Origin of the sequence: Vibrio sp. J2-4 (assembly GCF_021728155.1) — a bacterium.
Lineage (GTDB): Bacteria > Pseudomonadota > Gammaproteobacteria > Enterobacterales > Vibrionaceae > Vibrio > Vibrio diabolicus.
In genome coordinates, this window is record NZ_JAKKCN010000001.1 from 1064474 (window position 1) to 1122144 (window position 57671).

The 57671-nt window shown below is 43.6% G+C and carries 57 protein-coding genes and 1 pseudogene (2 of these 58 running past the window's edge); 32 read left to right on the forward strand and 26 right to left on the reverse strand.

The genetic code is table 11. The features are described 5' to 3' along the window. Positions 1 to 40: the end of an ABC-F family ATPase gene (locus tag L3V32_RS04855; protein WP_012841837.1), read on the forward strand. It extends 1553 nt beyond the left edge of the window; 40 of the gene's 1593 nt are visible here — the last part of the coding sequence; the start codon falls outside the window, past its left edge; its stop codon occupies positions 38 to 40. A gap of 362 nt (positions 41 to 402) precedes the next feature. Here L3V32_RS04855 and L3V32_RS04860 read toward each other — a convergent pair whose 3' ends face one another. Next, positions 403 to 1236, reverse strand: a complete 834-nt coding sequence (locus L3V32_RS04860) for a formate dehydrogenase accessory sulfurtransferase FdhD (protein ID WP_005396179.1) — start codon at positions 1234 to 1236, stop codon at positions 403 to 405. A gap of 325 nt (positions 1237 to 1561) precedes the next feature. Between L3V32_RS04860 and L3V32_RS04865 the strand changes: the two genes are divergently transcribed. From L3V32_RS04865 to L3V32_RS04920, 12 genes are all read left to right on the forward strand, one after another. After that, on the forward strand, positions 1562 to 2026 hold the full coding sequence (locus L3V32_RS04865; RefSeq protein ID WP_005396177.1) for a DUF3305 domain-containing protein: 465 nt from the start codon (positions 1562 to 1564) through the stop codon (positions 2024 to 2026). Beyond that, the gene (locus L3V32_RS04870; RefSeq protein WP_167426579.1) at positions 2016 to 2645 is read left to right on the forward strand and encodes a DUF3306 domain-containing protein; all 630 of its coding nucleotides are present in this window, start codon (positions 2016 to 2018) and stop codon (positions 2643 to 2645) included. The genes L3V32_RS04865 and L3V32_RS04870 overlap by 11 nt, the downstream gene beginning before the upstream one ends. Positions 2646 to 2953: 308 nt before the next feature. After that, entirely contained in the window at positions 2954 to 4615 is a 1662-nt protein-coding gene (locus L3V32_RS04875; RefSeq protein ID WP_237283907.1) for a 4Fe-4S dicluster domain-containing protein, read from the forward strand. A gap of 9 nt (positions 4616 to 4624) precedes the next feature. Further along, positions 4625 to 5251, forward strand: a complete 627-nt coding sequence (locus L3V32_RS04880) for a molecular chaperone (protein WP_237283908.1) — start codon at positions 4625 to 4627, stop codon at positions 5249 to 5251. A 73-nt stretch (positions 5252 to 5324) separates the two neighbouring features. Next, the gene (locus tag L3V32_RS04885) at positions 5325 to 5525 is read left to right on the forward strand and encodes a twin-arginine translocation signal domain-containing protein (RefSeq protein ID WP_005396171.1); all 201 of its coding nucleotides are present in this window, start codon (positions 5325 to 5327) and stop codon (positions 5523 to 5525) included. Between the two features lie 10 nt (positions 5526 to 5535). Further along, a complete protein-coding gene (locus L3V32_RS04890; RefSeq protein WP_053807412.1) occupies positions 5536 to 8391 on the forward strand; it encodes a formate dehydrogenase subunit alpha in 2856 nt (951 codons plus the stop codon). An 11-nt stretch (positions 8392 to 8402) separates the two neighbouring features. After that, a complete protein-coding gene (fdh3B, locus tag L3V32_RS04895) occupies positions 8403 to 9011 on the forward strand; it encodes a formate dehydrogenase FDH3 subunit beta (protein ID WP_005377536.1) in 609 nt (202 codons plus the stop codon). A gap of 14 nt (positions 9012 to 9025) precedes the next feature. Continuing rightward, on the forward strand, positions 9026 to 10078 hold the full coding sequence (locus tag L3V32_RS04900; protein ID WP_237283909.1) for a formate dehydrogenase subunit gamma: 1053 nt from the start codon (positions 9026 to 9028) through the stop codon (positions 10076 to 10078). Next, complete coding sequence (locus L3V32_RS04905; RefSeq protein ID WP_237283910.1) at positions 10062 to 10478, forward strand: hypothetical protein; 417 nt, start codon at positions 10062 to 10064, stop codon at positions 10476 to 10478. The genes L3V32_RS04900 and L3V32_RS04905 overlap by 17 nt, the downstream gene beginning before the upstream one ends. Before the next feature lie 423 nt (positions 10479 to 10901). Then, positions 10902 to 15287, forward strand: coding sequence for an RHS repeat-associated core domain-containing protein (locus tag L3V32_RS04910; protein WP_237283911.1), 4386 nt, complete (start codon positions 10902 to 10904; stop codon positions 15285 to 15287). 1 nt (position 15288) lies between these two features. After that, positions 15289 to 16176: an immunity 49 family protein gene (locus tag L3V32_RS04915; RefSeq protein WP_237283912.1), complete on the forward strand. Its 888-nt coding sequence runs from the start codon at positions 15289 to 15291 to the stop codon at positions 16174 to 16176. A 322-nt stretch (positions 16177 to 16498) separates the two neighbouring features. Next, positions 16499 to 17719 carry an ammonium transporter gene (locus tag L3V32_RS04920; protein ID WP_012841834.1) on the forward strand — a complete coding sequence of 407 codons (1221 nt, stop codon included), beginning with the start codon at positions 16499 to 16501 and terminating at the stop codon, positions 17717 to 17719. A gap of 32 nt (positions 17720 to 17751) precedes the next feature. On the opposite strand, the gene L3V32_RS04925 is transcribed toward L3V32_RS04920, so the two are convergent. Continuing rightward, positions 17752 to 17925, reverse strand: coding sequence for a hypothetical protein (locus tag L3V32_RS04925; RefSeq protein ID WP_012841833.1), 174 nt, complete (start codon positions 17923 to 17925; stop codon positions 17752 to 17754). Positions 17926 to 18043: 118 nt separating this feature from the next. Here L3V32_RS04925 and cobB point away from each other — a divergent pair, with 118 nt between their 5' ends. Continuing rightward, entirely contained in the window at positions 18044 to 18775 is a 732-nt protein-coding gene (gene cobB / locus L3V32_RS04930) for a Sir2 family NAD+-dependent deacetylase (RefSeq protein ID WP_005396469.1), read from the forward strand. A gap of 90 nt (positions 18776 to 18865) precedes the next feature. On the opposite strand, the gene L3V32_RS04935 is transcribed toward cobB, so the two are convergent. The 5 genes from L3V32_RS04935 to potA all read right to left on the reverse strand — a co-directional run bounded on the left by L3V32_RS04935 (position 18866) and on the right by potA (position 24015). Beyond that, positions 18866 to 19903, reverse strand: coding sequence for an extracellular solute-binding protein (locus L3V32_RS04935; RefSeq protein ID WP_005396470.1), 1038 nt, complete (start codon positions 19901 to 19903; stop codon positions 18866 to 18868). 247 nt (positions 19904 to 20150) lie between these two features. Then, a complete protein-coding gene (locus L3V32_RS04940) occupies positions 20151 to 21182 on the reverse strand; it encodes an extracellular solute-binding protein (RefSeq protein ID WP_213901820.1) in 1032 nt (343 codons plus the stop codon). 106 nt (positions 21183 to 21288) lie between these two features. Next, entirely contained in the window at positions 21289 to 22059 is a 771-nt protein-coding gene (potC, locus tag L3V32_RS04945; RefSeq protein WP_005396472.1) for a spermidine/putrescine ABC transporter permease PotC, read from the reverse strand. After that, positions 22059 to 22919, reverse strand: a complete 861-nt coding sequence (gene potB, locus L3V32_RS04950) for a spermidine/putrescine ABC transporter permease PotB (RefSeq protein WP_012841831.1) — start codon at positions 22917 to 22919, stop codon at positions 22059 to 22061. Before potB ends, potC begins: the two co-directional genes overlap by 1 nt. Further along, entirely contained in the window at positions 22900 to 24015 is a 1116-nt protein-coding gene (gene potA, locus L3V32_RS04955) for a spermidine/putrescine ABC transporter ATP-binding protein PotA (RefSeq protein ID WP_005396475.1), read from the reverse strand. Before potA ends, potB begins: the two co-directional genes overlap by 20 nt. Before the next feature lie 401 nt (positions 24016 to 24416). Here potA and L3V32_RS04960 point away from each other — a divergent pair, with 401 nt between their 5' ends. The 4 genes from L3V32_RS04960 (at position 24417) to ttcA (ending at position 27812) form a co-directional block, all read left to right on the forward strand. Further along, on the forward strand, positions 24417 to 25214 hold the full coding sequence (locus L3V32_RS04960; protein WP_005396476.1) for a hypothetical protein: 798 nt from the start codon (positions 24417 to 24419) through the stop codon (positions 25212 to 25214). Continuing rightward, positions 25207 to 26043: a glucosaminidase domain-containing protein gene (locus L3V32_RS04965; protein WP_237283913.1), complete on the forward strand. Its 837-nt coding sequence runs from the start codon at positions 25207 to 25209 to the stop codon at positions 26041 to 26043. The genes L3V32_RS04960 and L3V32_RS04965 overlap by 8 nt, the downstream gene beginning before the upstream one ends. Before the next feature lie 13 nt (positions 26044 to 26056). Then, positions 26057 to 26719, forward strand: coding sequence for a DUF2987 domain-containing protein (locus L3V32_RS04970; protein WP_005396478.1), 663 nt, complete (start codon positions 26057 to 26059; stop codon positions 26717 to 26719). A gap of 199 nt (positions 26720 to 26918) precedes the next feature. Further along, the gene (ttcA, locus tag L3V32_RS04975; RefSeq protein WP_005377502.1) at positions 26919 to 27812 is read left to right on the forward strand and encodes a tRNA 2-thiocytidine(32) synthetase TtcA; all 894 of its coding nucleotides are present in this window, start codon (positions 26919 to 26921) and stop codon (positions 27810 to 27812) included. Between the two features lie 136 nt (positions 27813 to 27948). Here ttcA and uspE read toward each other — a convergent pair whose 3' ends face one another. The 10 genes from uspE to ccoN all read right to left on the reverse strand — a co-directional run bounded on the left by uspE (position 27949) and on the right by ccoN (position 36947). Continuing rightward, a complete protein-coding gene (gene uspE / locus L3V32_RS04980) occupies positions 27949 to 28896 on the reverse strand; it encodes a universal stress protein UspE (protein WP_053807422.1) in 948 nt (315 codons plus the stop codon). A 180-nt stretch (positions 28897 to 29076) separates the two neighbouring features. Continuing rightward, positions 29077 to 29823: an FNR family transcription factor gene (locus L3V32_RS04985; protein ID WP_005377497.1), complete on the reverse strand. Its 747-nt coding sequence runs from the start codon at positions 29821 to 29823 to the stop codon at positions 29077 to 29079. Between the two features lie 90 nt (positions 29824 to 29913). Beyond that, positions 29914 to 30591: a sulfite exporter TauE/SafE family protein gene (locus tag L3V32_RS04990; RefSeq protein WP_145474025.1), complete on the reverse strand. Its 678-nt coding sequence runs from the start codon at positions 30589 to 30591 to the stop codon at positions 29914 to 29916. Positions 30592 to 30599: 8 nt separating this feature from the next. Further along, complete coding sequence (gene ccoS / locus L3V32_RS04995; protein ID WP_012841826.1) at positions 30600 to 30764, reverse strand: cbb3-type cytochrome oxidase assembly protein CcoS; 165 nt, start codon at positions 30762 to 30764, stop codon at positions 30600 to 30602. 15 nt (positions 30765 to 30779) lie between these two features. Next, positions 30780 to 33143: a heavy metal translocating P-type ATPase metal-binding domain-containing protein gene (locus L3V32_RS05000; protein WP_237283914.1), complete on the reverse strand. Its 2364-nt coding sequence runs from the start codon at positions 33141 to 33143 to the stop codon at positions 30780 to 30782. 4 nt (positions 33144 to 33147) lie between these two features. Then, positions 33148 to 33624, reverse strand: a complete 477-nt coding sequence (locus tag L3V32_RS05005; RefSeq protein ID WP_005396484.1) for a FixH family protein — start codon at positions 33622 to 33624, stop codon at positions 33148 to 33150. Positions 33625 to 33729: 105 nt separating this feature from the next. Then, a complete protein-coding gene (gene ccoP / locus L3V32_RS05010) occupies positions 33730 to 34704 on the reverse strand; it encodes a cytochrome-c oxidase, cbb3-type subunit III (RefSeq protein ID WP_005377487.1) in 975 nt (324 codons plus the stop codon). Beyond that, a complete protein-coding gene (locus L3V32_RS05015; RefSeq protein WP_005377485.1) occupies positions 34704 to 34877 on the reverse strand; it encodes a CcoQ/FixQ family Cbb3-type cytochrome c oxidase assembly chaperone in 174 nt (57 codons plus the stop codon). The genes ccoP and L3V32_RS05015 overlap by 1 nt, the downstream gene beginning before the upstream one ends. A 9-nt stretch (positions 34878 to 34886) precedes the next feature. Next, positions 34887 to 35507 carry a cytochrome-c oxidase, cbb3-type subunit II gene (gene ccoO / locus L3V32_RS05020; RefSeq protein ID WP_005377475.1) on the reverse strand — a complete coding sequence of 207 codons (621 nt, stop codon included), beginning with the start codon at positions 35505 to 35507 and terminating at the stop codon, positions 34887 to 34889. Positions 35508 to 35519: 12 nt separating this feature from the next. Further along, positions 35520 to 36947: a cytochrome-c oxidase, cbb3-type subunit I gene (gene ccoN / locus L3V32_RS05025; protein ID WP_005396488.1), complete on the reverse strand. Its 1428-nt coding sequence runs from the start codon at positions 36945 to 36947 to the stop codon at positions 35520 to 35522. A 257-nt stretch (positions 36948 to 37204) separates the two neighbouring features. Here ccoN and L3V32_RS05030 point away from each other — a divergent pair, with 257 nt between their 5' ends. The 3 genes from L3V32_RS05030 to L3V32_RS05040 all read left to right on the forward strand — a co-directional run bounded on the left by L3V32_RS05030 (position 37205) and on the right by L3V32_RS05040 (position 40567). Continuing rightward, positions 37205 to 37561, forward strand: coding sequence for a hypothetical protein (locus tag L3V32_RS05030; RefSeq protein WP_237283915.1), 357 nt, complete (start codon positions 37205 to 37207; stop codon positions 37559 to 37561). A 113-nt stretch (positions 37562 to 37674) separates the two neighbouring features. Then, a complete protein-coding gene (locus L3V32_RS05035) occupies positions 37675 to 38856 on the forward strand; it encodes an FIST signal transduction protein (RefSeq protein ID WP_237283916.1) in 1182 nt (393 codons plus the stop codon). After that, on the forward strand, positions 38846 to 40567 hold the full coding sequence (locus tag L3V32_RS05040) for an ATP-binding protein (RefSeq protein ID WP_048626397.1): 1722 nt from the start codon (positions 38846 to 38848) through the stop codon (positions 40565 to 40567). The genes L3V32_RS05035 and L3V32_RS05040 overlap by 11 nt, the downstream gene beginning before the upstream one ends. A 174-nt stretch (positions 40568 to 40741) precedes the next feature. On the opposite strand, the gene L3V32_RS05045 is transcribed toward L3V32_RS05040, so the two are convergent. Beyond that, positions 40742 to 41110: a DUF3693 domain-containing protein gene (locus L3V32_RS05045; RefSeq protein WP_237283917.1), complete on the reverse strand. Its 369-nt coding sequence runs from the start codon at positions 41108 to 41110 to the stop codon at positions 40742 to 40744. A gap of 185 nt (positions 41111 to 41295) precedes the next feature. On the opposite strand from L3V32_RS05045, the gene L3V32_RS05050 reads away from it, so the two are divergent. The 8 genes from L3V32_RS05050 (at position 41296) to L3V32_RS05085 (ending at position 49016) form a co-directional block, all read left to right on the forward strand. After that, positions 41296 to 41598 carry a hypothetical protein gene (locus L3V32_RS05050; protein WP_025518896.1) on the forward strand — a complete coding sequence of 101 codons (303 nt, stop codon included), beginning with the start codon at positions 41296 to 41298 and terminating at the stop codon, positions 41596 to 41598. After that, on the forward strand, positions 41598 to 43628 hold the full coding sequence (locus L3V32_RS05055; RefSeq protein WP_237283918.1) for a replication endonuclease: 2031 nt from the start codon (positions 41598 to 41600) through the stop codon (positions 43626 to 43628). Before L3V32_RS05050 ends, L3V32_RS05055 begins: the two co-directional genes overlap by 1 nt. Positions 43629 to 43711: 83 nt before the next feature. Beyond that, positions 43712 to 44017: a hypothetical protein gene (locus L3V32_RS05060; protein WP_012841822.1), complete on the forward strand. Its 306-nt coding sequence runs from the start codon at positions 43712 to 43714 to the stop codon at positions 44015 to 44017. Between the two features lie 270 nt (positions 44018 to 44287). Beyond that, the gene (locus tag L3V32_RS05065; protein WP_021448020.1) at positions 44288 to 44551 is read left to right on the forward strand and encodes a major coat protein; all 264 of its coding nucleotides are present in this window, start codon (positions 44288 to 44290) and stop codon (positions 44549 to 44551) included. Between the two features lie 70 nt (positions 44552 to 44621). Beyond that, positions 44622 to 46214 (forward strand): chemotaxis protein, encoded by a 1593-nt coding sequence (locus L3V32_RS05070; protein WP_237283919.1) that lies wholly within the window; start codon positions 44622 to 44624, stop codon positions 46212 to 46214. Beyond that, on the forward strand, positions 46214 to 46573 hold the full coding sequence (locus L3V32_RS05075; RefSeq protein ID WP_012841818.1) for a DUF5455 family protein: 360 nt from the start codon (positions 46214 to 46216) through the stop codon (positions 46571 to 46573). Before L3V32_RS05070 ends, L3V32_RS05075 begins: the two co-directional genes overlap by 1 nt. Beyond that, positions 46573 to 47646: a zonular occludens toxin domain-containing protein gene (locus tag L3V32_RS05080; protein WP_237283948.1), complete on the forward strand. Its 1074-nt coding sequence runs from the start codon at positions 46573 to 46575 to the stop codon at positions 47644 to 47646. The genes L3V32_RS05075 and L3V32_RS05080 overlap by 1 nt, the downstream gene beginning before the upstream one ends. Positions 47647 to 47663: 17 nt before the next feature. Beyond that, positions 47664 to 49016, forward strand: coding sequence for a secretin N-terminal domain-containing protein (locus L3V32_RS05085; RefSeq protein ID WP_237283920.1), 1353 nt, complete (start codon positions 47664 to 47666; stop codon positions 49014 to 49016). 39 nt (positions 49017 to 49055) lie between these two features. Here L3V32_RS05085 and L3V32_RS05090 read toward each other — a convergent pair whose 3' ends face one another. After that, positions 49056 to 49682 carry a DUF2726 domain-containing protein gene (locus L3V32_RS05090; protein WP_237283921.1) on the reverse strand — a complete coding sequence of 209 codons (627 nt, stop codon included), beginning with the start codon at positions 49680 to 49682 and terminating at the stop codon, positions 49056 to 49058. Between the two features lie 315 nt (positions 49683 to 49997). Here L3V32_RS05090 and L3V32_RS05095 point away from each other — a divergent pair, with 315 nt between their 5' ends. Then, positions 49998 to 50858 carry a hypothetical protein gene (locus L3V32_RS05095; protein WP_237283922.1) on the forward strand — a complete coding sequence of 287 codons (861 nt, stop codon included), beginning with the start codon at positions 49998 to 50000 and terminating at the stop codon, positions 50856 to 50858. Between the two features lie 371 nt (positions 50859 to 51229). Here L3V32_RS05095 and L3V32_RS05100 read toward each other — a convergent pair whose 3' ends face one another. The 5 genes and pseudogenes from L3V32_RS05100 to matP all read right to left on the reverse strand — a co-directional run bounded on the left by L3V32_RS05100 (position 51230) and on the right by matP (position 53157). After that, positions 51230 to 51595 carry a phage protein gene (locus L3V32_RS05100; RefSeq protein ID WP_025636346.1) on the reverse strand — a complete coding sequence of 122 codons (366 nt, stop codon included), beginning with the start codon at positions 51593 to 51595 and terminating at the stop codon, positions 51230 to 51232. Then, positions 51573 to 51812 (reverse strand): annotated as a pseudogene (locus L3V32_RS05105) (DUF3693 domain-containing protein); the annotation flags it as partial. The pseudogene L3V32_RS05105 and the gene L3V32_RS05100, both read right to left, overlap by 23 nt. Positions 51813 to 51942: 130 nt before the next feature. After that, positions 51943 to 52266, reverse strand: coding sequence for a hypothetical protein (locus tag L3V32_RS05110; RefSeq protein ID WP_046876223.1), 324 nt, complete (start codon positions 52264 to 52266; stop codon positions 51943 to 51945). A gap of 114 nt (positions 52267 to 52380) precedes the next feature. Next, positions 52381 to 52692, reverse strand: coding sequence for a DUF3634 family protein (locus L3V32_RS05115; RefSeq protein WP_005396496.1), 312 nt, complete (start codon positions 52690 to 52692; stop codon positions 52381 to 52383). A gap of 15 nt (positions 52693 to 52707) precedes the next feature. After that, a complete protein-coding gene (matP, locus tag L3V32_RS05120; RefSeq protein ID WP_053807434.1) occupies positions 52708 to 53157 on the reverse strand; it encodes a macrodomain Ter protein MatP in 450 nt (149 codons plus the stop codon). A 210-nt stretch (positions 53158 to 53367) separates the two neighbouring features. Between matP and L3V32_RS05125 the strand changes: the two genes are divergently transcribed. Then, on the forward strand, positions 53368 to 55008 hold the full coding sequence (locus L3V32_RS05125; RefSeq protein ID WP_237283923.1) for a Lon protease family protein: 1641 nt from the start codon (positions 53368 to 53370) through the stop codon (positions 55006 to 55008). 70 nt (positions 55009 to 55078) lie between these two features. Continuing rightward, positions 55079 to 55597 (forward strand): bifunctional 3-hydroxydecanoyl-ACP dehydratase/trans-2-decenoyl-ACP isomerase, encoded by a 519-nt coding sequence (gene fabA, locus L3V32_RS05130; RefSeq protein WP_005396499.1) that lies wholly within the window; start codon positions 55079 to 55081, stop codon positions 55595 to 55597. Positions 55598 to 55717: 120 nt separating this feature from the next. Here the strand turns inward: fabA and rmf are convergent, their stop codons facing one another. Then, positions 55718 to 55891 carry a ribosome modulation factor gene (rmf, locus tag L3V32_RS05135; protein ID WP_005377453.1) on the reverse strand — a complete coding sequence of 58 codons (174 nt, stop codon included), beginning with the start codon at positions 55889 to 55891 and terminating at the stop codon, positions 55718 to 55720. 181 nt (positions 55892 to 56072) lie between these two features. Further along, on the reverse strand, positions 56073 to 57671 hold the 3' portion of the coding sequence (locus L3V32_RS05140) for a DUF3466 family protein (RefSeq protein ID WP_237283924.1). 135 nt of this gene lie beyond the right edge of the window; 1599 of the gene's 1734 nt are visible here — the last part of the coding sequence; its start codon lies off the right edge, out of view — the gene reads right to left on this strand; it ends in the stop codon at positions 56073 to 56075.

The window sequence follows — 57671 nt, forward strand, 5'->3', positions numbered from 1 at the left end:
GTACTCTGAGTTCCTAAAATCTCGTGGCGTTGACGCGTAATTACTCGCGAAGCGTTTAAAAAGCAAAAGCCTCGCTATTTAGCGAGGCTTTTTATATTGGTCTTAATCCTTAAATTGACCGGTTATATACGCATATATGCCGACGACACCAAATGTAATGATCATTGAGAGCATGATGCCACTGGGCGTGAGCAAAAAATTCCACAGTTGGTCATTGTCCATAGTTCACATCCTTTGTGAATGAGCTGTAGTTAGCATCAATTAAAGCAAGCGTTGTTATTGCTACAACACATGTTGCTATTTCTGACTTATATCGTTTAATTAAGCCTTCATAACGTGATGATTTACTTATCCCAATTGTTATAAGTTTACACGAATCGACGGTTTTGTATTATTTTCTCGTTAACGAGATGCACTTTCGCCTTTCACATCAAACTCAATCTTGTCGGCTCCGGTAAATACTTGGAAGCGTAAACCTTTTGCTCGCGCAATCGTCGTAATGCCAAATTGTTTCGCAAGATCTAACCCCATTTGAGTAACGCCAGAGCGAGAAAGTAGAACAGGAATGCCCATTTGGGCCACTTTAATCACCATCTCTGAAGTAAGGCGACCAGTTGTGTAGAAAATTTTATCTTCACCTGTTTCTTCTTTGAGCCACATCTCACCTGCAAGCGTATCCACAGCATTGTGGCGGCCGACATCTTCCACAAATGATAATACCTCATTGCCTTTGCAAACCGCACAGCCGTGTACTGCGCCCGCTTTTTTGTAGGTGTCGTTGTAATGAGTTAACGCTTCCAGCGCAGAATAAATTTCTGATTGTTTAAGCGGAACTTGAGGCACTTGGTAGTTCTCAAGTTGTTTCATCACATTGCCATACATGGTGCCTTGACCACAGCCAGATGTGACGGTTTTCTTTTTCAGAGCGCCTTCTAAATGTTCGGTATTTTCTTTAGTAATCACCGCTGCGGAATGCGTTTCCCAGTCAATAATGACGGATTCAATCGCTGCTGGATCAGACAGGAAGCTTTGGTTTTTTAAATAACCCAGTACCAGCGCTTCAGGACGCGAACCTAGCGTCATGAGCGTGACCACTTCTTTCCAGTTCAGCATGACCGTAAGAGGGCGCTCGCACGCGATTTGCTTTGTCAGTTTTTCGCCGTACTCGTCGTACACGTCGACTTCAATGGTTTGCAGGGGATTTTCACTGGTTTTAATAATATTTGGTTTCAGCACAGTCGTGTCCTAGTGATTAAGAGCGTTAGGTTGCTACGCATTTAGCTTGCTAAGTGGTTAGCAAAGCAAATCTCGTTCCAAAATAGCGGTTCCCACAAAAATTGCGAGGTATTATGTCAACAATGCATTAAAACTGCGAGTTCGCAGTAATGACACATCAGTACATTTGAGTTTCGGCTAGTTTGGTACTTATAGCCAGAGGACATGAATAGGCTAAGCTTTATCAGTGTGGCTCGTTTATTGCTTATAAGTCAATAAAATGGTCGAAAGTAAGGTCAAAGTGTCCTGCTTGCTTTCAGACCAAAATAGAAAAACTGGGTGAGTTATGTCGGATAAGAAAGATTTCGAGAACAATTACGAGAAGACCGAAGACGCATGGCCAATTGGCGTAGAGCTTGTTGAGCATGAGATCAGTACAGGGATTTGGGTAACAACCCAATGGCAGTTGACGGGGTTTGCACTAAATCCGACGGAAGAGACTCCCGATGTTTGTCTGTTGCAATTGCACAAAGACGAACGTACAGACTACCGCTTTAACTTAAGCTCTCAGCAACCTAAACTTTTTTTAGTGATGGATAACGTCGAGTCTGGTGAAAAACCAGCGATACAGTTACTAACGGCTTCACAATCTGTCGCGGCGCAATATATGGATGGCGACAACCTTGTACTATCCAACGATATGCCGTTAGCCGTTCAGGCTTGGATGGAAGCCTTTATTGGTCGCCACGGTGAGTTGTTAGAAGTAAGACGTAAGAAACGCAAAGGAGCGGGCAGAGCAAATGGCAACTAGTTTTTTAAGCCGTTGGTCGAAACGTAAGTTAGAAGAATCTTCCCAACAGGATGAAGAGATCACGCCGATAGCAGAGACGGAGCAATCCGAAGATTGTGTCACAGCGCTTTCAAACGCTGACGAAAGCTCAGACGCTTTGAACGTCAACGAGGTTAGTCAGTCACCAGACATTACCGCGAGTGTAGAGACTGAAAAGCCCGAAGAAATGTCTGTGGCGCAACTGCTGGTTTCTGAAGCTTCAGAAAGCGTTAAGAAAGCCGCGCTGCGCAAAATGTTCTTGTCCGAAGAATTTAACGTGCGTGATGGCCTAGACGATTACGATGATGATTACAGTAACTTAAAGTCACTTTCTAAAGACGTCGCAGAGACGCTGCGTGATTGGGTTAAAGAAAAAGTGGAAGAAGAACCAAACGTTGAAACGGCGCAAGGATCTGAACTTAACGCTGACGATATCTCATCTGAAGTGGTTGAAGACGCAGAACCAAACGCCGAAAAAAGTGCCGGAATTACCCAAGATGAAAATGAACTGTATATAAATACAGTATCTGGTGAAAGTGATACTTTTGCTGAGGAATCACCGCCTAACGAGGTGAGACAAAATATACCACACAAAGAATAGGTACATTTTGACTAAACACTCAATGAACCGGCTGGGACAAAATGTCTCAACCGGTTTTTTTATCCCTACTATTTGTCGGTGAAATGTCTAACTGATTGAATTTTAATTGATATTTTATTGGCATGACATTTGCTTTTTGTTGCTCAATACCAATCTGGTTGAAGTTAGTACGGACGCACTGCGTAGTATTCATCGCCTATAGATGGCGGAATAAGAATGCTCATTGATAAGTTAATCAGCAGAATCTCCGGCGCTAACTACACTAAGAGATGGAAAAGACTATCCATGTTCATAAATGGAATTGAGCAATGCTGAAACAATTATTAGAACAAGCAACTTCCAATAACGGTAAAGCGAGGCTGTACGCTTTCGCAAATACCGTAGAGTTGACCAATCTTATTCCACCAACCGTAAGCTATGAAAGCGGCGGTAATACTTTGATTGTAGGTCCAACGGCAATCATCGAAAGTGCGGCAGCGCAATTGTCGCAAATGAACAGCCTAACGCTGCTTTCTACCGACGGCGAAAAGGGCACAAATCCCGAGCTTTACTACGCCAATTCGGTTCAGGTTTCAGGGTTCTTAGGTACGTTTGAAGTTCTCATTGAAAATCATGGTTCGACCAACAACCTTGCCAAGGTCGCGATCAATAGCGATTGTTTCGATATCGTACTCGATCTTTGCCTAAACAGCTGCATGTCGGAAGAAGTACCAGTACCAGGCTACTACCCAGTCGGTCGTGGCTATCCGAAACTGGCTGAAGCGTTGGAAGAAATTCCAACCTTGATGGGGACGTTCGATAAACCGAAATTCTTCCGTTTAGATACCGATCTATGTGCACACAGCTCTCGTGGCGTAAAAGGTTGCGAACGTTGTGTGGATGCTTGTCCGGCAGGGGCACTATCGAGTGAAGGCAGCGACAAAACGGGCCATCGCATCGAGATCAACCCATACCTATGTCAAGGCGTTGGGACTTGTGCTACAGCGTGTCCGACGGAAGCTATTCATTACGCATTGCCAAACCCCGAAGATACCCAAAAGTTTATTGAACGTACGCTCGCCAACTATGAGCAAGCGGGTGGTTTAGACCCTATCGTATTGATTTGTAGTTCTCGCCACGAGAGCTACAACGTGATGGCACTAAAAGCACTGCCAGATAACGTGATTCCAATTGTGGTGGAAGAACTGCCTTCGGTTGGTATTGATACTTGGTTCGCTGCGCTTGTGAACGGTGCCACTCAGGTGCTGTTTGCGGCTTCGCGTTTTATGCCTCAAACCATTATTCGTGTGCTTAATAGCGAAGTAGGTATTGCTCAAGAGTTGCTCGACCAGCTTGGTATCGCTAAAGAAACCATCGACATTCTGTATCTAGAGTCACTACGTGAAAGTGCTCCGACACTTTGTACCGAGTCTTTTGATTTGGCATTAGGTGATTTGCAAGGTAACAAACGTCAGCGTCTATTTACGGCGTTGGATGCGTTGTCCGCATCACGTATTCCAGTTGAGAACATTGTTGAACTGCCAGCAAACGCACCTTACGGCACGGTCTCTTGTGAAAGCAAAGATTGTACGTTGTGCATGAGCTGTGTAGCGGTGTGTCCAACACGTGCATTGCATACGGACGGTCAATCTCCGTCGCTTAAATTCGTCGAGCAAGACTGCATTCAATGTGGGCTGTGCGAGAAAGCGTGTCCAGAGAAAGTGCTGACGCTTACTCCTCGTATGAACTGGGTGAAAGAAGAACGCCAGAAAGCGGTTGTGATTCATGAAGAAAAGGCAGCCGAGTGCATTCGCTGTCACAAGCCTTTTGCTCCGCAATCGATGATCGACATGCTGCAAAACAAGCTTCGCGGTCATTCTCATTTCTCTGATGAAGCCGCCATTAATCGCATCGCCATGTGTGAAGACTGTCGTGTGATCGACATGTTTGAGTCGATGGCTGCTGATCCAATGAATCAATTGAAATACTAGGAGCTCGCAGTGGATACACAACAAGAACAAACACTGAGAACGGACATTTATCTCGTTCTATCCGCACTTTTTCGTAGTGCGCCAAGTGATGAAATGCTGGCGTTCTTGAAATCGCTAGAAATTGAACCGTCTGAGAGCGCGATGCAAAAAGCTTGGCTCGCACTGCAACAAGCCGCGAACGAAGCGCAGCGAGAAGCGTTAGAAGAAGAATATCGAGATCTGTTTATTGGCATTGGACGTGGTGAAGTTGTGCCATTCGGATCTTGGCATCGCACTGGCTCGATGATGGAAAAACCGTTAGCGGAAATTCGTCGCGATTTGGAACTTTTAGGCATCGAACGAGAAGAGAACGTGAAAGAGCCTGAAGACCATATTTCTGCACTGTGCGAAGTGATGGCAATGCTGACGGGTGAAGAGGAAGAACTTCAACAAGCGGTGTTTAACAAACACATCGCCCCTTGGTTCCAATCTTTTACGCGCCAACTAGAGAACGCAGAAAGCGTGAACTTCTACAAGCCAGCTGCACAGCTTTGCGATGCATTTTTAACGTTAGAGCAAGTGCGCTTTAGCGTGAACACCAAAAGCAGTAAGAGCAAATTAAAAATTGATGTGAAAAACGTCACTGATTACGAGTAATCGAGCAGTACTTGGTCATATCGATAGAGAGGCATGAGTCTCCAAAGATCTACCGTAAGGTAAGGAAGCAATGATGAAAGATAATAAAGAAATAAACACAAGCCGTAGGGATCTCCTAAAAGGCTTCACAACCGCTGCCGTTGCTGGTGCTGTTGTTGCGGGAACCACAAAAGTGGCCGTTGCTTCAGAAACGGTTGAGCCTTCTGAAAAAGACGTGAAGAAGAAAGGGTATCGTGAAACTCAACACATTCGCGATTACTACGACACACTTTAGGAGATAACGGATGAAACTTGTCAAACGCTCCGACAGTGTGAGCAAAGAAACGAACCAGCTTGGCGTATCTCGTCGTGCATTCATGAAAAACACTTCGCTTGCCGCTGGTGGCGCAGTGGTTGGTGCTAGTCTATTCGCACCGGGAATGATGAAAAAGGCGCAAGCAAAATCCGTCGATCCAGAAGCGAAAACAGAAGTTAAACGTACTATCTGTTCTCACTGTTCAGTGGGTTGTGGTATTTACGCAGAAGTTCAAAATGGTGTTTGGACGGGTCAAGAGCCTGCATTCGACCACCCATTTAACGCCGGTGGTCACTGTGCAAAAGGCGCAGCACTGCGTGAACATGGTCATGGTGAGCGCCGCCTTAAATACCCAATGAAGCTTGAAAACGGTAAGTGGAAAAAGCTTTCTTGGGATCAAGCGATCGAAGAAATCGGTAACAAGGTGATGGACATCCGCAAAGAGTCTGGCCCTGATTCGGTTTACTTCTTGGGAAGCGCAAAGCACAGCAACGAACAAGCGTACTTGTTCCGCAAAATGGCATCACTTTGGGGCACTAACAACGTTGACCACCAAGCGCGTATTTGTCACTCAACAACCGTGGCGGGTGTAGCGAACACTTGGGGTTACGGTGCGATGACCAACTCTTTCAATGACATGCACAACTGTAAGTCGATGCTGTTCATTGGTTCAAACCCAGCTGAAGCACACCCAGTAGCGATGCAGCACATTCTGATCGCGAAAGAGAAGAATAACTGTAAGATCGTCGTAGCGGATCCTCGTCGTACACGTACGGCAGCAAAATCGGATCACTATGTATCACTTCGTCCTGGTTCTGACGTTGCATTCATTTGGGGTGTGTTGTGGCACATCTTCGAAAACCAATGGGAAGATAAAGAGTTCATCCGTCAACGTGTATTCGGTATGGATGAAATCCGTGCTGAAGTAGCGAAGTGGACGCCAGCAGAAGTTGAGCGTGTAACAGGCGTAAGCGAAGAAGACGTTTACCAAACAGCAAAACTGCTTTCTGAAAATCGCCCAGGCTGTATCGTTTGGTGTATGGGTGGTACTCAGCATACTACCGGTAACAACAACACACGTGCTTACTGTGTGCTTGAGCTAGCACTTGGTAACATTGGTAAATCAGGCGGCGGCGCAAACATCTTCCGTGGTCACGATAACGTACAAGGCGCAACCGACCTTGGCGTACTTTCTGACACGCTACCGGGCTACTACGGCCTTTCTGAAGGTGCTTGGCGTCATTGGTCAAAAGTGTGGGAAATCGATTACGAATGGATTAAAGGTCGTTTCGATGACAACGCTTACGGTGGTCAAAAACCAATGCACAGTGCAGGTATTCCTGTATCTCGTTGGGTGGATGGCGTACTGGAAAACAAAGACAACATTCGTCAACGCGAAAACATCCGTGCAATGTTCTACTGGGGTCACGCAGTGAATTCTCAAACACGTGGTGTTGAGATGAAAAAAGCGATGCAGAAGTTGGACATGATGGTGATTGTGGACCCATACCCAACTGTTGCTGCGGTAATGAACGACCGTACCGACGGCGTTTACTTGCTTCCTGCAACAACACAGTTTGAAACATACGGCAGTGTTACCGCTTCTAACCGCTCTCTACAATGGCGTGATCAGGTGATTGAACCTTTGTTCGAATCAAAACCTGACCATGAAATCATGTACCTGCTTTCGAAGAAACTGGGCTATTCAGATCTTCTGTTCAAAAATATCCGTGTTGAAAACAACCAGCCGGTGATTGAAGACCTAACGCGTGAATTCAACAAAGGCATGTGGACGATTGGTTACACAGGCCAAAGCCCAGAGCGTTTGAAAGCGCACCAACAAAACTGGCATACGTTCCACAAAACCACATTGGAAGCGGAAGGTGGCCCTGTCAACGGTGAAACCTACGGTCTACCTTGGCCATGTTGGGGTACACCGGAAATGAAACACCCAGGTACACACATTCTGTACGATACGTCTAAGACGGTTGCAGAAGGCGGCGGCAACTTCCGTACGCGCTTTGGTGTGGAATTCGAAGGCAAGAGCCTTCTTGCAGAAGACAGCTACTCGAAAGGCTGTGAAATCAAAGATGGTTACCCAGAGTTCACTGACAAGTTATTGAAACAACTTGGTTGGTGGGACGATCTAACTGCTGAAGAGAAAGCGGCAGCAGAGGGTAAAAACTGGAAGACTGACCTTTCTGGCGGTATTCAGCGTGTCGCGATCAAGCACGGCTGTATTCCATTTGGTAATGCGAAAGCGCGTGCGATTGTTTGGACGTTCCCAGACCGCGTACCACTGCATCGTGAACCACTATACACACCACGCCGTGACCTTGTAACGGATTACCCAACTTGGGACGACAAAGATGCCATCTTCCGTGTTCCTACGTTGTATAAATCCATTCAAGAGCAGGACAAATCGGGCGAGTACCCAATCGTTCTGACTTCTGGCCGTCTGGTTGAATACGAAGGTGGTGGTGAAGAGACGCGTTCAAACCCTTGGCTTGCCGAGCTTCAACAAGAAATGTTTGTTGAAGTGAACCCGAAAGACGCGAACGATCTTGGCTTCAGAGATGGTGACGATGTTTGGGTTGAAGGTGCAGAGAAGGGACGAATCAAGGTGAAAGCGATGGTAACACGTCGTGTGAAACCTGGCTTGGCGTTCATTCCGTTCCACTTTGGCGGTAAGTTCGAAGGTGAAGACCTACGTCCTAAATACCCAGAAGGTACACAGCCTTACGTTGTTGGCGAATCGGCCAACACGGCAACCACTTACGGTTACGACCCGGTTACCTTGATGCAGGAAACCAAAGTAACCCTATGTAACATTCGTAAAGCGTAAGGAGTCTGACAATGGCACGAATGAAATTTCTATGTGACACCAAACGCTGTATCGAGTGTAACGGCTGTGTTACTGCATGTAAGAACGAAAACGACGATGCGCTTGAATGGGGCATTCAACGTCGCCGCGTGGTAACACTGAACGACGGTGAAGCTGGTGAAAACTCCATCTCTGTTGCTTGTATGCACTGTACCGATGCGCCTTGTATGGCAGTTTGTCCAGCAGACTGTTTTGAACATACCGAAGACGGGATCGTTCTTCACAATAAAGATCTGTGTATCGGTTGTGGTTACTGTTTGTTTGCTTGTCCGTTTGGCGCACCTCAGTTCCCTAAACAAGAAGCGTTTGGTGAACGTGGCAAAATGGATAAATGTACTTTCTGTGCGGGCGGCCCAGAAACAGAGCCTGGCTCTGAGGAAGAGCGCCAAAAATACGGTGCGAACCGTATCGCAGAAGGCAAGTTACCAATGTGTGCATCGCTTTGTTCAACCAAAGCGCTGCTTGCGGGTGACGCAGAGAAAGTCTCTGACATTTTCCGTCAACGTGTGGTAGAACGCGGCGCGAAAAACGCAGGTTGGACAGACGGAAACGATCTTTCTTACGATGCGACGAAAAGCTAAGTAAGGAGAGGCACATGTTAAACACGCTTAAACGTGCGTCTCTAGCAATGCTGTCAATGATGACGGCATTGCTGCTGACTTTCGCAATGCCTGCTTCAGCAGAGGAACAATCTTCTAAAGTTATTCAACAGGAGATCACGCAACTCGCCGGGGCAGACTATTGGCGCGAGGTCAGAGAGGGGCAAGAAGGCTACACCACGTCTCAATCGCCAGAACATGGCGTATTGATCAGTAAACCTGGTGAGACTTGGTACATTCTAAAAGAGAAATGGATGTCTCCAGCTGGTGCTGTCGCGATTTTCGGCAGTATTGCAATGGTAATCATGGCTTACGTACTCGTTGGCCCTTTAATGCTTAGCAAGCCGCGTACTGGCAGAAAAATGAAACGTTGGTCTCGTTTAGACCGCGCGCTTCACTGGAGTATGGCGTTTACATTCTTAACGTTGGCATTCAGTGGTTTGATGCTGGTTTACGGTAAGCACTTCTTAAAACCGTACGTTCCTACTGAGTTCTGGGGCTTTATCGTCATGTTGGCGAAGCAGTACCACAATTACATGGGACCATTGTTCTTCATTTTGCTGATGCTCGTGCTCTTTAAATGGTGGCGCAAGTCGATTCCAAACATGACTGATGTTCGTTGGTTCATGAAAATGGGCGGTATGGTTGGTAAACACAAAGGCACACATCCGTCAGCTGGTTTCTCAAACGGTGGCGAGAAGGCAATCTATTGGTTATTGATCTTCTTTGGTGCTATCGCGGCAGTGAGTGGCTTAGTTCTAGATTTTCCTATCTTTGGCCAAACTCGCCGTGACATGGAGCTTTCTAACTTAGTTCACGCGATTTCGGCACTGATTCTAATCTGTGGCTTTATCTTCCACATCTATATTGGTCTATTCGGTATGGAAGGTGCGCTAGAAGGCATGGTGACAGGTGAAGTTGATGAAACATGGGCGAAAGAGCATCACGATCTTTGGTATGAAGAAATGAAATCCAAAGAAGCGATGGGCGAAACAGATACGGCACAAACGGAAGCAAAAGGAGCGAAAGCGAATGAACAAACCTCATAACGGGATTTGGGTTGCGTACATCCTGAGCTGTCTGACTCCGTTTACGTTTCTGATCTCAGGCGTTATCGCAATTATCTATGCTGGTTACCGATTAGATAAGGGAGAAGACAGCGACGTAGTGATTTCTCATTACTACGGTTTAATTCGTACCTTCTTTCTCTACCTGACGTTTTTTGTTGTGTTGATCGTCACCGTCGCGACTTCTAATGGTGTACTCGTTGGCGTGAGTGATTATTGGTTGCATAGTACTTTGCTTGAAACCACCGCTTACTTTATTCCTTGGGTAGGGATGGTGTTTGCTGCATTAGCCATCTTGGTGTGGTTTATGCGAATGTTTCAAGGGATGCAGCAACTGCGCAATAACCAACCACACAGACCATCGACAGGTCCAAACCTTTAATCAGTATTCTTTAAGCAAAACCGCCGTAATAGGCGGTTTTTTTGTTGCTGTCATGTCTCAAATATGAAGCGCTGAGTCCCACAGGTGATACTTGATGCAACTTATTGAGTGAATTTACGTAACTGGGCAGAAAATCATAGTTAAGTAAGAAACATGTAAAAAAATCGCGTCGCGATGAGACATTAGTCTCACTCACGCTATTGTTCATTTACTCAGGATTCATCGTCCCGTTAAAGTACGCTGCGCTCAGAAATTCAAAGAGTTGCATACGTGAAAATTGCCATCAATACATTCAGTCTACGCATACAGAGGAATCTCTATCGGAGGATGTTTGATTAAGGCATCTTGCTCTCACAAATAAAAAGAGCGAAACGAGCATTAAATGATGCGGCAAGGTAAGAAAAGGACAAACACGTTACGGCTATGATCCCTCAATTCGTCATTCCTATCACGAATCGCTTTGGCGAAAGTTATCACTTCTCTGGTCAGTTACTTACTAGCGGCGAACCTAAAACATTCGTGACCAAACAAGAGGCAATAGAGTTTCTTGAGAGCTTTGGTGAGCTTGACCTTCGCTCTGTCGAAGACTTGTTCTATTTGATTGGTCAATTCAAGCCAAACATACCTGACGGTGAGCTTACTTCCCAACACTATAATTCAACGTTTGCCAATGCTTTGGTGAACGGTGACTTGCATGTCGCTCGAATTGTACCGACCGGAGAAAACTACGCACTCTCCTCTGCGGTTACGCCTCCACCGACTCAAAATACCGTCAATGCAAAACCATCGAAGGGAAAGGGGAAGTCGAATAAAAAGAGTGGCAGAAGTTCCGCATCCGCCAAGCCTCAGCAACAAAGCAGCGAAAAACATGAGAAAGCCGGTGATCCTGTATCACTTGTGACGGGTGAAGAAATTCTCGAACTCTATGATATCGAGCTACAACAAGGTACTACTTGGCAGCGTACTTACCGCTCATCGCAGTCGGATGTAAATCATGGAATGGGCTTTGGTTGGCGACATGCATTTCAGTTTGAATTGCACGAGAAGACGGACGAGAAAGACAACGTTATCGCTTGGGAGTTTGTTGACGATAAGGCAGATATCGCAGAATTTGAGCCAGTAGATATTGGAGCAACAAGTTACCAGATATACGCTGGTGCGAGCTGTTATTTCCTAAATTCAGCAACTCGAATCGTGACGCTAGCTAATGGGCATCAATATCGATTTGAACAGAAAGATGATCGTTGGCTTGTTAAACAAGTCAGAAATGGCACGTTTTCAACGTTTCAACTGCAGTATTCTCGAAACCATCGATTGATCGAGATTGCATATAACAAGCGTCCGGTTCTTGAATGTCAATATGATAAGCAAGGACGCCTTGTAGAGCTGCTTAATGCAAAGTCCCAAAAAGTTCTGACAACTTATACCTATGATGAGCACGATGATTTGGTCAGTGCAACCAATCATTTGGGCTTGAAGGAACAGTACCAATACCGCGGCCATTTAATTGTTAAGCGTGTACGACCAACTGGCTTTACTCATTATTTTGAATGGGATGGCGAAGGTGCTAACGCGAAATGCATCAGGAACGTTGGGGACGCAGGAATTTATGACTATCGCTTCCATTATCAGGGAAATCATTCTTCTTATTCTGACTCGTTAGATCATCAATGGTCTTTCTTGCATGACGAGCAGGGTAACTTACTCGAGAAAATAAGCCCCACCGGTAAAACTTGGCGATGGCAATATGATGAATTAGGACGAAAAGCACAAGCTATCTATCCTGATCAGTCAACGGTCAATTATCAATATAATCAGCATGGTCAATTAGTTTCTAAGTTTCATTCCTCTGGCAAAGAAGTTCAATATGGTTATGACGGCTTAGGTAAGTTAGTTAAAACGGTTTCACCTGACGGGGATATCGAGAAGGCGTACTACAATAGCCTTGGTCAAAGAGTTTGGGATACCGATCAGTTCGGCTGTGTCACGGAATATGATTACGATAAACACGGTCAAGTCGTCAAAAAAGAGTCTGAAGATGGTAAGAAAAGTCAGTGGTGGTGGGATGAACAACAAAGACTTATCGCGAATGAAATAGACGGTACATTACTTCGTTACAGCTACAACGAAGAAGATCTAGTGAATGGCGTCGCTTATCCCGACGGGTGTATTGCTCAACTCGCTTATGATCAATTTGGCAGGCGTACATCAGTTCGTTATTTTAACGACGAAGACAAAGTCGGTTATAGCGAAGAATATTCTTACGATGAGCACAGCCGTGTTGCTCAGATTCGAACTCCAGCAGGCATTACCTCGTATCAATGGGGAGCACTCGCACAACAAGAAGCAGTCATCTTTCCCGATGGCAGCCATATTTCTTACGAATACGATCAACAACGTAACCTGACTAAATTAGTTCGGAGTGACGGCTTAGAATTCGAATTCCTGTATGACGATGAAGGCCAGCTATCAGGAACTGTTGGGTTTGATAATCTACAAAGCCAATTTGATTATGACGATATGGGGCGGATCCATCGTAAGCAAGTCGCCGATAGGACTGTGCTGTATCGCTATGACGCTGCGGGTTATCTCAAGCACGTCAAAGCAGGAAATGGTAGCAGTATTGTAGAGAACCACTTCAACTATACGCTTGGTGGTCGACTTACTTTCGCATCCAATCGCCATCAAACATTGCAATACCAATACTCTTCATTCGGGCATTTAACAAAGCGCATTCAAGGTCAGTTTGAGATAGCGCAGGAGTTTAACAGAGTTGGCCAACGCGTATTTCAGGTACTGCCAGATAATACGGAGCTGAACTTCTCTTATGATCGATATGGGCGTTTTTCAGCGATTCGGTTTGGAAACCTAGATTTACCTCAAATCAAATTTCATTACGATGAAATGGGACGAGTTTCCCAAATTGAAACGGCACATTTTAATGAGCGCATCATTTATGATGGTGTTGGTCGTTTGGTCGAACAACATTGGCCTGATAGAGAGAAAAAGTACGTTTACAATGCGCAAAACCGTATTTCATCAATCATTGATAATACGGCAGGAGCAACACACTATCAGTACGATGCCTTAGGGCAACTGAAACGAGTCAATGCTTCCGGAGAAGTGACTAAGTTTGAATACGATAGTTTTGGCAATCCTACTTTGCCATCTTCAGAGGTATTCGCTGATCGTATTGAAGTACACGATAATGTCCGGTTCAAATATGACGCGCAAGGAAATCAGACAAAACGTGAGGGGCAAGGACACGTTCAGACTCGAGTGTTTGATGCGTTAAATCAGCTCATTGAAGTTCACACCGACGATGGCATCAGTCAATATGAATATGATGCTCTAGGGCGCAGAACGAAGAAAATTACACAAAAAGGCGTTACAGAGTTCTTGTGGGAAGGTGAACGTTTAATTGGTGAACGCTCTTCAGGTGCTTTCCGCTGGTACCTATATCAACCTGAAACCTACACGCCAGTGGCACTGCTAGAAAATGACGTTATTTATTGGTACCAGTGCGATCAAGTTGGTAAACCAGAGCGACTAATCGATTGCGAAGGGAATGTTGTATGGAGTGCAAGTTACGATGCTCACGGTTTTGCTCATGTACATATTGAAAATGTAGCAAATCCATTGCGTTTTCAAGGGCAGTATTTCGATCAAGAAACCGACTTACACTACAACCTCGCTCGGTATTACGATCCTAAGCTAGGACGTTTTATCCAACAAGATCCGATATCTATTGCTGGTGGCATTAACCATTACCAATATGCAGTCAACCCAATTCAATGGATTGACCCAACAGGTTTCCTATGTGAAGAAGGGCTAAAACGCTTGGGTCAAATGTTGGCAGAGTATCAGGCGCAAAGCGATGTCCCCCAAGAGGTTTGCGATCAGATTTTAGAGGCAGCAAAAGAGTCATCTGTCGGAGAAGATGGCGTTCGCTCGCAAGTCAAAATCCGAAAACCCAATGGTAAAAACAATATTCGATATGAATACGATTTAGACCATATTGATTGTGAGAGAAACGAGATTACTTTTTATCGTCATATTAATCACTCAGATGGCAGCAGACACGAAGTGCAGTATGTTGTTGGGATTGAGGAATTTGTCAATGCGCATGTTTTTGACTCAGAGAAAGTTGGCGGGGAAGAAGGTTGCACGATCTTCACTGAAGATCTTGTGCTGAATAAAGCAGAGTATAAAGAAAACTCTGAACTCAATACGAGTGATTATGAGCTAACAGAAAGAAACAAAGAAAAAATTGATGAATGCTTGAAAGAGCGTCAAGAGGCAATCGACGCTCGAGCTGGCGAAGAGGGATATAACGCTCAAATTGGCAATATTAACCAACAGTCTGCAAAAATTGGTGAGTTAGCCGCGGATGACTTTGTCCGGAGTAAACGTCCTAATGCTAAGCTGCTTCATCCCAAAGATATTGGAACCTCAATTTCGAAGCCGGGCGACTTTGATATGGTTTACGAGGTGGAAGAGCCACCACCAGGTGAAATTATCATTGTTGAGGCTAAAGGGGGTAGCAGCCCGCTGGGTAGCAGAAAAATTGGAAATATGGCATATCAGCAAGGGACAACGGAATACACTGCAGAAATCACCAACCTAATGTCTGAAAAAAAGGAAGGGACGACTGAAAAAATAACAGCAAGAAAAATTCAACATGCAGCTTCGTTCGGTATACCTATTCGATATATACATACTCAAGCAAACATCCCTGAAGGTGGGAATGTCTCAGATGTAAAAGTAGAAGTGGCAGAATTTAAAATTGATTCCAAAGGACTAAGTTAAAATGCAAAGTAAAGTTGTAGAACGCAAAGCAAACCCTGAGTTGAGTGAAAGTGGAGTTTCTTCTGAGAAAGAATTTATCAATAAGATACTAGATCAGCGAAAAGAGGGTCTTAAAATCAGGCGGGAAAACCTGGTCAGTCTTGGTGATTTCGCCATTGACCAGGTTCGCTGGTATACCTGGTTTCAAACCTCGCATGAAGACGAACAAATTTGTACATTACGTCTTTACGAAACTTCTCTAATGGGCGCTTGTTATCATCGACTTGCTATGAATCCCAATGATGAATTAACTATCAAGATTCTCGACTATCCTGAAGTAAAGTGGGACGGGGAAGGCATTTTAAAAACGGGGTGCATAAATCCTAATAGATGGATTGATATGTATTTCATATCGACAATTGTGCGTGACAGGCCAAGTATGGACATATTGGCGAACTTTCCAATTTCTTTGATGAGGCAGAGCTCTACCAAAGCGGGTGAGCTGTCTTATATGCTAGTAGACGTAATTCAGTCGTTCCACAACCGCACACCGGATTATCCTGATAAGCTGGTTGCAGCAATGGACGCAGCGGTAGCTCAAGGGGATAACTGGGCGTTGGAAATTGCGATGGGGATCCTAGAAACCTTCGCAGCGCTCACTACTGACATTGGTTATGATTTTGAGGAAGTGCTCGTTAAAAACCTACAGTTTCAAGAGAAATATCATCTTAGAGAATTAGGACCAGATAGGATAGGCATCCGAACTTTTATTAACTTCCCTCTTCTTGGTATGGCCTGTATGTGGTACGACAAAGGCAACCGTTTATCTATTGAAACCGGTTGGCTTCCTCCTTATCTCGTCGAGGGGCGTTGGCTAGAAGATGTAAAAGCAGGGAAGATCACTCGATAAACTCCTTTAGTTAGCAATTCAGTATATAAGCCACCTCTCATGAGGTGGCTTTTACGTTTTGTTGAGCTATATGGTGCGCATTATGTTGGTGCACTAAAACCATATTGGTGCATTTATTAGCGTGTTAAGCACCATTTCAAGAATGCCTAATTTTATTAAAGTTCATACAAAACAATAAATTAAAGTGTAAGTGTTAGAAATGTAAATTATGGAATGAGAATTGCTCTGTTAGACGCTCTATAAATTAAGTTCACCAAATTGGTGATGAGCCTAACTTTGATGCACAGGATAAGTGCGCTACAGATCAACGGAGACAATCATAATGAGTGTAACTGCCAATCAGGTACACGGCGCTGTACAAACTCTCACGCAAAGTTCCGACACACTTTTCTTACTACTTGGCGCAATCATGGTTTTTTTGATGCATGCTGGTTTTGCTTTTCTTGAAGTAGGAACCGTGCGCCAAAAGAACCAAGTTAATGCTTTAGTTAAAATCTTGGCCGATTTCGGTATTTCCGCCATTGCGTATTTTTTCATTGGATACTGGGTCGCTTATGGCGGCACCTTCTTTGCTGATGCAGAGACGTTATCTCAAGGCAATGGTTACGAGTTGGTGAAGTTCTTTTTCTTGCTGACCTTCGCTGCAGCGATTCCCGCTATTGTTTCAGGTGGTATCGCAGAGCGAGCTCGTTTTTATCCGATTCTAATCGCAACATTTTTCACTGTCGGCATCGTATACCCGTTATTTGAGGGAATGATCTGGAACGGAAACTTTGGTGTTCAAGCTTGGTTTGAAAATACCTTTGGTTATGGATTCCACGATTTTGCAGGTTCAGTCGTTGTACATGGTGTTGGCGGCTGGATAGCGCTGGTTGCCGTTGTGTTTTTGGGCATGAGAAAAGGCAGAGTTCGAGCAGGAAAGCATACCAACTTTGCACCTTCGAATATTCCGTTTTTGGCTTTGGGAGCTTGGATCTTATGTGTGGGGTGGTTTGGCTTCAACGTCATGTCAGCTCAAACCGTGTCAGGCATAAGTGGCTTGGTGGCTATGAACTCATTGATGGCAATGGTCGGAGGCATTGTCGCGTCATTGTTGGCTGGTAAGAATGACCCCGGCTTTATTCATAATGGCCCACTGGCTGGCTTGGTTGCTGTATGTGCGGGTTCAGACTTAATGCATCCTATCGGTGCTTTAGTGACAGGTGCGATTGCTGGCGTGCTATTTGTTTATCTTTTTACCTACCTACAAAACAAAACCAAGATTGATGATGTGCTAGGGGTTTGGCCTTTACACGGTTTATGTGGTGCTTGGGGGGGGATTGCAGCAGGGATCTTTGGTCAAAGCGCGTTGGGTGGGCTAGGTGGCGTGAGCATTATCGTTCAGCTTCTAGGAACGCTTTTGGGCATTTCTATCGCAGTGATTGGGGCGCTTGCAGTCTACGGCGCGATCAATGCCAGTATGGGACTAAGGCTTTCGGAAGAAGACGAATTCAATGGCGCTGACCTAGCCATTCATAAAATATCTTCTACCAACGAGGATTGAGGCCAATGTGGGAGCGGCGTAAAGCCGCTCTTTTAGCAATTGCCTTTTTTTGCTTGGCCAGGGGGACAGAAATCTCCATTACCACGATGGTTATCGTCATTGGTGCTGACTCTTACTTTTACGTCGTCCACTTCGCCTTCAACATTGGTTAGTTGGCAACCTGCTAAAGTCGTAAGTAATATAAGCGCTAGAGATACTTGTCTCATTGCTGTTCCTCTTAAATTGTAATTCTAATAGTGACCATTACGACCATGGTCTAATCCATATTACTACTGTTGCTATTCTTTCAGTGTTAAGCTAATGAAAAAACAGCAAGGATGAGTTATGAATTTCCCTTATAGAAATATTGTAGTACTTACTGGTGCAGGTATCTCGGCCGAATCTGGTATTCAAACATTTCGTGCGCAAGATGGCCTTTGGGAGAATCACCGTATTGAAGATGTAGCAACACCTGAAGGGTTTGCTCGCGATCCGGACCTTGTTCAAGACTTTTACAACCAACGCCGCAAGAAACTTCAAGACAATGCGATACAGCCGAATGCCGCGCATAAGGCACTGGGCCGCCTAGAAACCGAGTTAGAAGGTAAAGTGACGGTCATCACTCAAAATATAGACAACCTTCACGAAAGAGGCGGCAGCCATAACGTCATTCATATGCACGGTGAGCTTTTAAAAGCGAGATGCAGTGAATCAAACCAAGTTATAGAACATAGTGAAGACATTAAGACTGGTGAGCTTTGTCATTGCTGTCAGATCCCTTCACAAATGCGACCACATATTGTTTGGTTTGGTGAAATGCCACTACGAATGGGGGATATCTACGCAGCATTAGAAGAAGCAGATTTATTTATTTCTATCGGGACTTCTGGCGTCGTATATCCCGCAGCAGGTTTTGTTCATGATGCAAAAATGCATGGCGCGCACACCATCGAAATTAACCTCGAGCCTAGTGCGGTAGAAAGTGAATTTGAGGAAAAACGCTACGGAAAAGCAAGCGTCGAGGTTCCAAAATTAGTTGACGAGATACTGGCTCTAGAAGGAAAAGAAAGAGCGTAATAATTCTCACAGAGGAGAGCTTTTGTCTTGTCATTAAGAACAAAAAAAGCGGCTCATGAGCCGCTTTTTCATATCTTTAAAACTAACGAATTAGTTGTTCACTTTTAGCTTTTGGAAGTACTCATCGTACATTACGCTCGCTTCGCCAACTTCATCTTGCCAAGTACCGCTGTCCATCACTTCTTGTGGTGGGAAGATGCTTGGATCGTTAGCAAATTCTTTCGGTAGCAGTTCGTGTGCCGTTTTCACTGGAGTAGGGTAACCAATCTCTAGTGCGATCTTAGCTGCGTTTTCTGGGCGCAGTAAGAAGTCAATCATCTTATGAGCCGCATCAACGTTCTTCGCGCCAGCTGGAATTGCCAGGCTGTCCATCCAGAAGATCGTTCCTTTTTCTGGCCAGATGATGTCGATGTTCGCGCCTTCTTGACGAGCCATGTAAGCAGAACCATTCCAAAGCATACCAAGTGAAACTTCACCCGCTAGGTAAGGGTTTGCAGGAAAGTCTGAGTTAAATACTAATACGTTTGGCATTAGCTTTTTCAGTTCTTCGTAAGCGGCTTTGATTTCTTCTGGGTTAGTCGTGTTTGGTGAGTAACCAAGCTTAGTCAATGCAATGTGGAATACTTCGCGAGAATCATCCATCAACATTAGTTGACCTTCCCACTTGCTATCCCAAAAATCATCCCACTTCGTAACAGACGATTTGTCTAGCATGTCAGCATTGATACCAATACCTGTCGCACCCCAAATGTAAGGGATAGAGTAGTTGTTGTTCGGATCGAACGGCTTGTTAAGGAAGTTAGTATCAAGATCGGCAAAATGAGACAATTTCTCTTTGTCGATCTGTTGCAGCATGCTTTCTTTACGCATTTTAGAGACGAAATAGGTAGACGGTACTACCAAGTCGTAACCAGAACCTTGGGTTTTAAGTTTTGCGTACATACTCTCGTTAGATTCATATGTAGAGTAAATAACTTTGATTCCAGTTTCTTTTGTAAAGTCTTCAAGAACTTCGTTTGGAATGTATTCCGACCAGTTGTAGAAATACAGTTCTTGATCAGCAGCCATTGCAGGGGTAGCGATGAGCGTCGCTGCACATAGAGCGCTTGCGTAGAATTTACTTTTCATTTGTTTTCCGTTTTGTTTCGCGATTGGACAAGTCAATACTAGCTGGAGTTATCAAGTTGATCCAAATCGCAGTAAGCACAAATCTGTTTATTTAGCTCGAGGGCTGTATCTCCGCTTTGTGAGAAGATAAAACTAGACATCGAGCCAGATAAACCTAGCAACGCATAATTATATCAGTCAATTACAAAAATAGGCAGCGTATTGCTGCCTATTTTCTTTTAGTCGATGACTTGTTACACAAGCTCGATTACTGTCCCGCTTTCAGCTTTAGGAAGTAATCTTCGTACTTAACGGTTAGATCACCAACCGCATCTTGCCATTCCACTCGATCAAGATCTTCTTGAGAAGGAAATAGCGGTGCAACATCTTTAAACTTAGCGTTCGATTCCTCTACCGCTGTTAAGTAACCAGTATCACGTGAGATTTGCTCTGCGATTTCTGGACGTAGTAGGAAGTCGATCATCTTGTGAGCTGCTTCTACGTTCTTCGCACCGGAAGAGATAGCGAAGTTATCAACCCAACCGATACCGCCTTCTTTAGGAAATACGAGTTTAAGGTTTAGGCCTTCATTTTGAGCAGCTGCAGCGCTGCCGTTCCAAAGCATACCAACGCCAACTTCACCAGACATGTAAGGTGCGCCTGGGTTGTCAGAGTTGAAAACTAGAACGTTTGGCATCAACTTTTGTAGCTCAGCGTACGCTTCATCGATTTGTTTAGGGTCTTTTGAGTTGCCTGAATAGCCGAGTTTACGAAGTGCGATGTGGAAGACCTCACGAGTGTCGTCCATCAGCATTACTTGACCTTCAAGATCAGGCTTCCATAGGTCTGCCCAGCTTTGGAAGTCGTTTGGATCGTACATGTCTGCGTTAACCGCTAGACCTGTAATCGCAACAACGTGTGGAATAGAGTAGTCGTTATTTGGATCGTAAGGCTTGTCTAGATAGTTCTTATCTAGGTTGCCGAAGTTTTTCAGCTTAGTCTTATCGAGCTTTTGCAGCATACCTTCATCGCGCATTTTTGCTACGAAGTACGTTGAAGGTACCACTAGGTCATAACCTTGGTTATGAGTTTTTAGCTTTGCGTACAAAGTTTCGTTCGACTCGTAAGTCGAGTAGATCACTTTGATACCAGTTTCTTTGGTAAATTGCTCTAGGATATTACTGTTGATGTAAGGCCCCCAGTTCATAAATACCAATTCTTTATCGTCCGCTGCCGCTGAACCTGAGAACAGAGAAAGCGCACATGCACTACCAGCTAATAGAGTAGCCCATTTTTTCATTGACGTTAGCTCCAAACCAAACGTTGTCCAAATCATTTTGGACGGTAGATAGAAAAACAGAATGGCATGTAACCATTCTGTTTCGTGATGTTAACGGATGTGGATTTTACTTTACTTTTTCTCTTGCAAGCAACTGAGAAATTACGACAAGAATTAAAGAAACCACCAACATGACCGTTGCAAGAGCATTCACTTCCGGTGAAATACCCACCTTAACCATCGAGTAAATTTTCAATGGTAGGATTTCATACGTTGGACCTGTTACGAACGAACTAATAATTACGTCGTCCAGAGACAGGGTAAAGCTAAGCAGCCAGCCTGCCGCAACTGCTGGTTTTGCAAGAGGAAGGATGATCTGCTTTAAGATAACCCATTCACTTGCGCCAAGATCTTTTGCTGCTTCCAACATCTTCACATCGAAGCCATTTAAGCGGCTGTATACTGTTACCACCACAAATGGCAAACAGAAGGTGATGTGGGCAATCAATAGAGTAAAGAAGCCCAGCTGTGCGCCTAATACTAGGAACAGAGCAAGTAATGAAATCGCCATGACAATATCTGGAGACATCATTACGACAAACAACATGCCGTTTACAGCACCTTTGCCTTTGAACGAGTATCGGAATAGGGCAACAGCTGTTAAGCTACCAATAATAGTAGCCGCTGTCGCAGAAAATACCGCCACGTTCAATGAGTGCCATGCAGCCTGCATTAGGCTGTCGTTGTTGACTAGGGTTTCATACCATTTCGTGGTGAAGCCACCCCATTTCATACCAAATTTATTGGCGTTAAATGAGTTTACGATTAGTACAACGATTGGCAGGTACAAAAATGCATAAACCAACGCCATAAAGCTAAATCTAACTGTGCGTCCCATTAGTCTAGCTCCACTTTCTTATTCAATAATTTGCCTGCTCGGTAGTAAGCGTAAAGCATTACCGCCATTGCGAAGGTGAGGGCGATACTGGTCGCAGCACCAAATGGCCAATCACGAGCGTTCAATACTTGGCTCTTAATTACGTTACCAATCAGTAGGTTCTTCGCACCGCCTAGAAGATCTGAGATGTAGAACATACCCAGCGCAGGCAGTAGAACCAACAAACAGCCACCGATAATGCCAGGCATTGTCAGAGGTAGAATTACTTTAGTAATGGTTTGGAGCTTGTTCGCACCGAGGTCTTTTGCTGCCTCGATGTAAGTGTTGTCCAACTTCTCGATTGCCGAGTAAAGCGGCAGAATCATGAAAGGAAGTAGGATGTATACAAGACCAATCATTACAGCCGTTTCGGTATACATAATACGCAACGGCTTGTCGATGATTTCCATTGCCATCAGCGACTTGTTCAAAATGCCCTGTGTACCGAGAACAATCTTCAGTCCGTAAGTTCGAATCAAAGAGTTCGTCCAAAATGGTACGATCACCAAAAACAGCATAAACGGACGCCATTTTTCAGGCATTTTCGCTACGATATAAGCAAACGGGTATCCAATGACTAAACACAACAACGTTGCCACAATTGCCATGTAGAACGAGTGCATCAGCACTTTCGCATACAGTGGGTCCAGCAGACGCAAGTAGTTGTCGAAAGTGAATGTCATTTCGATTAAGTTTGCTTCATCACGCGTTAAGAAACTGGTACCAATAATCATCACGTTTGGTACCAACACAAACAGTGTTAGCCAGCCTACGATTAAGGCAATGATCGCGTTCTGAAGATTAATCTTCTTGCTTATCATTGAGTACTACCTCCCAGCTCTCAACCCAAGTGATAGCGACTTTCTGGCCAAGTGAGTGGTCCACATCAGGATCATCTTCGTTAAAGAATTCGCTTACCATTACACGCATACCTGAATCCAATTGGATAACAGAATCTAACGTCATACCTTTATAAGTACGCTCAGTTACGTGACCAACAATGCCTTTTTCTTCAGACTCTTTGATTTCTTCGATACGTAAGTCTTCAGGGCGAAGTAGTACTTGTAGTTTGTCGCCTTTCTGTGCTTCCTTATCGTAGTAAACGACGGATTCAACACCTTCAATTTCTGCGCGGATGCGTTTGTCATCGATGCGCTCTAGCATGGTTGCATTGAATACGTTGATCTCACCAATAAAGCGAGCAACAAACAGGTTCTTAGGCTCTTCATAAATCTCACGCGGAGAGCCATCTTGTTCGATAACGCCATCACGCATCACGATAATGCGGTCTGACATCGATAGGGCTTCTTCCTGGTCGTGTGTTACAAAGATAAAGGTAATACCAAGTTGACGCTGAAGCTGCTTCAACTCGATCTGCATTTGTTTACGCAACTTGTAGTCCAGCGCCGATAGCGATTCATCGAGCAGAAGTACTTTTGGTTTATTAACAACTGCACGAGCAATTGCGATACGCTGTTGCTGGCCACCAGAAAGTTGGTGCGGTTTACGCTGTGCCATTTTTTCTAGACGAACCATACGTAATGCTTCCATTACTCTTGGTTCAATCTCTGCTGCAGGTGTTTTCTGCATACGAAGACCAAAAGCGACATTGTCAAAAACGGTCATGTGTGGAAACAGTGCGTAGCTTTGAAATACCGTGTTGACGTGTCTCTGCTCAGCAGGAACCTGTGTTACATCTTGGTCATCCAAAATGATTTGACCGTTATCCGCCGCTTCAAAACCAGCAATCATTCGTAAAACTGTCGTTTTACCACAACCAGAAGGCCCAAGAATCGTCAGAAACTCACCATGATTAACATCCAGATTTAAATTACCGATGATTTCCTTACCATCGAAACTTTTACTAATACCAGATAAACGAATAACTGGCTTTCCTGCTTGCGGTTTTGCGTTCAACGTCTGTATTTCCCCCACGTTCAAGCTGGAATAATCCCAGCTGATGTGACACTAGCCATTCACTTTTGAGGCGCGCATCATAATCACCAAAATTGTGAAATTAAAGCATTTTCTTATCTTGAAACAGAAAAAATTTTGCAGGCAAAAGTCATCATTCCTTACCATACTGTTTTTATAAGATTAATTGGCATTTAAACACAGTTTGATAGCACTAGCCTCTGTTCAATAATTGTTTTCAATTTCATAACTTTGAGAGTGGTTAATTATCAACCATACAGTTGAGATTGCAAGGATAGTACGTGAGTTGTGATGTTAGATGTGGAAAGATTTCTTTATAATAACGGCCACATTAATTGACTGGAATTCCAGTGAAAATTTTACAAGTTAATCTTGGATAAACTATGAACGACGATTTTGAGAAAGATTTCAATCTTGGGGGGAGTGTAGAGCGAGCTTTGTCTGGCAACTACGAGCTTAAAGCTGGGGCTGTTTTCAATGAGGCTTGGCGAGCAACCATCCAGCACTTTTTATCCTTTTCTCCTGCTATTATTGTATTGCTTTTTGTCCAGTTAGGTATTTTCTATATCGCGTTACAACTACAGTTGGGTGATCTGACTGTTATTCTTGATGCATTTGAGAATCCAGAATCATTCACTAACGATATTGTGTCTTCTATTTATGTCGCGAACTTTAGTTATGAGGTGATCAGCGCTCCAATTTATGCAGGGATCAGCTTGATGGCCATGAGCCATATCGCGGGCCTAAAGACTAAGTTGCGCCATGTAGGCAAAGGGCTGCAGTTTACTATTCCCGTGATCCTAGCAACGCTGATGAGCCTAATGCTGCAAGGCGTAGTTGGTATGATCTTCCCTCTACTGTCCCTGTATCTTTCTTTAGCGTTTAGTCACTCTATCTTGTTGATTTGTGAAAAAAGAGTGCCACCAATGCAGGCGCTATTGTTATCACTTCGCGCTATTAACAAGAAGATTTTTGTCGTCGCAGGGCTTTACTTAGGCGTGATGTTGATGTTTATTATCGCTGCGATGTTCTACGGTATTGGCTTGATTTTTGTGTTGCCATTCTTCTTTCATTTGAAAGGCATACTCTACCGAGAAATGTTTGGAATTAAGCTCAAGATCGTTGCAACACAGAAAAACGACAATGATCACGATGGTAACTCACAGGTGTTTGATGCCTAATTCTTTAAAATCAATAAGTTTACGAGTGGCGGCTACCTGTATAGCCGCCACTTTCATTTCTATTGGACCGTATTTACACTACGAGCAACAGTTTAAATATGTTGAGAATCCTGATGTGCTGTCCGGGACAATTAAGCATGTCGATTTGTCTCATTTGCCACACATTGGTGATATCCCTGACTTCAACGCAATAAAAGACACCAAAGAGAAAAAAGCGGCGTTTTTTGATTTTTTAAGGCCTAAAATAGCACTTGAGAATCAACGAATTCGCCATGAACGAGCGTTTCTTACTTCTTTAAAGGTGGGACAAATCACTCAAGAGCAAGAAGAGTACGCTCAGCGACTAGCGGCTCTGTATTCTTTGCCTTTGAGCGACAACAAAGTCGATCACGCGTGGTTGGGTGAAATGCTTGTGCGAGTGAATGTCTTACCAGAAGCGCTGGTTCTAACTCAAGCAGCAAATGAATCTGCGTGGGGCACTTCTCGTTTTGCCACTCAAGCTAACAACTTGTTCGGCCAATGGTGTTATAAAAAGGGTTGTGGAATTGTTCCTGCGCAACGTGGCGCAGGCAAAGCTCATGAAGTTGAAAAATTCGATTCTGTACAGCAGTCGGTTCATGGCTACTTTATGAATGTTAATCGAAACCCAGCGTATGCTGAACTACGTGAAATCAGAGCTTCTCTAGCCGAAAAGAACAAAGACCTGTTATCGGTCGCAACGGCGTCAGAGTTAACTCATGGATTGCTAGCATATTCTGAACGTGGCACTGCTTATGTACACGATCTTCGCGCTATGATTCGTCATAATAACGCCTACTGGACACAATAAAATAACGGATAAAATGAAAAAGTTAAGCCTAAGTCTATTGGGAAGTGCGGCGCTAATTCTTGTATCGCCAATAACCCAAGCTCAAGAGTACATGTTCACGTACTCGAAGTTATACACCCAACTCAAAAACAACAATAAAGAAGGGCATGACGACGTGAAAGTTGGTGTCTTCTTTGTGGATGCGAAAACTAAGCAAATTTGTACAATAGAAAAAGCTTGGATGGAAAAAGAAGAGCACTATGAAGAGTTTGTTATCCCTGCTTCACAAGAGTTGCCTCTGCCAGTCGATAAAAACTTAAAGTCAGCGAATCCGTTGGTTTTTGTCGATACTCCAAAAGATACTCGCTGCGATTACTCACTTGTCGTGATGACCAAAGAGCCATTACAGGGTAACGTTTCTTACGAGCAACTTAAGCCTCTTCTACCTCAAATGCAGACGATGCTGGAAGATTTAGGCGGTATGTTTGCGGGTTGGTTTACACCTGAAGTTCAAGGTGTGACGATGGAGTTTGCAAATCAACTGAATGATAAAGTGATTTTCTCAAACGGAACCGAAAAGCCAATTGTCAATGGCAAGATACAAGTCGCACTAAGTGAAATAGGGCAAGGTGGCACAATGACACTACCAGAACCGACGATGCGAGTGCTACCTTATCTGCCTAACGCAAAGAAGTGAACACTGAGAGTTTAGAAAGGGCTGCAATTGCGGCTCTTTTTTCAGTTGTGACAGTAACTAAAGTATCTTTCACACTCTTTTCTTAAAGACTCAATAAGACAAGCATTTAATCCTGCGTAAAAAGCTCGTATAATCCACGCCCCAAAGAAACCCATGTTAGGAAGTCCTAGTCGATTTATCGGCGATGTGAGAGCCCGCAATGAACCAAATAGATACAAGAAAAGAAACCCTAGAATTCAACAAGCTTCAGAAACGCCTGAGAAGACATGTTGGAAATGCCATTACTGATTACAACATGATCGAAGAAGGCGATGTTGTGATGGCATGTATTAGCGGTGGTAAAGATTCATTCGCGATGCTTGATATCCTGCTGAATCTTCAAAAAGCCGCACCGATCAAATTTGAAGTGGTTGCGGTAAACCTAGACCAAAAACAACCGGGCTTCCCTGAGCACATTCTGCCAGAGTATTTCGAAACACTGAATATCCCTTACTATATTGTCGATAAGGACACTTATTCCGTCGTAAAAGAGAAGGTGCCAGAAGGCAAAACCACTTGTGGTCTGTGTTCACGCCTGCGACGTGGTACGCTGTACTCATTTGCAGAGAAGATTGGTGCAACTAAGCTTGCGCTAGGTCATCACATGGATGACATTGTCGAAACAATGTTCTTGAATATGTTCCACGGCTCTCGCCTTAAAGCGATGCCACCAAAACTACGCTCTGATGATGGTCGTAACGTGGTAATTCGTCCATTAACTTACTGTCGTGAAAAAGATCTGATCAAATACGCTGAACACAAGGATTTCCCAATTATTCCGTGTAACCTTTGTGGCTCTCAAGAGAACCTTCAGCGTCAATCTATAAAAGCAATGTTGATTGAATGGGATAAGAAGACGCCAGGGCGTGTGGAAGCGATTTTTAAATCAATTCAAAACGTAAGCCCAAGCCAACTAGCAGACCGCGAATTGTTCGACTTTGTTAACTTACCGCTAGATCGCGAAGGTAACCGCGAAGAGTATGAATTTAATGAGGCTGTCGTTTCTTCGACGAATATTGATGAATCAATGTTCATCGATGTTACGAACATCTAACTCGTAAAAAGGAGGTCAATTAGACCTCCTTTTTTGTGCCTAACGCTCTAACTGCTCCAAACAAAAATCCCCCTGTATTGGGGGGATTTATTAGCGTCTGTTTGAAAGCGCTCAATATAGCAATGTTACAAAGAGATTAGGTTGCTGTGTTTGGATCAAGAGGACTAATGTAGCCTTTTGGTTTTAGAGCCAATACATCGCAATTTATTTTATCGATCACGTGCTCAGCTGTATTACCAATAAAGACAGCAGAAAGCCCGGTTCGCCCTGTGGTGCCTAAAATAACCATTGCAGCATTCAAGCGCTCTGCTGCTGCTGGAATGACATCTTCAGGTAAGCCTTGCTCAACAATCGTTTGCTCTTCATCAAGGCCGTGTTTTTGGCGTAATGCTTTCATCGCAGTTAAGTGATGACCTCGAACGGCATCGGTATAAGTCGTTGGATCAAACTCAGGAAGTTCAATGGTAATGTTCGCCGGTGTAACGGGATACGCATTAACAAGGTATGGTTTGGCATCCAGTCGGGTGGTGACTTCTTTTAGTCGCTCGACCATGGCATCGTTGAGATCAATATGAGTTGGATTTTCAGAGCCTACGTGCACCGAGGCAAGAATGCTTGCTTGTTCTGGCCAATCTGCATTTTTAATCAGAAGTACTGGGATAGGGCATTTACGTAACAAGTGCCAATCGGTCGGAGTGAAAATCACAGATTCTAACACGTCGTGCTTACGTGTGCCTTTAATGACTAGGTCATGGCTGCCTGCATAGACCTCAGCGATAATTGCTTCGTAAGGACGGTTGTGCCAGACGACACATACATCAAAGTCGAAGCCATCGTTTAGATAAGGTTGAGCAATTTTACGCATCCACTGCTCACGTTGATGGATAACACCTCGACGCATAGCATCTCTTTCATCCACTGATAGCATTGACGTCATGTCATAAGAGAAATCGTAAATGGATAAAAAGAAAGTGATTCGGCTTCTAGATACACTTTTTTGAGCTAATTGAACAGCTCTTGCAAGTGCGGGCTGCTCATCATTATTGATGTCAGCTACAACAAGGATCTTACTGTATATACTCATAACTAAGCCCACTTCTATTGCAAAACCAGATACTGAATATAAATTAAATCAGTATTTTGGAGTACTCACCGTACATTTTTACTGTAGCTTAGTTTGGGTAACTTTTTGAGGACTTTCGAAAGGAATTTATGAGAAATATGATGTAGCTCATTTTCGAGCTACATCAATAATTGGGGTGTATTATTCTTTAGTTACACCAGCAAGTTCCATCAATGCATCGTGGTCTAAGATAGTGATATATTTACCTTTTACACTTAGGATCTCGGATTTCTGGAAACGACCCAACAAGCGACTGATTGTTTCCACTGTAAGACCAAGATAGTTACCAATATCACCACGAGTCATCGTTAAACGAAACTCTCTAGGGCTGAAGCCACGTTGAGAAAAACGAGTTGATAGGTTGTATAGGAAAGCCGCTAGACGTTCTTCTGCATTCTTTTTAGAAAGAAGCAAAATCATTTCCTGATCACCTTTAATTTCGTTACTCATCAAACGCATAATTTGCTGGCGAAGCTTAGGCATTTTACCTGATAGGTCGTCTAAAATTTCGTATGGGATTTCACATACCATCGACGTTTCAAGCGCTTGAGCAAAGCTAGGGTGGGAGTCACCTGTAATGGCATCGAAACCAACTAGGTCTCCGGCCAAGTGAAACGCTGTGATTTGCTCATCACCTTGCTCTGTGATCGTATAGCTCTTGATGGTACCAGAGCGGATAGCGTACAGAGATTTTAGCTCGTCACCAGCCTTAAAAAGCTCTTGTCCTTTTTGGATAGGCTTCTTACGTTCGATGATTTGGTCAAGCTGATCAAGTTCTGCCTCATTCAGAGTGAACGGGATACACAGCTGACTAATGCTACAATCTTGGCAATGAATGGCGCAACCGCCTGATTGGATACGCTTTGTTGCAGGTTTTTCAGAAATCATAACAACCTTTCACTATTTGATATACATCAATATTTTAGCATCGCTTAATCCTAAAGGGTAGCAAAAATGTCACCTCAATAGAGTTTAACGTTATATGAAACCGAGTAACTCTAAAGCTCCTACAGCAGTGTACGAACCATATCCAATAAGGATTAATGCTGAAATATTTCTAAATATTAACGATTTTTGTAATTTCTGAAAATGGTTGGCACCATATCCAATAATAAGCATTGCCGGAAGTGTTCCGAGGCCAAACGCGAGCATAATAAGACCACCGTTTATTGCGCTGCCTGAAACCGCCGACCAAGTTAGCGCAGAATAAACCAAGCCGCATGGTAACCAGCCCCAAATGAAGCCAAATGGTAAAGCATGAAGAGGGTGCTTTAACGGCAGCAAACGCTTACCTGCAGGCGAGATAAAGCGCCAAATGTGCTGTCCTAATTTTTCTATTAACAGTAAACCTTGCCACCATCTAGCAATATAAAGCGCAACCAGAATCATGAACAGTGCGGCAATCAGCCTTAACCAAGCAAGAGAATGCGTTAATCCACTTAGCTCAGATAAACCTGATATTGCTCCGCCTACTAATGCACCGATTACGGCATAGCTGCTCAATCGCCCTAGGTTGTAGAAGAGTGGAATAAGGGGGGAGCTTTTACTTGTAGAAGAGCCCATGGTAAGCAGAGACGCGATACCACCACACATTCCCATGCAATGACCGGCCCCGACGAGGCCGATCATCAAAGCACCAATAAAGTCAGGAGTCATAAAGGTTGCTATTTTTTATCACTATTAGATTTGTCTTCTTCATCAAGAAGAATGTTATGTCCTTGTCGTTCTAGATCTTCAAACTGATCACTTCTTACTGCCCAAAGAAAAACGGCAACAGCAACACAAACGAGAACGATAGCGATGGGAATCAATATATAAAGACTTTCCATGTTTGCTTTCTCTACTTATTTCTCTTTGAGCAGGCGCAAAGAGTTAGATACAACGATAATTGAGCTTGCAGACATGCCAACTACTGCAATGTAGGGAGCCACTAAACCAGCGACAGCTAAAGGCAAAATTAACAGGTTGTAACCCAAAGACCAAGCCAAGTTTTCTCGAATAATCTTTCTTGTACGCAGTGCAAGCAAACGTGCCTCTAGTAGCTTTTCGAGATTATCCCCAAGTAACGTCATATCTGCAGATGCTTTAGCGACATCCGTACCACCGCCCATTGCAACAGAAAGATGAGCTCCGGCGAGAGTAGGTGCGTCATTGATGCCATCGCCAACCATCATTGTGATACTGTCTTCATCAAGACTCTTAAGGTACGCGAGTTTGTCTTCTGGTTTTGCTGACGCAACGACGTGATCGATACCAATTTCATTCGCTACAGGTCGAGCGTTTGAGAGAGAGTCACCTGTTAGCAGCGTTGTCTTAATTCCAGCGTCGGCAAAACGTTGAACAAAGGCTTTGCTTTCTTTTCGGATAGGGTCGCGGTAGTAAAAACTAGCGACATGCTCGCCATCAACTGAAAGATAGACCGCGTGGCTTTCTTCGCTTTCCTTGCCTTGAACAAAAGCCGCACTGCCTATCTTAACGACTTTGCCATTCCAGATCCCCTCAATCCCTGAACCAATCACGTTTTGCACTTCATACACAACAAAGTCATCATTGGCGTAACTTGCAAAAGAGCGAGCGATAGGATGGTTTGCATGAGCTTCTAATGCCGCGGCTAGAGAGAGACAATCTTCTTTTGGAAGATCACTCAACACTTTTGTATCACAGATCTCAATATCGCCTTTCGTTAGAGTACCTGTTTTATCTACAACTAAGTGGTTGATCTTACATAGCGTCTCGAACACATGACCTTTACGAAGCAAAATGCCAAAGTTTCCCATACGAGAGGTAGCACAGGTGAGAGCAGTTGGAGTCGCAAGAGATAGGGCACATGGACAGGTGGCTACCAACACGGATAGCATGATCCAAAACGCATCATCTGGTTTTGTTTGATGCCAGTACAACCAAGTACCAGCAGAAATAATAAGAATCGCTCCAACAAAGTAACGAGCAACAACGTCTGCAATTTCTGCGATTTTAGGTTTGGAGTGTTGAGCTTCATCTTGTAAACGCACGATATTGGAAATCATTGAGTCGGCTTTGCAACTCATGACCTCTAGCTCAAATGACTCATCACCGTTTAGTGTTCCTGCATAAACCGCATCGCCTTCTCGTTTCACAACATGTACGGATTCACCCGTTAGCATGGATTCATCAATATGAATACGACCCGAAATAACTTTGCCGTCAGCTGGGATATGTTCACCAGGAAGGACGCGAATACGATCACCAACTTTTAGAGTTTTCACTGGTATTTGCTCGCCATCCAGCGTCGTGGCGATCGCTGGGATCAACTTTAATAGGTTACCACTCGCCGCTGCGGCTTTGCGACGCGCTCGCATCTCTAAAAATCGTCCAACCAATAGGAAGAAAGTGAACATTGAAATCGATTCGAAGAAGACTTCGCCCTGTTCTGTAACGGTTGCTATTAAGCTGGCTACGTAGGCAAAAATAAGTGCAATCGAGACAGGCACATCCATACCGAGGGTTCGGCCTTTGATGCTTCGCCACGCATTTAAGTAAAACGGAAGAGCAGAGTAGAGTAGGACTGGCGTAGCAAAGATCAGACTTACCCAACGAAAGTAATTTTTAAACTCCGGTTCTAGGTCACCAAAAACTTCTAGGTACAATGCGACGGCTAGCATCATAACTTGCATGGTAGCTAAACCAGCAATACCTAATCTGTATAAGTATTGCTTCATCATTCGATGATAAGAGGCTTCTTGCTTATCAGCTTCAAATGGTGCGGCTTTATAACCCAATTTATGAATGACAGATAGGAGCTCACTTAATCGCACCTGAGTTTTGTCCCAGGCTAGTAATGCGCGGTTAGTGGTTGTATTCACGCGGATAGACACTAACCCAGCCGTATTAGAGACTTGCTTTTCGATTAACCACGCGCAAGCTGCACATGAAACGCCTTCTAAAGAAAGAGTTACTTCAGAGACATTTTCACGATTTCGCACAAATTCTGATTGTACATCTTCATTATCATAATGAATTAAAGCTTGGAGTTGCTCTGGTACTAAATCTGCTTTTTCCGCAGGCGCAGTTCTAAATTGATAGTAGGATACTAAGCCGCTGTCTACGATGGTTTGAGCAACCGTCTCGCAGCCAGGACAACACATCTTGCGGGATTCACCGAGTATATCAACTTTAAAATCCGTGTTGGCTGGTACATCTTCACCACAGTGATAACAGGATTCACACATATGCTTACTTCATTAACGGTGTTGACGAGGCAGGAAATTCAACTTTACCTTGGATCATCCATTGTTGGTCATGTGGTTGTAGTTCGACAAACCAAGGACCTTGAATAGATTCTTCTGCCGTTAGGCGGTAATTACCAGATGCATCCGCCGTAACGAGCTTTGTAAAGTCACGATCAGGAAGAGTACGATGAGTGAAAGTGGCCGTTAGAGCAGGGTAATGAGATAGCTTCCCTTTAGCGAAAACAATCACAACATTGTTATTTTCAGAAGAAATCTCTGCGTTAAGACCTAGGTCACGAGCGACATTCATTTTACTAATGTCGATGTTAATGCCTTTGCCTTTTTTATAGTAATCCTCGGCGACTAAAGAAACAGAGTTGTTCGAGAAAACGACCACAGTAATCACAGTCCAAACTACGACAGTAAGAGGAAGGATGATTAGGAACCACGGCCAAAATTGTTTATACCAAGGCTTTACCATAAAAAAGTTCTCAACAGCTAAATGAAAAAATGTAAGGCGTTAAATTTAAAGGAAAGACAGCCCCTATGAAAGGGGCTGTTATTGCTATGTTACTTAATATCTCAGTTACTTACTCTCTGAGTTACTTAAGCTCCAGACATAAGAGGCAACGAGCTGAACTTTATCTTCACCCAAAATGTCTTTCCACGCGGGCATTACACCTGAGCGGCCGTTCATTACGGTTTCGGTTACAGCTGCACGAGAGTCGCCAAATAGCCAATCTTGGTCTGTAAGGTCAGGTGCACCGACTGCAGGGTTACCCTTACCATCAGTACCGTGACAAGCTGCACACACGACGAAACGTGCTTTACCTGCCGCTGCTTCACGAGCATTCACTTTACGACCAGATAGGCTAAGTGTGTAGCTTACAACTTCTTGCACACCTTGCTCACCAAGCGCATCTTTCCATGCTGGCATTTGACCAATACGGCCATGCATGATGGTTGTTACGATTGCAGCTGGTTCACCGCCGTATAGCCATGCATCATCAGTTAGGTTAGGGAAACCTTTCTGACCACGAGCATCAGAGCCGTGACATTGAGAACAGTTTTGCAAAAACAAACGTTGGCCAACTTTTAATGCTTCAGGATCTTGCGCAATTTCAGGAATTGGGCGTAGACCACTGTCATTGTGCGCGAGTTTACGGAATGCTTCGCCGAAGTAAGCGTCGGCATCATCCAGTTCTTTTGCATATTGGTTTAGTTGCTTGTTCTCTTGTGCTGCAGCGATGGCTTCTTTTGACTCTTCTAGTGAGCGAACGGTTTGAGCCGAACTCTGCCAGTTTAAAAAGCCCTTGAAGCTACCTAGACCTGGGAATAGGGCAAGGTAAACTGCTGCGAACACAAATGTGCTTACAAACAGGTAAGTCCACCACTTTGGTAGAGGGTTGTTTAGCTCGCGAATACCATCGTACTCGTGGCCCATGTCTTCCCCTTCCTCGACGCCCATTTTATCTTTAGCGCACCAAGTCAGGAGAATCGCACAGCCTACTAGCGTACCGACAGTAATCACGATAATCCAGAGACTCCAGAATGTAGTCATTACTTCTTCACTCCTTGGTTATTAGGGGTCTTTTGTTCTTCGTCAGCAAACACCAGGTTGGCATCTTCTTCAAAGCGTGCTTTACGCTTTTTACTAAATGCCCACCATACGATGCCAATAAAACTAGCGAAGAGTACAACGGTATAAATACTATGAATTGTACCGAAATCCATATGATCCCCTTACTTCATTGCATGACCAAGAGACTGAAGGTAAGCGATGATTGCATCCATCTCTGTTTTACCTTCTACTTCTTTAGCCGAATTCGCGATCTCTTCATCAGTGTATGGAACGCCGAACTGATCACGAAATAGCTCAAGTTTCTTCTGAGTTAGCTTACCGTCTAAAACGTTTTCAGCTAGCCACGGGAAACCTGGCATGTTTGACTCAGGTACAAGCTCACGAGGATCTAACAGGTGAACACGGTGCCATTCATCAGAATAACGACCACCAACACGAGCTAAATCCGGACCTGTACGCTTAGAGCCCCAAAGGAATGGGTGTTCCCAAACACTCTCACCAGCAACAGAGTAGTGACCGTAACGTTCAGTCTCTGAGCGGAAAGGACGAACCATCTGGCTGTGACAAACGTTACAACCTTCACGGATGTAGATGTCACGACCTTCCATCTCCAGAGGAGTGTAAGCACGCAGATTCTCTACAGGTTCAGTCGTTTGCTTTTGGAAAATCAGAGGAGTGATCTCTACAAGAGCACCCCAGCTGATAGCAAACACGATAAAAATAGCCAACAAACCGACATTACGTTCTAAGATTTCGTGGCGATTATTAGAATTATTACTCATTCTTAAATCTCCTTATGCCGGATGTGGGATAGCTTTTAGGCTTTCTTTTGGTGCACTTACCGTTTTGTACGTGTTGTATGCCATTAGGAACATACCAGATAGGAAGATAAATCCACCTAAGAAACGTACAAAGTAGAACGGATAAGACGCTTCTACAGACTCAACAAAGCTGTAAGTTAGCGTACCGTCAGAGTTAACCGCGCGCCACATCAGACCTTGCATTACACCAGAGATCCACATCGCAACGATGTAAAGAACGGTACCGATTGTTGCTAGCCAGAAATGCACATTCACGAGACCAACAGAGTACATACGCTCTTGGCCAAATAGGCGAGGTACTAAGTGATATACAGAGCCGATAGAAACCATCGCAACCCAACCTAACGCACCAGAGTGAACGTGACCAATGGTCCAGTCTGTGTAGTGAGAAAGTGCGTTAACCGTCTTAATCGACATCATCGGGCCTTCAAAGGTAGACATACCGTAGAACGACAGTGAAACGATTAGGAAACGTAGGATAGGGTCATAACGAAGCTTATGCCATGCACCAGATAACGTCATAATACCGTTGATCATACCACCCCAAGAAGGAGCAAATAGAACCAGCGACATCACCATACCTAGAGACTGAGTCCAGTCCGGTAGCGCTGTATAGTGAAGGTGGTGAGGGCCTGCCCAAATATATAGAGAAATAAGCGCCCAGAAGTGAACGATAGATAGACGGTAAGAATAAACAGGACGTTCAGCTTGTTTAGGAACGAAGTAGTACATCATACCTAGGAAACCAGCGGTCAGTAGGAAACCTACCGCATTGTGTCCATACCACCACTGAACCATCGCATCCACTGCGCCTGAGTAAATCGAGTAAGATTTACCAAGTGACACAGGAATAGCCATGCTGTTCACGATGTGAAGTACTGCTACTGTGATAATAAAGGCACCGAAGAACCAGTTTGCCACATAAATATGTGACGTGTTTCGCTTCACCAGTGTGCCAAAGAACACCACCGCATATGATACCCATACTAGCGCAATTGCGATATCAATAGGCCATTCTAGCTCAGCATACTCTTTACCCGATGTTAAACCGAGAGGCAAAGTAATGGCTGCTGCCAGGATGATTGCTTGCCAACCCCAAAAGGTGAAGGCAACGAGTGGGCCACCAAAAAGACGTGTTTGACATGTGCGCTGTACAACATAATAAGACGTTGCGAACAGAGCACTTGTACCAAACGCAAAAATTACCGCATTAGTATGCAGTGGACGTAAGCGACTGTACGTCAACCACGGCGTATCAAAGTTTAGCTGTGGCCAAACTAATTGAGCGGCAATCAAAACACCAACAGCCATACCAACTATGCCCCATAAAATGGTCACAAGGGTAAATTGGCGAACGACTGTATAGTTGTAGTTTTGTTCAAGCTGCTTTACTTGGCTCATTTGCATGCTTCCAATTTCTAATTAACTACACTTTTACTTCCAACACGACTTGCGTCGTAACACCACCCAAGTAAACTCTAGAATTCAAGTGTTATCATCACCTTATTTCCATTGCTGACTTTAATAAAAAGTGGCATTTTCAGCGTGACACTATACTTGAATTAACAATTCAATGACAGGGTAGTAACCTTACTGGCCCCCTGGAAATCATTTTTTATTTAAAAAGTTTGAAGTTTGTAACAAGGATATTAGTAATTATGCCTGCACAAAAGTTAACAAAGGCGCGACTTGCACAAATCTTAATCATGCTCAGTGTGTTAATAGGCGCATTTTTCTGGCGTACCTTTACACACGAGAGCGTTACTAGCATTGACTGTTCACAAAAAGAACGATGCGATGTAACAATTGAAGGTGAAATAATCACAATTAATCGTGACTCAACGGGAATTTCGCTCGAAACGATAAAAAGTAGCACTCTAAAAATTGATCCAAATCAATCTGGCGAATTTATCTATCTCGATCGAGAGCATAAGAAAATAGAATGGGACACAATGCCTGAATCAAAAAAAATCACCTTTAAAAAAGGCGAAAACATTGTTGTAGTTCAATTATAAATACGATCTGTCACGAGATAATCGCAACTTCTTAATGAAATTTTCACCTTCTTACCTAGAGAAAATTGGTTGGAATGGTATAACAGCAGAGTGATACCCAATTATAAAATCGTATGCATTGCCAATCAGTTTTTACTCATATTAAAGATGAAGACTCAGCGATAGAAACGCTTAGGTCCGAACTGACACAACAGAACTTGTCTTACGTGATGTGCTACTACACGGAAGAGTACGACTTCGAGTTAATTCGAGAAGCGTTTCTTGAGCATTTTCCCGGTGTGCCTTTTCATGGCGCCAGTTCATGCCAAGCAGTAATGACAGACCAGGGGTTTCATACGGGCCCAGTGATTGCGGCGCTCGCAATTTATGACTCAGGCCCTCATGCTTATGGCACTGGTATTTCTAACTATGATTCAGGTGACAGTGTAACTAGAGCCTTAGATATGGCTCTTGAGAACGCTAACCGCGTAGGAGAAGTGCCAAACTTAATACTGCTTCATGCAACTCCAGGGCAAGAGGAATCAATCATTGCATCTATAGATGAAAGGTTTGGTACGCTGATCCCAATTATTGGTGGTTCAGCCGCTGATAATCATATCGCGGGAAAATGGTCTGTCATTACCACCCAAGGATCTCAAACTGCAGGTTTAAGTCTGACATTATTTTACTCCTCACAGCCTGTTGATATTGCTTTTAGTGCTGGGCACACTCCAACCAATATCAAAGGGGTTGCAACCAAAACTAACGATAGGTGCTTGCTAGAAATTGATGACGAACCGGCCCTCAATGTTTATAGAAAGTGGACAAACCATCAAGATAACCAAGTAGGTAAAAACAACCTGCTATTTACAAACTCGAGTGCTTATCCACTAGGGCGTGTCGCTGGCCACCTATATGAGCGTCCATATTACAAATTGTCCCATCCAATTCGTGAGGCGCGAGATGGAGGAATTGAGCTATTTACACGAATAGAAGAGGGTGATGAACTCACTTTAATGAAAGGAAGCAGAGAACACCTCGTTGCACGCGCCGCTAAAGTTGTAAATGCAGCCTTTAATCAAAAATTAGAAGAATCTCGAAAAATTGGGGTGATAAACATCTTTTGCGCAGGTCCTATGTTGCACTTAATGCAAGACATGAATAGCGTTTGTGAACAAATTAACCAAGAACTAGAACAGTTACCTTTTATTTGCCCTTTTACTTTTGGTGAGCAAGGTAGATTTATTGGTGGTGAGAATGGACATGGAAACCTGATGATTTCATCAGCGATATTCCATAAACCTTATGAAAGATAAATACTTAGACATATACCAACAGGAAGCGCTGCAAGAAGCGTTAGTCGAACTAAAACAGGCTAGGCAAAGAGAGCGACTGCTCGCCGATGAGAATAAAGCTATTCTTTCAGCGATATCCGCGATGAGTGAAGCAAAAAACCGGCACGAGATATTTACGGGATTAAATAATGTCCTTAAGAAGTACATCAACTTTGATGATTTTATCGTTCTAACTCGTGATGATGAGAGGTACCCCTTCAAAACGTTGATATCGACAAATAGTGTATTTGATAACATATCTTGGTTACACGGTAACGCATCTGAGAGGGCGCTGAATGGCGAATGTATTCTGCTGTTCGAACCAGATAGGCTTGCGGAGTTTATTAACCTGAACAGCTTTATAAAAAGCCATGTAAACTCGGTAGTCCTAACGGGCATACGTTCAGAAGTAACACAAACGGTCATCTTACTTATTGGTGCTAAGAAAGGGCACTTTAGCATAGAAAATAAGGAAACCTTAAGACGCTTTCGGCCTTTAATTGAGAGGGCTGTCATCGATATTGAGACCAAAGAGAAGTTACAACGTATTGTTGAAGTGCGAACAACTCAGCTTGCTAAAGCAAGAGAAGAAGCAGAGCTTGCAAATCGCTCAAAGTCAGAATTCTTAGCGATGATGAGTCATGAAATTAGAACCCCTCTAAATTCCGTCCTTGGAATGCTCGATATTCTGAAACAATCCACCTTATCAGAAGAGCAAATCGATGCCCTGAGCCAAATGGAATGCTCAGCGGAGTTGCTTCTCGCGATTATCAGCGACATCCTTGACCTCTCAAAAATTGAATCAGGTCGCTTTCAACTCAATGAGCAGTGGGTTAATTTAAGAGACACTGTCACTTTTGTTATTTCTCAACAAAAACAAATAGCTAAGAAGAAGAGCCTTCAATTTAAACTCAATTGCATGGTAACTACCGACAAACAGTTTTGGATTGACTCTACGCGATTATCTCAAATCCTGTTTAATCTTATTGGGAATGCAATAAAGTTTACTGATGAAGGAGAAGTAAAAGTTTCAGTATCTGAGCAAGACTCCGAGCTTGTAATTTCAATATCAGACACCGGAATTGGTATATCTAAAGCCAAGCAAGAACATCTATTTACGGCATTTCATCAAGGTGATCGTTCCATCACGAGACGCTTTGGTGGTACAGGACTAGGGCTAGCAATAACCAAGCATTTAGTTGAAATGATGCGCGGCAAGATTATCGTTAAAAGTGACGAGCATGTCGGCTCAACATTTACTATTAAGATTCCCGTTTTAACTCGGTGCAATCAAAATCGTCCAGTTAAAATAGAAAACAACCAACCAATAAAAGCGATGGATCTTCTCGTAGTCGAAGATACCGAGTCGAATCAGTTTGTAATAAAGCTTATTTTAAATAAGCTTGGTCATAATGTTCATATCGCAAGTCATGGAGCAGAAGCATTAACGTTCTTAGAGGAAAATGAGGATTTAATCGACCTGATTCTTATGGATGTCTCGATGCCAGTGATGGATGGGATTACTGCAACAAGGCTTCTCCGAGATAAAGGCTTCAAGACTCCAATCATCGCATTAACCGCTCATGCGCTAGAAAGTGATAGAGATAAATGCCTTGACGCAGGTATGGATGGATTCATTTCCAAACCAGTTCGAAGACAAGATATCTTTGAAGCTATACAGCCATTTCTGTAAGTAGAAAAAGCATTAATATAGATCTTAACAATCGATAGATTATTAAGATCTATATTAAGTATTTTATGGTAAATAGCCATTATGTTTAATGGTTATGATGGGGACCTTAAATTTCAAATCCACAGGGGAATAGGAGTGCTCATTGGCAACATTTGGCGTACGAACACATTCAATTTAACATAACACATATAATGCGCACTTAGATATAGCTACTTTAAGGTCGCCAAGCCACAATGCGAACATGCCACAAACCATTGAAATACTTGATAATCCTAGCCCGTTAAACTTTTTTGCAATGTTTTCCCACATTCCTTTTATGTGTGGATTTTCGTTGCGATCAGCGTGACATCCCAACAAAGCTATCTCTGGGTCAATTCCTGAATTCTCCGCTAGAAAAACTGCTTCTGAATCAGATATATAGCGTCTTCCTTTTCGCATTTCGCTGATTCTGGACGCGTTTACATTCAAATCATGTGCGATTTGCTTGTCTTGTACGTAGTTTTTCGCCTTTTTGTAGGCATCTAACAGCTCACTTTGATACATGGGACTACCTCCGTTTTCTTGATTTTAGCTTAGTAGTTACGGAAATTCGCATCTAGTAATTACGAAAATCCGTAATTACACTTACGACAAATCGTAATTAAGACCGCCTTGGCTTGGGGCGTTTGCCCTTGACGCTTACGTCTTGGCTTTGGCGGTCGCTCTCACAACTAGTCAAGGTGGTTGTTATGTCAGAAGTCTCCAATACAAAAAAACTAGAAATATATCTGAATCGCGCTTGGAGTTTGTTCCTTGTCTCGGTTATTGCGGCGGGTATTTATTTCTTTGGTTCCCTTATCTACGACTCGTTTGAAATCCCATACGACGATTACGAAACTTTTTCGTTTTATCTTGACCATGAGTTTTGTGGTGATTTGGCTCGCGACTATGCCTCTGACGGTCGCGTCACCGTTTACGAGTATCTGGTTGTTTCACATTGCTCTGGCAAAGATGAGAAGCGTAAATTCTACTCAGAGCTTGAGGCTCAATAATGCGTGAACTTGTTATTGATTTGGCATCAGGCAAACAAGAATGGATTGATTTTGTTCCTGTCCATTCTTGGGCTTCATGTGAGCACATTCCTGACAACTTATTCGACCATCGTTTTGAGTACGTCGACCACAGATTCACAACGCCTGAGGATTTCATTCCGTCGGTTGTGAAATCGGCAATGAGTGCGCCAATCTACTCACACGACCTGTCAGATTTTATTGAGCGCCCTACTTCTAACCCTTGTTTGGAATTGCCGAAATCATTACACCGTAACGGCGACTTTGCTCGACACATGACACGCGCTTACACCGACATTCTGAAAACACGCAACGCTCTGGAAGCTGTACGCGCAGTTAACGACGCTCACGACCGTTTGACTGAGCACGGCTACAGCTACGCGATGTCAGATGAGCAAATTACCAATCTAGCCAAGCGCAAATCACGCGACTTTTCTCGCGTGTTAAGTGCGATTCCTCTTGAAGAATCACAAGCGCGTTTTGATAAAGCGGTTCAGCTTCTTGATTCATTAGGCTTGGCATTCTCACCTGAGCAAATTCAATACGCAGAAAACAACTGTGAACTTTTCGCATTGGTGAACCGTGCGCTTGATGAGCATTGGCTTGTTCGTCAACTGCGCCGTAAATGTGCTTACGAGGTTGAATGTGTTGCGCGTGATTTAGCGCTTGTTCAACGCCGTAAGCAAGTTTACTGCTCGGATTTTTCTCTAAGCCGTCAACGTGACCGCAATACGTCTAATCGTATCGCGCTAGAAAACACGATTGCTTACGATGAGGCTGACCCGTCTAACTACTTCACACTCAGTGAGCTATCCGCTAAGTCGGTTTCTAACGCTGAGATTCGCCGCGCGGAAATGTTTGTTCGTCTGCGTGGCTTTGAGGAAATCGCTCAAGAATCGAATCACGATGCGGTGTTCTTCACTGTGACGGCTCCGTCTCGTTTTCACTCTGTTTCTAAGGGTGACATCAACCCGAAATGGCTTGAGGCTGGCAAGCCTGACGCGAAATCAGCTCACGCTTACTTAATGGGCGTTTGGGCGAATCTTCGTAAGTCGATTGATAAGAGCAAAATCAAGGTTTACGGGATGCGCATTGTCGAGCCTCACCAAGACGGCACACCGCATCACCACTTGTTGCTGTTCATGGAGAAATCCGCACGCAAATTTGTGACGTCTGAGTTTCGTCGTCTTGCTATGGCTGACTCTCCTGACGAAAAAGGTGCAAAGAAAGCCCGTTTCAAAGCCGAAGTTATCGACTGGTCGCAAGGTTCAGCCGTTGGTTATGTCGCTAAGTACCTGAGCAAAAACATCGACGGTCAGCACATTGATTCTGACAAAGGTTCGTCTTTGTCTGGCTCGGATGCGGCGGAACGTGTCGTGACTTGGGCGCGTGTGAATCAAATTCGTCAATTTCAATTTATTGGTGGTCCATCTGTCACGGTATGGCGTGAGCTTCGTCGTCTTCGTGATGAATTCAAAGAGGACGATGCTTTGTTTACAGATTTATCTCAAGACGAACACTTTCTATTAGAAAAGGTTCGCCGCTCTGCTGATGAGGGCGACTGGAAAGCGTTTTGTTACGCAATGGGCGGTGTGTTCGTTAAGCGCAAAGACCAACCAGTAAAAGCGGAATATTCCGTTTCAACCTCTATCGAAAAATTGATTGCTTCGGGCGGTGAATACTCATCAACTCGTTACGGCGATATGGCTCAAGCGCGTTTGAATGGCTTGATGTTCCATAAGATTTTTATCGCGACTCGCTTCCGTACTTGGAAGACCGAGAACAAGCAACAATTCATCCGCGCTCAACAAGGCATCATGTCTAACGTGGTCGATTACTTCGACGCGCTAGAACGTGAAAAAGAATACGAGCGTATGTATGACGACCTGTACGAGCAATACGAAAAACACCTAGCGCTCTATGACGAAATGGAAGCGCTGTTGCTCACCGACCCTCAGGAAATTAATGCGTCTTGTTGGGTGGGCGCAGCCCCGCCCGACATGATGCATTAATTTCCCTTGGACTTGTGTCAATAACTGTCATTTCAATTTTCAACTAACCAACAACGTAAAAATAAGGGCAAAACACTATGAGAATGGAAGGTTTAATTCTAGATGCTTCGGACATCGTGCAAGAAACCAAAACAGACCGTAACGGCGAACAAAAGCAAAACGGCAAGCTCCGTCTTATCACGACCAACCCAACAGACACTATTGAAGTGCGCGTGTCTCCTGAGCTTTGGGAAAACGGCAAGGCTGGCGAACTGCTCAAGCGTTGTGTGGGTAATCGCATGATGTTTGATGTGGAACACAAGAAATTCAGCTTTGGTAACGATGAGGGTAAACACGTCTCTATCGACGGTTTCCACCTCTACGCCCTACCTCAACTTAATGAAAAGTAAGGGCTAAATCATGACCGAGACGCAATTTGCAGAGCTAATGGCTCGACTCGATAACTTTCAGTTAATGGTGTTCTTAGGCATTTGTTTCTTGCTAGTTGCGCTCGGTTGGATGGTCGGAGGACAAAGATAAATGCTGTCATCAGAGTTCATGCTCGGCTGTTTCGCGACAGCCTTTATCCTTGGCTTCTCGATTGGCTTCCACATTCTCGGATTCAAGAAAGCGGCTGAGGTTTCAACTTCTTCATAAACCATAACATAGGAAATAAGACTATGGAAAAGCAAAGCAAAGTACGCGCAGCAATGGCTAAGGCTGGCGCAGTAGTAACAGCAAAACGTGCGGCATTTGGTGGTGCACTTCTTATGGCAGCATCTTCTGCGAATGCAGCACTGCCAGAAGTGGCAACACAAGCCTTTAGCACACTGGCAAGTTACGTCACTGAAATGCTCACCTCGACATGGGGCATCGCCGTGCCAATGACGGTTGGCTTCATCGGCATCAAGCTATTCAAGAAAGGTGCAAACAAAGCAACGTAATTCTAACGACTGCTTTATACACCCATTGGTCAACGCCTCCGAATGGGGGCGTTTTTTATGAGGAATACAAATGAGTATTAAACAAAGCATTGCGTCACTGGTTATTTTGCTGAGTGTTTCGTTTAGTGCTTTTTCTGCTACTGAAACTATTTACTACATGGCAGATGCTAGGGCCTCTTGTGGTAGGAATAACGTGTATGGTTTATCACACTCTGAATTGGCTGATAATTTTGCTGCTGAAGTGGCGACTTGTACTCACAATCCACCTGTAACTAGACAGCGTATTTTTTTTCAAGGTGGCGGTCAATATGGTGTTGAGGCTTATGATGCGGCTAACACGCGCTTTTCTGGTAATGTCTACGAGCGTTCTGCAATATGTAACGATGGTGAAACGTTTAATCCTTTTACGGGGCAATGTGAGGGTGCTCCAGTTCCTTTCTGCGAAAAGCAAGATACAGTCAATCAAATGAATCAGTTTAAAGATGCTTGTTTCGACAAGGGTTGGAACCCTGTGGTGTCTTGTACTGATTCAACTGAATCTTTAGAGATGTCATGTAACCCACCTCCAGAGCCTGAAGAGTGCACCCCTGATTCACCAGATTGGCCTGCATGTAAAGATCCAGAGCCAGAAGAATGTACACCTGACTCACCGGATTGGGACCCTAGATATGGTATGTGTTGTAGACCAGAAAACAATTGGTGTGATACTCCCAAGCCAGAATCCTGTGTTATTGGCGGTCCCAATTGGCCAGCTTGTGCCACTGATACCGATATCGACCCTCCAACGGGCGGTGATTTGGGCGACCCTGATAAACCAAGTGGCGGCGGTACTGGTAATCCTGACCCAGAGAAACCCGAGCCTGATGTCGATAATACGAATGATACCCTCGCTGCTATCAAATCCATGAACAGTGATTTGAATGCGCAGCTAACTGGCATCAATAACGACATGAATAGAAATCAGGCTGAAACTAAATCGGCTCTCGATGCGCTCAAAGCGTCGGTAGATTTGAATACGGATACTGTCGTCGATAATGCAAACCATGTAGCGAATGCTATTCAAGGTCAGTCCGATATGCTGTCTGATATTGGCAATAATACAAACCGCTTGCTGACTTCGGCAAACAACCAGTTAAGTAATGGTTTTGGTCAGCTGTCTAGCGACCTTGGAGATTTGCAGGAAACCAACCAACAAGGTTTTGATGACCTTTTGAACAAGCTAGACGATTTAAAACCATGCGACCCTACTCCTGAGAATAGATTCTGTGAAAGCCCTCATGGATTGGATAGTAACTTTGTTGGTGATGCACTAACTCAAGCGGATTCGATTGTTTCTGGTGCTTTAGGCTCTTATGAATCGACGGTTGTTGGTGCGGCAAATGATTTGCTTGAAAAGAATATTACGGCTGAATCTGAGGCGCATATTACTGCGGTTTCTGATTCATTCCTTAACTTGCTTCCACAACCTAGCGAATGTATGCGGCTTTCTTTGCCAACACTCAATGGTGGGAACGTTTCAATCTCTTGTGAGTTCTCTCATAAGTTAAAAATGATCCTCTCCATTCTGATTTACATCTACACGATTAAGACGCTTGTTGAAATCCTGCTGACTGAGGTCACGCCTGTACCAAGTAACAAGCCAGGTTCGGGGAGATATTACTAATGATTCAGCTATTACCTATTGTTTCAGGCATTAGTGCGGCGTTGCGTTTACCTGCTTTGGTCGCGTTTATAGCACAAATAGCGACGACTCTGTTTGGTTGGTTCTTTATCGCCAAGGCGCGCAACGTCACGATTAACTTGGTGATTATTACCTTATTGATTGGGCTTACACTCGCGCTCACTCTTGCCATTTATACGCTTGCAACTGGGCTTTCTTACGTCACGCCCCCGTTTTGGTCACAAGCGGCGGGCATGTTTATCCCAAATAACGCAATTCCTTGCGTGAGTGCGATTTACTCGGCGCGTCTGCTGCGTTGGGTGTGGGAGTGGAAGTTCTACGCGATTGTGAGGGCGGCGTAATGGCTTCGGTCTACTTTGTCACGGGTAAGCTCGGCTCAGGTAAAACACTAACGGCAGTCGGTAAGATTCGCGAGGCATTTATGCGCGGTGTGCCTGTGGCGACAAACCTCGATATCAACTTGAAAGAAATGCTTGGACGCAACAAGCGCAACACTCGCCTTTATCGCTTACCGGACAAGCCTCAAGTGGAAGATCTGATGGTGATTGGTTCAGCAAACAAAAGCTATGACACCAAAAAAGACGGCTTGATTGTGCTCGATGAGTGCGGAACGTGGTTTAACTCGCGCACATGGAACGACAAGAATCGACAAAAGTTAATTGATCACCTCTTGCATATTCGAAAGCTTGGATGGGATGTCATTTTCATCGTTCAAGACATTTCGATTGTTGATAAACAAGCGCGTCTCGCACTGGCTGAACACACCGTATTTTGTCGCCGCTTAGACCGTCTTCAAGTCCCTATCATCTCGACTGCGGTATCCGTTCTGACGCTCGGTCAACTCAAGTTGAAAATGCCTAAGCTGCACGTTGGCATTGTGAAGTATGGTGACAACGCTAACTCGCTCACCGTCGATAAATGGATGCTCTGGGGTACGGACTTATACAGCTCTTATGACACTAAGCAGATGTTTAGAAACAACTATGAGGACGGCGTTTTTTCAGTATTGCCGCCCTATTATACCCATGGACGTTACACTGTCCCGTATACGTTGAGAAATATCATGCGCATTACGAAAATCTATCTCCGTAAATACTCTCGATTCAGTGTGTTTGCGGCAGGTGTTGCCGTCTCGTTTGCGGTGTTCACCTTAGTTGGCACACCGAACATATCGACAGAACCCGAAACGGCTCAAGCCTCGGAGCCTCGCGAGTCATTGAGTGACTTGCTCGACGGCTATCGAATCGAATCGTCAATGAATCCCCCAAACGTAGCCCCGTCTTTTGTGCTCGTTAAGGACGATGTGCGTCTGTCGTCGTCGCAACTATACGCAAAGGGCTTTACGGCTCAATCTAACGGCTCTTGCTCCATTACGGTTAGCGGCAACGGTCAATCATTCAAAGTTATGTGCTAGGGAATAAGGTGCGCTTTATGTCATGGATAATCGCAAAACTCACAGCTTGTCTTTCAAAAAAACAAAAAAAATCTTATTGTGCCGGAGGCTTATTATCAGCGCTCTCGTTGCTCACTATGCGCTGTGGTAAAGTTGAGAAACAAACTACGGCTTGTTCCAACTTTTCCACATCCAGCATTACCACCTTTCTGCTCGCGTGCACCCTGCTCAGCTCCCCTTCTTTTGCTGCAAGCTCTGCGCCTTTTGAGGCAAAGAACACACCGATTGGAGACTTTGCATCGTGGTTCTCGGTTCATACTGGGAATACGGTGGTGCTCGGTCAAGGTGTTACTGGTGAGGTCAGCTTTACCGCGCCCGATTTGAAAGATGAGGACTATCCAGCCTTTTTCCTTTCCGTGCTTCGCGCGCACGGTTACGAGCTTACGCATGACCACGGCGTTTTTACCATCATTGCTGACGCTAACAAGGTGGAGACGTTCGAACCCTCTCAAGTGAAGCTGTACTTCTTTGAGAATGTTCGAAATACCAAGGTCGTTGATTTGATTTCCTCGATGCTTGCTGCGACGCAGAATCAAACACTGAACAACAAAGCGATTAAGAATTACAAGGTTGAGGTACTACCGACCACAAACAGCATTATCGTGACTGGCTCTGAGAACCAATTGAAGCACATTGATGTCCTCATCAAAGGAATTGATAGACCACAAAAGCAAGTCTTTATCGAGGCGGTAATTACTGAAACTGAGCTCGGAGACTCTCAGGAAGTCGGCGTAAATATGGACTTGGCATTTAGTGAGGCTGGCTTTGTTTCGCAACCGACCGCAATCAAGAAAGCCGTTGATAACCTACTGTTCTATGAGGGCGGTGATTTCAATGCGCTTATCAAAGCTGTATCAAAGAATCAGAATACCAAGCTCTTGTCACGACCAAACATGTTCATTATGGACAGGGAGCGCGGTTACATCACGGTTGGTCAGAACGTGCCGTTCCTCACTTCGTCTGAGGTAACTGACGGCGGTAATCGAGTCCAGCAAATTGAACGTAAGGATGTGGGCGTCTCACTTGAAGTGGTACCGCATGTAATTGGTGATCATGTGGTGTTACAGATTATGCAAAAATCCGACTCGGTTACGGATTCCTCTATCGCATCCGACATCATCACCAATACGCGAACACTGCAAACTGTGGTCAAGGTCAAAGACCGCCAAACGATCTCTTTAGGTGGTTTGATTTCCCAAGAGCAGCGCGACTCGGTAAGTGGTGTGCCTGTCTTGATGGATGTTCCGTTACTTGGTGCGTTATTCCGGTCAGAAAAGACCAATACGGTAGATAAAGAACTGAAAGTAACGATAAGAACCACGATACTTTGAGTTAAAAGAAAAGCCGAACAATTGCTGTTCGGCTCTGCTTTAGCTGTACTGTAATACGCTCTCCAATTCTCTACACTTTATTATCGTGTCACGCTCTAATACGGTTGCGATATGTGTTTTATCATAAGAGTTTCTAGCTTCAAACCGGAGCAACGGGTGGTGTCCGTTAAGTGCATTATTTACGTATATATCTCGCTCTTGTCTCTTCTTCTGCCTATGAGAGGAATCATCTAGCTCGATGACCGCCAATACTTTTGTATCTCTATCCGTTATCACGTAGTCCATTCTTTTAGCCCAAGTTCGTGAGTTGTCTTTAAAGTTGGTAGGTTGAACCAACGCCATTAAAGATACCTGACTATGAATGACATATTCTTCCGATAGAAGCTCCTGCAACACTTTATAGAATCTGCGTTCTGTCTTGGTAGCCAAGTATGTACTTTTCTTGTGAGGTACAGAACTAGTCTTATTGCTAGTGTTTGGCAGAGGTACTTCGACTATCTTTGGGTTCTTTTCTACAGCTTTTGGCTCAAAAGAATGTATGCTGTTCGGTCTTCTAACCGTTGCACCTTGCTCCCATTCGTTAAGCCTACGTTTAGGTTTCTTACCCTTCTTTGTGAATAGATACACAATACACGCTAAGGATATAAGTATCAGTAATTCAGGCACTTTCTGTTCCTTACTCATAAAAATGAGTGCATGGTAGCATATCGGTTTTGTTCGGTGTGTTATTGAAATCAGCTTTTATGCGCCCCTGTAGTATATTTCGGGGGTAAACTACCACCCGGCGCTAGTTGTGAGCCACTGGTTAGTATGAGCTTGTCAGCTTAGAGTGTGGTGGCATATGCCTTAGGACTAACGTATTATTGTAATCGGTATCTTTAGTGAGATGCATCGTCACCCGAATTGATTCTAAAGGGATAAGTTTAAATTCAATTATTTTTAACTGGAGTGTTTTTAAAGCTTCAATGAGAATTATAAAATATGTATAAAAGTCAAATAATAAGTGTGGTAGTTGGTGTATTTATTACATTCGCTTTGAATTTATCAATCTCTTACATCCAATTGAATAAGGGGTATGTTTTATTCGGTGAGCCGTTTATCCAACAGAAACAAAAACTATACCCTGTAGATATAGTCAATCAGTCAAAAGAAACATTAAAGTCGTTACAGTTTTTAGTTCCTGAAAAGTTGGATATTAAGTCTATATTAACTAGTAGACCTTTAATAATTAAGGAGCTAGATAATACTTTGACGTCAACGGGCCAAAAGGTTATTGAGCTTTCAGGCATCACCTCCGAGTCTTCAGTAAGGCTACTCATTCCTATTGAACCGCCTCTAAATTCATGCTGTGAGTTATTAAACTTCCAAGAATTGAACCTAGAAAAGAGGAATGATGCTGATATTGAAAACCCTGTCTCTGCTATGTTCCTTAAAGCGATTGTCAACAGCTTGGTGTATACAGTTGTTCTTAGTGCATTTTCATTTTGGATGCACCTAAAAATAAAAAATTCATTCAAAGAATATAAGCAAGAAATAAAAGAAATCAAAGAGAGCGTTAAGGAATACAAGCAAGGATATAAAGAGTTAAATATCTTGTACAAACGTCAGCGTTACATGCTTTTACGTCGAATTAATGAATATTCTAAGGAGCTGAACTTTTGGAGAATGTCCATTAGAAAGCAATTGTTAGGTGCTATGACATCTAAGGAGGTGGATGAGAAGCTACTTTCGGTGAGTGCTAATTTAGATACACGTTCAACTCATGGAAATATAAATAGAGAGTATGAAGACCTAGAGATAAACATACAAATGGCCGAAGAAATTTCCGAAAAAATACGGTAACCATCTTTCGGAATTCAACCAAGCGAGCCGATTATCAAAGAGATATTATGGATAATTTTTTTATAGCGTTGATAACATTTTTTTCCGTAGCCAACTTAACATATGTATTCACCTACAAGGAATATAAGATTCCAATACTTTGGTTATTTTTAAAACTTGATATTGCAATAATTATATCAATTTTAGTTATCGCAATAATACAAGGAGTAAGCAACAATTTTTCTGATTTTGACTTATTTATGTATGTTTTGAATAACTGCTGGCATTACTTTATATATATGTGTCTTGTTCAGTGGTTTTGTTTGAACATTTCAGAAAAACTGTCTTCTAGTTCATAAATTCTAAAAAGAGGCCCCTTTAGGGGCCTCTTTTTACATCATATTTCTTAATGCTCGGGCAAATTTCAATACCTTCCCAGCAGCTTCTAAGTCAGTCAATGCTCCTATCTCTAATAGAGCAATTCCAGTCAAAACTTGTTGAGCTGTTACCAGCTGCCCTGTTGGAAGTTCTAATCTATCGTAATGCATTTTGAATTGTTCCCATTGCTCAGATGAGCTCAATTCCCTTCCCTTTGTCATTCTCATTAACCGTTTACACTCTGGGGGAATGGTTTTCCCTTTATCCCATTCTTTGACCGTTCTCACAGTTTTCAAACAAAGTTCAGCAGCTTGTTCGACGGATAAACCACATTCAAATTCACGAAAAATATAGTTTTTAGTCATTTCGTGATACTTCATTGAATAGTCCCTCAAAAGAGAGACATTTTATAAGACACACATATGCAATCGCATTCAACATAAGCAGATATAATGCGCACTGCAATAGTGGTTCCTGTGGACTTGCAATCACTAAAGCCAATCCGGCACAAACCATTGAAATGCTTGATAATCCAAGTCCGTTATACTTTTTTGCAATTCCTTCCCATACTGCTTGTATCTGCAGATTATCATTTCGAGTTGATTGGTTTATCTCACCTAGCCTGCATTCCCAACCAATTACACGAGAGCCACTTCATTTTCATTTAGTTCATCGGGTCTGAAAGCTTTGCGCTCTTGCTGCCCGATGCTTCTAATCAACATTGCAATCACGAACCTGTGGCTATATGAAGCCGAATATACTTTTCTGGATATTTATAACGATAGCGTTTTCCTTTCCTCAAGTTGGATTTCACATACCGACAAACTTTTTTGTCACCACTACTGGTTACTCTTTTTATTACTGCTTTTTTACCTTTGTGTTCCATCTCTATCATGACATCACAATAACCTTGGTAGTCATCAAATTTATTGTCTGCTTTCCTTTGAATCTTAGTTTTAATCTTTTTAGCCAATGGATTCGTTTCCGAGTCGTCAGACAAAGCTGAAGCACTTACAAAGAGAAAGACCATTAAAGTTACAACGTATCGCATAGTTTAAGTCCGTTTATCTTATTGATTAATCAATGATAAATAATTTTTCTATAGATACGAAAATGGGACGCTATATTGCGTCCCATTTAACACGATTAAGTAACTGATATGTAATTAAGCTCGCTTCTTGCCTTTGCTCGCTTTGAAACCTTGATGCGGAAAAACGTTGCGAATCCGCTGTTGGATTTTTTTGGGAACGTCCTTGGAAAAGCTCAAACGCATGCCAGTTCGTTGGCTATATACCTTCATTTCACCACTAAACGGATTATGTTCACTAATATCTTGTAAGTTATGTTTGAAAGAAGGTGGTAGATGCCCTTTTACGTTACTGATATGGCCGTTATCAAACTTTACTTTTAGCACTGGTCTATCAACTGCGATCAACCAAAAGATTACGATGGCAGCAATTAAGATTACATATAACATTTGGCACTCCCTATCCTAGCTAGATAGCAATTTACTCAAATCCTCTTTGATCGAGGTAACTTTTTGACTCGCTTTTTCACTTCTCGATGCTTCAGAAAGTAGATATTCAATTGCGTCAGATAATGTACAACCGAGCTCGGTTGCTCTGCTAGAAAGCTTTTCCCAAACTCGATAATCTAAGTCAATGGACTTTTTCTTTGTATGGACTTGCTCTGCATTGAAATGACGCTTCCTTTTCGCTCGGATAGCCTGCTTGAGTTTGTTGTCCAACTCTTCTGACATGTGGTTTTCTATCCAAGCTAATACAAGCGTAGGTTCGTGTTCAAGGCGTTTTAGCTCTGCAACCGCGGCATCTGCTTCACTTGTATCAATATGTCGGGTAATCGCTTCACCATCTTTCCATTTCTTGATGAGATACTTCCATTTCCACCCACACTCTAGATTCTCAAGCTGCTGATATTTCATTTATTCCGACCCATAAACATAACCTAGTGACAGCGTAACCCAGATAATTTACTTGGGCAAATAAAACTCTTAGAAGTATCGATGTTGATCACTCATTTGTCTAAGTATTGTTCATTGAGTGTTGAATGCCGTGAGCGAGCCAAATTGGTGCTAGGGTGTTATAGTCCATTTCGTTATAATGTCGGCAAGATTGAATTACGATGAATTTTAATGAACCAACTTAATTGGCAAGACGTAACACCTTCACTTGAGCAGTACGAAGCACTTTTAAAGTCTGCACCTTCGTTACCAAAGAAGTCTTTTACTGATCTTCAACCGAGGATGTCGGCAACGATATCTCGCTTTTCCAAAATGTCGGGATTGACACGCGTGCTACTCATTAACTGCGTCGATAATTCTGTCTATAGAGAGTTCATCAGTAAAGCTCTTCAGAGTCATTCTAACGCTGCGATTGTTTTGTCGGAATCACTTGATGCCAAACGTTTATTTGACCGTTACAGTGTTGATGTAAGTGGTGATATTGCCTTCCAACCTGGCTTGATTTCACAAGCTGACGACGGTTATTTGATTGTACCTGCTAATCTCATTCTGGCTAACCCGGGACTTTGGCCGAATATAAAGTCTGCAATTCAACAAAACCTTATCGAGCCACTGAACCTAAGCCCTACTCGCTTACCTACTTCAGTACCGCCATCTAAAGCTTATGATGTAAAACTGATTGTAACTGGGGAAAGAAGTCAGTTAGCAGAGCTAGAATATATCGACGAGGACTTTTGTTCAGGCTTTGCCATGTATACCGAAGTTGAAGAAGATATTCATTTGTCAGAGCAGAATTTGACAGATTACTTTGGTTTGGTGAACTGGGTATGTTCTCAATATCAGCTGCCTCACTTAACGGAATGTGGCTTTAGAAGACTGTTGCTAGCTGGTATGAGATTTACTGAAGATCAACATTATTTGCCGTTAGGTGTAATGTGGCATTCTCAACTTCTAACACTTGCCAGCCAGTTCAGTGATTGCCAAACATTAGATTACGAGTCATTAGATAAAGCGATTGACGACAAGTATTATCGCGAATCCTATCTTCCTCAGCGTGCCGTGTACGATATTTTAGATGGACAAGTCATTATTGAGACAACTGGGGAACAAGTTGGTCAAATCAATGGCCTAACCGTCATCGATATGGCTGGACACCCTGTCAGCTATGGTGAGCCTGCCAGAATATCGTGTGTAATTCACTTTGGTGATGGCGATGTTTCCGATGTTGAGCGCAAAGCTGAGCTTGGAGGCAATCTACATGCGAAAGGCATGATGATTATGCAAGCTTTCTTAAGCTCTGCTCTAAAACTGGATGAACCACTGCCTTACTCTGCCTCGATTGTATTTGAACAGTCTTATAGTGAAGTTGACGGTGACAGCGCATCTCTCGCAGAACTTTGTTGCTTGGTGAGTGCGCTATCTGAATCTCCAATTAATCAACAAGTTGCGGTTACAGGAGCCGTCGATCAGTTTGGTCGAGTGCAAGCAGTCGGTGGCTTGAACGAGAAAATTGAAGGTTTTTATCAGGTTTGTAAACATCAGGGTTTTACGGGAAATCAAGGCGTTGTCATGCCGAAATCAAACCTTAAACACCTTGCATTACATAAAGATGTAATAGAAAGCATTAAAAATGGTGAGTTCCATATTTGGTCCGTCTCTACGGTAGATGAAGCTATTCCGATTGTTATGAATAAACCTTTTAGAGGCGAAGACGAGAGCATTATTGGCAAAATAGCGGAACGTATTGAAAACTTTGAAAGACATGAGCATCCAGAAGGAATTGTGCAGCGCATCAAAAACTGGTTTGTCTAGTACTGATCGGAGTTGTTTAGCGTACACGTGTTCACTAAGATGCAGCTATCAAAAATTGGAGTAATTGATAATGCAAAACAAACGTGATTCTTATAACCGTGACGATCTACTTGCTTCTAGCCAAGGGGAACTGTTTGGGCCTGGTTACCCTCAGCTTCCTGCGCCAAACATGCTAATGATGGATCGTATTACTAAAATGTCTGAGACAGAGGGCGATTTTGGTAAAGGTTTGATCTTGGCGGAATTGGATATTACTCCAGATTTGTGGTTCTTTGATTGCCACTTCCCTGGTGATCCAGTAATGCCTGGCTGCCTTGGCCTTGACGCGATGTGGCAACTTGTTGGCTTCTTCCTTGGCTGGGTTGGCGGTAAAGGTAAAGGTCGCGCTCTAGGTGTTGGTGAAGTGAAGTTTACAGGCCAAATCCTACCGACGGCGAAAAAAGTAACCTACGAAATCCATATGAAACGCGTCGTAAATCGTAAACTAGTAATGGGTTTGGCTGACGGTCGTGTATGCGTAGATGGCAAAGAAATCTACGTTGCGAAAGATTTGAAAGTTGGTTTGTTCCAAGACACTTCAAACTTCTAATCACGACTTTAATCGATTTATAAAGGCTCCTATTTAGGGGCCTTTTTGTTTGCCTAGTCTATAAATGTAGAAAAGGCTCCGTAGAGCCCTTTCGAATCCTTCTTTTTGTATGTGGAGAGTTTATTTGTAGAGACCAGATTGTCTTTCATCTCTGGCATCACGCCAACCACCTAACCAATACGACCGAGCATCAACTTGTTGATATGGGCAAGCCTCTTGAGACCTTCCATTCAACCCAGCTTTATAGCCTTGAGATTGAGCTCGTTCTAGGCGATCACGCTTTTGTCTCTTCATAGTTAATTCCTCATACAGGTCCATTTACTAACGTACAGCTGTTATTGTGAAACTTTGATGGAGTTTTTATGACTCCACTTATAAGAGTCGATCAAGTTGAGTGATTTCTCAAGGCATAAAAAAAGCAGAGGCTCAAATGTGTGAGCCTCTGCTTGATTTAAAAATTACTGACGATTTTTGACTATTTTCTACGGAACCCAAACAATCCAAGCATGGTCAAAGCTAACCAACCAAGGCCTGCACCTTGACGCTCTGTTGTCGTTGAGTCAACGCTTCGAGACACAATGTCCTTCTCAGTCGCACCTGCAATAGGCACCAATTTTACGGCTACGATTTGCTCATCAGAACTACATGTCGCATTGTTTGCTGTTGTACTGTAACCGCCAGCACATTTCATAGCAGTACCAGAGATCACACCTGCATCATTGATATCAGTTGCGTCGATAATACGGAACTGATTGTTTTGTTCAGAGTAATCACCGCCATTAGTCAAACTGTCTAGGAACCAAGCTTTTCCATTAAACAATGTTGCAGCACGTTCACTAGTCTCGCCACCTAGGCTATATGGATAGATAAAACCGCGCTTACGACGTGGCTTGCCATCGTCTTCACGCGTCGTTTCCGCATCAAGTTGTCCGACAATTTCATTGTAAGAGTTGATCCCGCCCATCTTACCGCCCGCACCGCTGAAGAAAATTCCGGTACTTGGGTAAAAAGCGTTAATAGAATCCTTACGAACATCATTTACGATAAAGAGACGATTCGGAGCAGAGCCCGTTGGCATTAAGTATCCGCCCGAACGTTTTGCTTCACCAATAGCAACAAAATTTGAGTTAACATCGGTTAATCGTGAGTTTGTATGAACCGTATCATCGCCCTCACGCTGTCTCGCTCCTACAACAACTTTGTTTTTCCAAGTTGCGTTTTCAACGCTACCTTCTGCCTCTAGGGTTCCGACAAAAACAGTAGCATTCAGATAGTTATCATCACTGTATGTGTTGTAACCCACGCCGTAAACCGTTGTTCCATCTGTGACAAGGTCACGCATGCTTCCTTGAGCCAGTCTTTCTCCGTCTTTAGATGTGCCACTTGGCCAAGCCAACTCACTGACGGTTCCACTTTGATCCCAAATAGCTGCTTTCGATGTGTGGTGAGCGCCATTGGTATTGCTTGCCGTTCGAGATACACTACCAACGGTAAAAATGCCATCGGTTTTCCAAGCGTGGCTTTGCACAACGCTTGCGTCGTTATCACCTGTAACAAAATTTGGTTCAATAGGTGCTACGACTGTATTTCTTGTTTCCAGTGTCGACTGGTTTTCACTGCTGACTTTACTTTGATTACCGACAGCTGCACCATCTTCGGTAAGCTGATTGATAACATTGTTATATTCATTTTTATAAGCAGCAGAATCGCCTTCTACAAATGCTAACGCATTAGAAGTAAAGTCTTTACTACGCTCTTTGTTCCATGGGGTCCAGTTTACAGAAGCCCAAGAGTCACAAGTAGAATAGCGAAGCTGGTTATAACAGTAACGTTCAAAATCTTTGAGTTCTTGGATGTAATAAAAGCCCGCGTCCAATCCAAATGGAATTTCCTCACGATAGCTGTTCCCATCCACGGCTTGTGTCGCTGAAATCGGTGTTGTGCGAGTTTCCATCGCAAGCTTAAATTGGTCTGGTGTACAGTTTGCTGCTGCATCAAAACAGCCCAAAGCGAAAGGGGAACCTGTTGAAGGATCTGTACCCGCATCACCTTGCTGAATTGCAACGCCGTAAGC

Coding starts and splice junctions, on each gene's coding strand:
- L3V32_RS05015 (WP_005377485.1), bottom strand. CDS start 34,877: ATGGATTTCGGTACAATTCATAGTATTTATACCGTTGTACTCTTCGCT.
- L3V32_RS04985 (WP_005377497.1), bottom strand. CDS start 29,823: ATGATTTCTGAAAAACCTGCAACAAAGCGTATCCAATCAGGCGGTTGC.
- L3V32_RS04900 (WP_237283909.1), top strand. CDS start 9,026: ATGTTAAACACGCTTAAACGTGCGTCTCTAGCAATGCTGTCAATGATG.
- ttcA (WP_005377502.1), top strand. CDS start 26,919: ATGAACCAAATAGATACAAGAAAAGAAACCCTAGAATTCAACAAGCTT.
- fdh3B (WP_005377536.1), top strand. CDS start 8,403: ATGGCACGAATGAAATTTCTATGTGACACCAAACGCTGTATCGAGTGT.
- L3V32_RS05100 (WP_025636346.1), bottom strand. CDS start 51,595: ATGAAGTATCACGAAATGACTAAAAACTATATTTTTCGTGAATTTGAA.
- L3V32_RS05005 (WP_005396484.1), bottom strand. CDS start 33,624: ATGGTAAAGCCTTGGTATAAACAATTTTGGCCGTGGTTCCTAATCATC.
- rmf (WP_005377453.1), bottom strand. CDS start 55,891: ATGAAGAGACAAAAGCGTGATCGCCTAGAACGAGCTCAATCTCAAGGC.
- fabA (WP_005396499.1), top strand. CDS start 55,079: ATGCAAAACAAACGTGATTCTTATAACCGTGACGATCTACTTGCTTCT.
- L3V32_RS05055 (WP_237283918.1), top strand. CDS start 41,598: ATGCGTGAACTTGTTATTGATTTGGCATCAGGCAAACAAGAATGGATT.
- L3V32_RS05075 (WP_012841818.1), top strand. CDS start 46,214: ATGATTCAGCTATTACCTATTGTTTCAGGCATTAGTGCGGCGTTGCGT.
- L3V32_RS04915 (WP_237283912.1), top strand. CDS start 15,289: ATGCAAAGTAAAGTTGTAGAACGCAAAGCAAACCCTGAGTTGAGTGAA.
- L3V32_RS05110 (WP_046876223.1), bottom strand. CDS start 52,266: ATGCGATACGTTGTAACTTTAATGGTCTTTCTCTTTGTAAGTGCTTCA.
- uspE (WP_053807422.1), bottom strand. CDS start 28,896: ATGAGTATATACAGTAAGATCCTTGTTGTAGCTGACATCAATAATGAT.
- L3V32_RS04905 (WP_237283910.1), top strand. CDS start 10,062: ATGAACAAACCTCATAACGGGATTTGGGTTGCGTACATCCTGAGCTGT.
- L3V32_RS04970 (WP_005396478.1), top strand. CDS start 26,057: ATGAAAAAGTTAAGCCTAAGTCTATTGGGAAGTGCGGCGCTAATTCTT.
- L3V32_RS05045 (WP_237283917.1), bottom strand. CDS start 41,110: ATGTATCAAAGTGAGCTGTTAGATGCCTACAAAAAGGCGAAAAACTAC.
- L3V32_RS05000 (WP_237283914.1), bottom strand. CDS start 33,143: ATGTGTGAATCCTGTTATCACTGTGGTGAAGATGTACCAGCCAACACG.
- L3V32_RS05095 (WP_237283922.1), top strand. CDS start 49,998: ATGTATAAAAGTCAAATAATAAGTGTGGTAGTTGGTGTATTTATTACA.
- L3V32_RS04910 (WP_237283911.1), top strand. CDS start 10,902: ATGATCCCTCAATTCGTCATTCCTATCACGAATCGCTTTGGCGAAAGT.
- L3V32_RS05060 (WP_012841822.1), top strand. CDS start 43,712: ATGGAAGGTTTAATTCTAGATGCTTCGGACATCGTGCAAGAAACCAAA.
- cobB (WP_005396469.1), top strand. CDS start 18,044: ATGAATTTCCCTTATAGAAATATTGTAGTACTTACTGGTGCAGGTATC.
- matP (WP_053807434.1), bottom strand. CDS start 53,157: ATGAAATATCAGCAGCTTGAGAATCTAGAGTGTGGGTGGAAATGGAAG.
- L3V32_RS04890 (WP_053807412.1), top strand. CDS start 5,536: ATGAAACTTGTCAAACGCTCCGACAGTGTGAGCAAAGAAACGAACCAG.
- L3V32_RS04990 (WP_145474025.1), bottom strand. CDS start 30,591: ATGACTCCTGACTTTATTGGTGCTTTGATGATCGGCCTCGTCGGGGCC.
- L3V32_RS04870 (WP_167426579.1), top strand. CDS start 2,016: ATGGCAACTAGTTTTTTAAGCCGTTGGTCGAAACGTAAGTTAGAAGAA.
- ccoN (WP_005396488.1), bottom strand. CDS start 36,947: ATGAGCCAAGTAAAGCAGCTTGAACAAAACTACAACTATACAGTCGTT.
- potC (WP_005396472.1), bottom strand. CDS start 22,059: ATGGGACGCACAGTTAGATTTAGCTTTATGGCGTTGGTTTATGCATTT.
- L3V32_RS05030 (WP_237283915.1), top strand. CDS start 37,205: ATGCCTGCACAAAAGTTAACAAAGGCGCGACTTGCACAAATCTTAATC.
- L3V32_RS04940 (WP_213901820.1), bottom strand. CDS start 21,182: ATGAAAAAATGGGCTACTCTATTAGCTGGTAGTGCATGTGCGCTTTCT.
- L3V32_RS05085 (WP_237283920.1), top strand. CDS start 47,664: ATGTCATGGATAATCGCAAAACTCACAGCTTGTCTTTCAAAAAAACAA.
- L3V32_RS04885 (WP_005396171.1), top strand. CDS start 5,325: ATGAAAGATAATAAAGAAATAAACACAAGCCGTAGGGATCTCCTAAAA.
- L3V32_RS04925 (WP_012841833.1), bottom strand. CDS start 17,925: ATGAGACAAGTATCTCTAGCGCTTATATTACTTACGACTTTAGCAGGT.
- L3V32_RS04920 (WP_012841834.1), top strand. CDS start 16,499: ATGAGTGTAACTGCCAATCAGGTACACGGCGCTGTACAAACTCTCACG.
- L3V32_RS05125 (WP_237283923.1), top strand. CDS start 53,368: ATGAACCAACTTAATTGGCAAGACGTAACACCTTCACTTGAGCAGTAC.
- L3V32_RS04960 (WP_005396476.1), top strand. CDS start 24,417: ATGAACGACGATTTTGAGAAAGATTTCAATCTTGGGGGGAGTGTAGAG.
- L3V32_RS05080 (WP_237283948.1), top strand. CDS start 46,573: ATGGCTTCGGTCTACTTTGTCACGGGTAAGCTCGGCTCAGGTAAAACA.
- potB (WP_012841831.1), bottom strand. CDS start 22,919: ATGATAAGCAAGAAGATTAATCTTCAGAACGCGATCATTGCCTTAATC.
- L3V32_RS04965 (WP_237283913.1), top strand. CDS start 25,207: ATGCCTAATTCTTTAAAATCAATAAGTTTACGAGTGGCGGCTACCTGT.
- ccoS (WP_012841826.1), bottom strand. CDS start 30,764: ATGGAAAGTCTTTATATATTGATTCCCATCGCTATCGTTCTCGTTTGT.
- L3V32_RS04875 (WP_237283907.1), top strand. CDS start 2,954: ATGCTGAAACAATTATTAGAACAAGCAACTTCCAATAACGGTAAAGCG.
- L3V32_RS04865 (WP_005396177.1), top strand. CDS start 1,562: ATGTCGGATAAGAAAGATTTCGAGAACAATTACGAGAAGACCGAAGAC.
- L3V32_RS05115 (WP_005396496.1), bottom strand. CDS start 52,692: ATGTTATATGTAATCTTAATTGCTGCCATCGTAATCTTTTGGTTGATC.
- L3V32_RS05050 (WP_025518896.1), top strand. CDS start 41,296: ATGTCAGAAGTCTCCAATACAAAAAAACTAGAAATATATCTGAATCGC.
- ccoP (WP_005377487.1), bottom strand. CDS start 34,704: ATGACTACATTCTGGAGTCTCTGGATTATCGTGATTACTGTCGGTACG.
- L3V32_RS05035 (WP_237283916.1), top strand. CDS start 37,675: ATGCATTGCCAATCAGTTTTTACTCATATTAAAGATGAAGACTCAGCG.
- L3V32_RS05040 (WP_048626397.1), top strand. CDS start 38,846: ATGAAAGATAAATACTTAGACATATACCAACAGGAAGCGCTGCAAGAA.
- L3V32_RS05065 (WP_021448020.1), top strand. CDS start 44,288: ATGGAAAAGCAAAGCAAAGTACGCGCAGCAATGGCTAAGGCTGGCGCA.
- L3V32_RS05070 (WP_237283919.1), top strand. CDS start 44,622: ATGAGTATTAAACAAAGCATTGCGTCACTGGTTATTTTGCTGAGTGTT.
- ccoO (WP_005377475.1), bottom strand. CDS start 35,507: ATGAGTAATAATTCTAATAATCGCCACGAAATCTTAGAACGTAATGTC.
- L3V32_RS04935 (WP_005396470.1), bottom strand. CDS start 19,903: ATGAAAAGTAAATTCTACGCAAGCGCTCTATGTGCAGCGACGCTCATC.